General features: G+C 53.4%; 49 protein-coding genes and 1 other RNA gene. 14 read left to right on the forward strand and 36 right to left on the reverse strand.

Features of this window, described 5'->3' with window-relative positions:
- A partial coding sequence (locus JMF85_RS23010) for an RsmB/NOP family class I SAM-dependent RNA methyltransferase (RefSeq protein ID WP_201318985.1) occupies positions 1-950 on the reverse strand: 950 nt, incomplete at its 3' end.
- Positions 951-1195: 245 nt separating this feature from the next.
- Here JMF85_RS23010 and JMF85_RS23015 point away from each other — a divergent pair.
- Entirely contained in the window at positions 1196-1678 is a 483-nt protein-coding gene (locus tag JMF85_RS23015) for a thioredoxin family protein (RefSeq protein WP_127606064.1), read from the forward strand.
- Between the two features lie 122 nt (positions 1679-1800).
- Here the strand turns inward: JMF85_RS23015 and JMF85_RS23020 are convergent, their stop codons facing one another.
- The 6 genes from JMF85_RS23020 to JMF85_RS23045 are packed head-to-tail and all read right to left on the reverse strand — an operon-like array spanning position 1801 to position 6954.
- On the reverse strand, positions 1801-2589 hold the full coding sequence (locus tag JMF85_RS23020; RefSeq protein ID WP_054796844.1) for an ABC transporter permease: 789 nt from the start codon (positions 2587-2589) through the stop codon (positions 1801-1803).
- Between the two features lie 5 nt (positions 2590-2594).
- Positions 2595-3461: an ABC transporter permease gene (locus JMF85_RS23025; protein WP_155614734.1), complete on the reverse strand. Its 867-nt coding sequence runs from the start codon at positions 3459-3461 to the stop codon at positions 2595-2597.
- Positions 3458-4540, reverse strand: a complete 1083-nt coding sequence (locus tag JMF85_RS23030; RefSeq protein WP_201318986.1) for an ABC transporter ATP-binding protein — start codon at positions 4538-4540, stop codon at positions 3458-3460. The genes JMF85_RS23025 and JMF85_RS23030 overlap by 4 nt, the downstream gene beginning before the upstream one ends.
- A 42-nt stretch (positions 4541-4582) precedes the next feature.
- On the reverse strand, positions 4583-5005 hold the full coding sequence (locus JMF85_RS23035; RefSeq protein WP_236595961.1) for a DUF309 domain-containing protein: 423 nt from the start codon (positions 5003-5005) through the stop codon (positions 4583-4585).
- Positions 5006-5034: 29 nt separating this feature from the next.
- A complete protein-coding gene (yjbM, locus tag JMF85_RS23040; RefSeq protein WP_127606070.1) occupies positions 5035-5838 on the reverse strand; it encodes a GTP diphosphokinase in 804 nt (267 codons plus the stop codon).
- Between the two features lie 12 nt (positions 5839-5850).
- Positions 5851-6954 (reverse strand): quinone-dependent dihydroorotate dehydrogenase, encoded by a 1104-nt coding sequence (locus tag JMF85_RS23045; RefSeq protein ID WP_201318987.1) that lies wholly within the window; start codon positions 6952-6954, stop codon positions 5851-5853.
- Between the two features lie 165 nt (positions 6955-7119).
- On the opposite strand from JMF85_RS23045, the gene JMF85_RS23050 reads away from it, so the two are divergent.
- Positions 7120-7263 carry a hypothetical protein gene (locus JMF85_RS23050; protein ID WP_164751750.1) on the forward strand — a complete coding sequence of 48 codons (144 nt, stop codon included), beginning with the start codon at positions 7120-7122 and terminating at the stop codon, positions 7261-7263.
- A gap of 387 nt (positions 7264-7650) precedes the next feature.
- Here JMF85_RS23050 and JMF85_RS23055 read toward each other — a convergent pair whose 3' ends face one another.
- From JMF85_RS23055 to JMF85_RS23135, 17 genes are all read right to left on the reverse strand, one after another.
- Entirely contained in the window at positions 7651-8451 is an 801-nt protein-coding gene (locus JMF85_RS23055) for a DUF2935 domain-containing protein (protein WP_127606076.1), read from the reverse strand.
- A gap of 163 nt (positions 8452-8614) precedes the next feature.
- Complete coding sequence (locus JMF85_RS23060; protein ID WP_054799247.1) at positions 8615-8950, reverse strand: HPr family phosphocarrier protein; 336 nt, start codon at positions 8948-8950, stop codon at positions 8615-8617.
- 108 nt (positions 8951-9058) lie between these two features.
- The gene (locus tag JMF85_RS23065) at positions 9059-10105 is read right to left on the reverse strand and encodes an ABC transporter substrate-binding protein (protein ID WP_127606078.1); all 1047 of its coding nucleotides are present in this window, start codon (positions 10103-10105) and stop codon (positions 9059-9061) included.
- Between the two features lie 44 nt (positions 10106-10149).
- Positions 10150-10491: a 4Fe-4S dicluster domain-containing protein gene (locus JMF85_RS23070; RefSeq protein WP_054796837.1), complete on the reverse strand. Its 342-nt coding sequence runs from the start codon at positions 10489-10491 to the stop codon at positions 10150-10152.
- Positions 10491-12128: an FAD-dependent oxidoreductase gene (locus JMF85_RS23075; protein WP_155614737.1), complete on the reverse strand. Its 1638-nt coding sequence runs from the start codon at positions 12126-12128 to the stop codon at positions 10491-10493. The genes JMF85_RS23070 and JMF85_RS23075 overlap by 1 nt, the downstream gene beginning before the upstream one ends.
- A gap of 32 nt (positions 12129-12160) precedes the next feature.
- Positions 12161-12931, reverse strand: coding sequence for an ATP-binding cassette domain-containing protein (locus JMF85_RS23080; protein WP_054796836.1), 771 nt, complete (start codon positions 12929-12931; stop codon positions 12161-12163).
- Between the two features lie 16 nt (positions 12932-12947).
- The gene (locus tag JMF85_RS23085) at positions 12948-13724 is read right to left on the reverse strand and encodes an ABC transporter permease subunit (protein WP_141333797.1); all 777 of its coding nucleotides are present in this window, start codon (positions 13722-13724) and stop codon (positions 12948-12950) included.
- A 325-nt stretch (positions 13725-14049) separates the two neighbouring features.
- Positions 14050-14553 (reverse strand): YhjD family protein, encoded by a 504-nt coding sequence (locus JMF85_RS23090; protein WP_155614738.1) that lies wholly within the window; start codon positions 14551-14553, stop codon positions 14050-14052.
- On the reverse strand, positions 14550-15818 hold the full coding sequence (locus tag JMF85_RS23095) for a DNA polymerase IV (RefSeq protein ID WP_127606086.1): 1269 nt from the start codon (positions 15816-15818) through the stop codon (positions 14550-14552). The genes JMF85_RS23090 and JMF85_RS23095 overlap by 4 nt, the downstream gene beginning before the upstream one ends.
- Positions 15815-16186, reverse strand: a complete 372-nt coding sequence (locus JMF85_RS23100) for a YhjD family protein (RefSeq protein ID WP_127606089.1) — start codon at positions 16184-16186, stop codon at positions 15815-15817. Before JMF85_RS23100 ends, JMF85_RS23095 begins: the two co-directional genes overlap by 4 nt.
- A 234-nt stretch (positions 16187-16420) precedes the next feature.
- The gene (locus tag JMF85_RS23105) at positions 16421-17854 is read right to left on the reverse strand and encodes a L,D-transpeptidase family protein (RefSeq protein ID WP_164751752.1); all 1434 of its coding nucleotides are present in this window, start codon (positions 17852-17854) and stop codon (positions 16421-16423) included.
- 149 nt (positions 17855-18003) lie between these two features.
- Complete coding sequence (locus tag JMF85_RS23110) at positions 18004-18741, reverse strand: HD-GYP domain-containing protein (RefSeq protein WP_127606091.1); 738 nt, start codon at positions 18739-18741, stop codon at positions 18004-18006.
- Positions 18742-18862: 121 nt separating this feature from the next.
- The gene (locus JMF85_RS23115) at positions 18863-20455 is read right to left on the reverse strand and encodes a stalk domain-containing protein (protein ID WP_201318988.1); all 1593 of its coding nucleotides are present in this window, start codon (positions 20453-20455) and stop codon (positions 18863-18865) included.
- 28 nt (positions 20456-20483) lie between these two features.
- Complete coding sequence (locus JMF85_RS23120) at positions 20484-22550, reverse strand: FecR family protein (protein WP_201318989.1); 2067 nt, start codon at positions 22548-22550, stop codon at positions 20484-20486.
- 63 nt (positions 22551-22613) lie between these two features.
- A complete protein-coding gene (locus JMF85_RS23125; RefSeq protein WP_201318990.1) occupies positions 22614-24452 on the reverse strand; it encodes a CHASE2 domain-containing protein in 1839 nt (612 codons plus the stop codon).
- 140 nt (positions 24453-24592) lie between these two features.
- Positions 24593-24826 carry a ferredoxin gene (locus tag JMF85_RS23130; protein ID WP_127606099.1) on the reverse strand — a complete coding sequence of 78 codons (234 nt, stop codon included), beginning with the start codon at positions 24824-24826 and terminating at the stop codon, positions 24593-24595.
- 175 nt (positions 24827-25001) lie between these two features.
- Positions 25002-26324, reverse strand: a complete 1323-nt coding sequence (locus JMF85_RS23135; protein ID WP_236595962.1) for a DNA polymerase IV — start codon at positions 26322-26324, stop codon at positions 25002-25004.
- A gap of 177 nt (positions 26325-26501) precedes the next feature.
- Here JMF85_RS23135 and cimA point away from each other — a divergent pair, with 177 nt between their 5' ends.
- On the forward strand, positions 26502-28121 hold the full coding sequence (cimA, locus tag JMF85_RS23140; RefSeq protein WP_201318991.1) for a citramalate synthase: 1620 nt from the start codon (positions 26502-26504) through the stop codon (positions 28119-28121).
- 54 nt (positions 28122-28175) lie between these two features.
- On the opposite strand, the gene JMF85_RS23145 is transcribed toward cimA, so the two are convergent.
- Complete coding sequence (locus JMF85_RS23145) at positions 28176-28730, reverse strand: TlpA family protein disulfide reductase (protein ID WP_127606101.1); 555 nt, start codon at positions 28728-28730, stop codon at positions 28176-28178.
- A 186-nt stretch (positions 28731-28916) separates the two neighbouring features.
- Between JMF85_RS23145 and JMF85_RS23150 the strand changes: the two genes are divergently transcribed.
- Together JMF85_RS23150 and JMF85_RS23155 are read left to right on the forward strand one after the other, a co-directional pair.
- On the forward strand, positions 28917-30260 hold the full coding sequence (locus JMF85_RS23150) for an MFS transporter (RefSeq protein WP_127606103.1): 1344 nt from the start codon (positions 28917-28919) through the stop codon (positions 30258-30260).
- A gap of 61 nt (positions 30261-30321) precedes the next feature.
- Positions 30322-30804, forward strand: a complete 483-nt coding sequence (locus JMF85_RS23155; RefSeq protein WP_127606105.1) for a M67 family metallopeptidase — start codon at positions 30322-30324, stop codon at positions 30802-30804.
- Positions 30805-30846: 42 nt separating this feature from the next.
- Here JMF85_RS23155 and JMF85_RS23160 read toward each other — a convergent pair whose 3' ends face one another.
- The 3 genes from JMF85_RS23160 to JMF85_RS23170 all read right to left on the reverse strand — a co-directional run bounded on the left by JMF85_RS23160 (position 30847) and on the right by JMF85_RS23170 (position 34123).
- Positions 30847-31581, reverse strand: a complete 735-nt coding sequence (locus JMF85_RS23160; protein ID WP_141333878.1) for an exonuclease domain-containing protein — start codon at positions 31579-31581, stop codon at positions 30847-30849.
- Complete coding sequence (locus JMF85_RS23165; protein WP_201318992.1) at positions 31578-32678, reverse strand: DUF294 nucleotidyltransferase-like domain-containing protein; 1101 nt, start codon at positions 32676-32678, stop codon at positions 31578-31580. The genes JMF85_RS23160 and JMF85_RS23165 overlap by 4 nt, the downstream gene beginning before the upstream one ends.
- Before the next feature lie 65 nt (positions 32679-32743).
- A complete protein-coding gene (locus tag JMF85_RS23170) occupies positions 32744-34123 on the reverse strand; it encodes an ammonium transporter (RefSeq protein ID WP_397376006.1) in 1380 nt (459 codons plus the stop codon).
- Between the two features lie 358 nt (positions 34124-34481).
- Between JMF85_RS23170 and JMF85_RS23175 the strand changes: the two genes are divergently transcribed.
- Positions 34482-34913 carry a helix-turn-helix domain-containing protein gene (locus JMF85_RS23175; RefSeq protein WP_054796821.1) on the forward strand — a complete coding sequence of 144 codons (432 nt, stop codon included), beginning with the start codon at positions 34482-34484 and terminating at the stop codon, positions 34911-34913.
- Between the two features lie 39 nt (positions 34914-34952).
- The gene (locus JMF85_RS23180) at positions 34953-35633 is read left to right on the forward strand and encodes a zinc metallopeptidase (protein WP_054796820.1); all 681 of its coding nucleotides are present in this window, start codon (positions 34953-34955) and stop codon (positions 35631-35633) included.
- An 82-nt stretch (positions 35634-35715) separates the two neighbouring features.
- Here JMF85_RS23180 and gltC read toward each other — a convergent pair whose 3' ends face one another.
- A complete protein-coding gene (gltC, locus tag JMF85_RS23185; RefSeq protein ID WP_054799239.1) occupies positions 35716-36609 on the reverse strand; it encodes a glutamate biosynthesis transcriptional regulator GltC in 894 nt (297 codons plus the stop codon).
- A 128-nt stretch (positions 36610-36737) separates the two neighbouring features.
- On the opposite strand from gltC, the gene tpx reads away from it, so the two are divergent.
- A complete protein-coding gene (gene tpx / locus JMF85_RS23190; protein ID WP_127606112.1) occupies positions 36738-37241 on the forward strand; it encodes a thiol peroxidase in 504 nt (167 codons plus the stop codon).
- A gap of 74 nt (positions 37242-37315) precedes the next feature.
- Here tpx and JMF85_RS23195 read toward each other — a convergent pair whose 3' ends face one another.
- The 5 genes from JMF85_RS23195 to cshA form a co-directional block, all read right to left on the reverse strand.
- Complete coding sequence (locus JMF85_RS23195; RefSeq protein WP_127606113.1) at positions 37316-37705, reverse strand: DUF1499 domain-containing protein; 390 nt, start codon at positions 37703-37705, stop codon at positions 37316-37318.
- 157 nt (positions 37706-37862) lie between these two features.
- On the reverse strand, positions 37863-38519 hold the full coding sequence (gene fsa / locus JMF85_RS23200) for a fructose-6-phosphate aldolase (protein ID WP_127606115.1): 657 nt from the start codon (positions 38517-38519) through the stop codon (positions 37863-37865).
- A 43-nt stretch (positions 38520-38562) separates the two neighbouring features.
- A non-coding RNA gene (gene ssrS / locus JMF85_RS23205) (6S RNA) lies at positions 38563-38744 on the reverse strand.
- Positions 38745-38820: 76 nt separating this feature from the next.
- The gene (locus tag JMF85_RS23210) at positions 38821-39642 is read right to left on the reverse strand and encodes a YesL family protein (RefSeq protein WP_127606117.1); all 822 of its coding nucleotides are present in this window, start codon (positions 39640-39642) and stop codon (positions 38821-38823) included.
- Between the two features lie 161 nt (positions 39643-39803).
- Complete coding sequence (gene cshA, locus JMF85_RS23215; protein WP_127606119.1) at positions 39804-41402, reverse strand: degradosome RNA helicase CshA; 1599 nt, start codon at positions 41400-41402, stop codon at positions 39804-39806.
- Between the two features lie 263 nt (positions 41403-41665).
- Here cshA and JMF85_RS23220 point away from each other — a divergent pair, with 263 nt between their 5' ends.
- From JMF85_RS23220 to tatA, 5 genes are all read left to right on the forward strand, one after another.
- Entirely contained in the window at positions 41666-42214 is a 549-nt protein-coding gene (locus JMF85_RS23220) for a DUF4178 domain-containing protein (RefSeq protein WP_054799237.1), read from the forward strand.
- A 50-nt stretch (positions 42215-42264) separates the two neighbouring features.
- Positions 42265-42984 carry a DUF4247 domain-containing protein gene (locus JMF85_RS23225; protein WP_127606123.1) on the forward strand — a complete coding sequence of 240 codons (720 nt, stop codon included), beginning with the start codon at positions 42265-42267 and terminating at the stop codon, positions 42982-42984.
- Between the two features lie 70 nt (positions 42985-43054).
- Positions 43055-43888 carry a YitT family protein gene (locus JMF85_RS23230; protein WP_201318994.1) on the forward strand — a complete coding sequence of 278 codons (834 nt, stop codon included), beginning with the start codon at positions 43055-43057 and terminating at the stop codon, positions 43886-43888.
- Between the two features lie 159 nt (positions 43889-44047).
- Positions 44048-44242: a hypothetical protein gene (locus JMF85_RS23235; RefSeq protein ID WP_054796819.1), complete on the forward strand. Its 195-nt coding sequence runs from the start codon at positions 44048-44050 to the stop codon at positions 44240-44242.
- Positions 44243-44354: 112 nt separating this feature from the next.
- Complete coding sequence (tatA, locus tag JMF85_RS23240; RefSeq protein WP_127606127.1) at positions 44355-44588, forward strand: twin-arginine translocase TatA/TatE family subunit; 234 nt, start codon at positions 44355-44357, stop codon at positions 44586-44588.
- A gap of 36 nt (positions 44589-44624) precedes the next feature.
- Here the strand turns inward: tatA and JMF85_RS23245 are convergent, their stop codons facing one another.
- Positions 44625-45788 (reverse strand): MFS transporter, encoded by a 1164-nt coding sequence (locus tag JMF85_RS23245; RefSeq protein WP_127606129.1) that lies wholly within the window; start codon positions 45786-45788, stop codon positions 44625-44627.
- A gap of 154 nt (positions 45789-45942) precedes the next feature.
- On the opposite strand from JMF85_RS23245, the gene JMF85_RS23250 reads away from it, so the two are divergent.
- Positions 45943-47130 (forward strand): putative glycoside hydrolase, encoded by a 1188-nt coding sequence (locus JMF85_RS23250; protein ID WP_141333801.1) that lies wholly within the window; start codon positions 45943-45945, stop codon positions 47128-47130.
- A 60-nt stretch (positions 47131-47190) separates the two neighbouring features.
- Here JMF85_RS23250 and JMF85_RS23255 read toward each other — a convergent pair.
- A partial coding sequence (locus tag JMF85_RS23255; RefSeq protein ID WP_201318995.1) for a uracil-DNA glycosylase occupies positions 47191-47556 on the reverse strand: 366 nt, incomplete at its 5' end.

Here is a 47556-nt window from a genome sequence, read left to right on the forward strand (position 1 = left end):
CCTTCGCCGCCCACGAGGTGCGGCCACAGCCTGACCGTGCCGGCGACTGCCGCGGCAGCGGGCTCCCCTGCGCCGCGGACCCAGTCCGGCCGGCCTGCCGACCACGCGGCGCGGCCGTCCGCCCGTTCCACCGGCTCCACCTCGAACGCCGGGTGCTCCGCGAGGAACGCGGCGATGATGTCTTCGTTCTCCTCCGGCGAGAACGTGCAGGTCGAATACACAAGCCGTCCGCCGGGGCGAAGCATACGCGCCGCTTGAGCGATGAGCGTATGCTGCATGGCGGCGTACTTGGCCGTCCAGGCCGGCTCCCACGCCTTGGCCATCTCCTCTTCCTTACGGAACATCCCCTCGCCGGAACAAGGCGCATCGACCAAGATTTTATCGAAATAGCCGGCAAACGCATCAACCAGCTTCGCCGGATCGTCATTCAGCACGACTGCATTGCGGACCCCGTTTAACTCGATATTTTTCACCAGCGCCTTTACCCGGTCCGGATGGATGTCGTTGGTCACGACAACCCCTTCACCCTGCAGCTTGGCGGCGATTTGCGTCGTCTTGCCGCCGGGAGCGGCGCATAAGTCGAGCACCCGGTCGCCCGGCTTCGGATCGAGCAGCTCGACCGGCGCCATCGCGCTCGGCTCCTGAATGTAGTACAGCCCTGCGTGATAATGCGGGTGCTTCCCCGGCCGGACTTCATCCGCAGATCCTTCCGTCTCCGAGCCGCCGCGAGGAGCAGCGCCTTGATAATAAAACCCCGTTTCCGCCCAAGGAATCGGACGCAGCCCGATCGGCGACAGCCTCTCGAACGCCGCGGGGGACAGCTTCAAGGTGTTCACGCGTAAGCCGTATAACCGCGCTTCGTCGTATGAAGCCAAAAAAGCTGGAAAATCCGCTTCCAGCAACCGTTCCATATGCTGCAAAAATACCGCAGGCAGATCGCGCCCTGTCATGTTTCGTTCAACCCGTTTCCGTCAATGTGGACATCCAGACCGGCCGTCGGGAGCCGCCTATCGGCTCTGGTCCCGACCCGGATGCCGGATGATTCCCATTGTACTTCGAATCCGATAGTCCCCGCAACCCGGGATGGTTCCGATGGGGGCAGGGGTCTGGTCAAGAAATTCGAAATTACACCCCATTTCGGGTATGATAGAAAGAGGTAGCTATTTGAACACATCGACAAGAAAGAGGGGGAACCATGAAAAAGCTTGCCATTTATTTATCCATCATCGTCGTTTTGTTCGGCGCGTTATTCGTGTTGAACCAGCAGTCCAATAAAGCCAAATTCGGCAAACACGCCGACAACGTGTACAAGATCGCGCCGGACAAGCTGCATCCGGAAACGGTGAAGCTGCTTGACGATCCAAACTATCAAAATATCATTCTGCCGGAGGACCTGGATAAAAAAATTGCGAATAAAGAAAGCTTCTATATTTATTACTTCGCTTCCACCTGCCCGCATTGCAAGGTGACGACGCCGATCCTGATGCCCGTGGCCAAAGAGCTGGGCGCCGACATCAAACAATTCAACCTCGAGGAGTTCAAAGACGGCTGGAAGCGATACGGCATCGAGTTCACACCGACCTTGATTTATTATAAAGAAGGCAAAGAAGTCGAGCGGCTCGTCGGCGAGCAAACGAAGGAAGCGCTGCAATCGTTCATCAGCAAGCACAAATCTTAAACCGGCCGGGAGCACGATGAAGCCCGGGTAGACGAATTATTCATACTAACGCTCTGCCGGGCGCACCCGAATAAGGCTGCACCGACGTCAAACGTCGGGTGCAGCCTTTCGTATGAGCAGGTCTAGCTGCTCGCGCTCGTATAATGCGCGACCGCATACCGCCAAAACATTCGCGAAAGCGCCAGGGCGATCAGCGCGACCAGCCCGCTGGCGATCACCTCCGTCCAGCCGATGCGTCCGACGATGGCGGCGGCGGGGAACGTCGTAATGAACGCCACCGGGAACACGTAGGTTAGGATGAACCGCAGCGCGCCCGGGTACACCGAAACGGGAAAACGCGCCGTCTCGAACGACGTCGTGAACAGGAACGATAAATTGTCGACCTTCACCGCCCAGAACGATACCGTCATCATCGCAATCCACAGCGAATACACGACCGCCAGCGCCGCAACGAATACCGCCGCGAACATCAGCAGCTCCCGCCAGCCGGGGGTATAGCCGATGCGCAGGAGCGCGAAGGCCACCATCCCGAAACCGAGCAAGACATCGGCCAGACGCCAAAATACAAGATGCCGAAAGCTTACGTAAAATTGGCTGTCGATCGGCTTCGTCAAGACGTAATCCAGCGTGCCTTTGCGAATATGGTCCACGAGCCGGCTCATGTTCGGCTGCAGGAAGAAATCGATAAAGCCGTGTACGGCGGTGAATACGCCGAGCAGCGCCAGCACCTCGTCGAACGACCAGCCGCCGATCTGCTGCGTCCGGTAAAAATAGAGCTGCACCGTCAGCACCGCCATCGCCAGACCGAACAGCGTATGCAGCACGTTGGCGGCGAAATTGGCCCGATACTCGAATTCTTCGACCAGACACGCCCGGAAAAACGATTGCAGCGTACGCCCGTATTTGCGCATCTCTCCTAACCTCCCGCCGCGGAGTATTTGGCCAGTCCCCGCTTCCACTGGATGCGGAAAATCACGATCAGCACCGCGATCCAGACCAGCTGCTGGACGAAGCCCTGCCCGATTAAATCCGGGCGTCCCGCCAGCTTGCCCGTCAGCAAATCGACGGGAAATCCGACCGTCGAATAGAACGGAAACCAGGAGGCGACCCAAACCAGCCCCTCCGGAAACATGGACAAGGGCGCGATGCGTCCCGCCAAGAACAAATGCAAGCCTTCATACAGCGCAAAGATCGACGTAGCCTTGTTCGTCCAGAACGCCAGCAAACCGAATTCGTAGCCGATCAAATAACGCAGCACGTTGGACCCGAGCAGCGCCAGCACGGCGAGCCCGATCATCCCCCCGTCTGCCGCAGGCCGCAGCACCGGCCATATCCACGCAAGCACGAGCCAGGACGGAACGAGCAGCGCCGCGAAAAACAGCTTGTAGACGATGTTTTGCGCAATGCTCCAATGCATCGGATGAAACGGGCGAAGCAGCTTGGCCGAGAACGTGCCCTGCCGGATTTCGCTGTCCAGCTCCCACACGTCCCACGACCGCGACAGCCTCTCGACAACGAGCACGCCGATAAAGTAAACGATATAATCGTTCGCGCCATAACCGCGGACGGTGCCGCCGCCGGCAATCGACAGCCATACCGAGAGGCTGACGATCGGCTGGACGAACGACCCAATCATCCAGATCAGGCTTTCGCTGCGATACGCCAGCATGACGGCCCATTCAACGCTCAGCAGCGCCGCATACTTCTGCCGGAACCGCAGCCAGGCTTCCCCGGCTGTGCGGGCGTCCGCCGCTTGCCCGAGACCCTTCTCCCGGCCGCTCATTCGCGCCCCACCTCCGACGTCTCGCGTTCCTCCTGCCGGTTTTCCTTGCGTAACGCGCCTGCCGAACCGCCTGCCGAACCGCCTGCCCCGTCCGTCTGCGCGAACGCTTGCCCGATCACCGTCTCCATCGACGGATCCTCGATCGTCAGATCGAGTACCGGAAAATCGGCCAGCAGCTTCGCGGACACGGCGGATACTTGCTCGCGCGGCACCTCGAACAGGGCGACCGGATAGTCGTCCAGCATCACGTTCGTCACCGCCGGCTCCCGGGCCAGCCTTGCCCGAATCGCTTCCGCCGAGCCGCCTTCGGCCAGCTGCAGCTTGATTCGCTTGCGGGGCGAATGCCGGTCGACCAGCTCGGCGATGCCGCCGTCGTACAAGAGCCGCCCGCCTCCGATGACCATGACGCGCTCGCACAGCGCCGTCACATCGCCCATATAGTGGCTCGTAAGCAGTACCGTCGCGCCGACGCTCCGGTTGTATTCCAAAATAAACCGGCGCACAACCTCCTGCATTTGTACATCGAGGCCAATCGTCGGTTCGTCCAAAAATAAAATGTCCGGCCGGTGCAGCAGCGACGCCGCGAGCTCGCACTTCATCCGTTCGCCGAGCGACAGCTGCCGCACCGGTTTATGCAGGACGCGCTCGAGCTCCAGCAGCTCGGCCAGCTCGCCGAGGCTTTTCCGGTACGTCTCGTCATCGATCTCGTAGATCGCTTTATTGACCAGGAAGCTGTCCGATGCCGGCACGTCCCAAATCAGCTGGCTTTTTTGCCCCATCACCAGGCTGATTCGGCGTTTGAACGCGTTCCGGTGCTCCTGCGGCTTGAACCCCGCCACCTCGACGCGTCCGGCCGTCGGATGCAGCAGCCCGGTCAGCACCTTCATCGTCGTCGTTTTCCCGGCGCCGTTCGGACCGAGAAAGCCCACAATTTGGCCCGCGGGAATATGGAAGCTGATGTCGTCGACCGCTTTCACCACCCGGTAGCTGCGGCTCACTAAACTGCGCAAAGACGCCAGTAGTCCGGGCTCCCTCTCGTGCACGCGATAATGCTTGGACAGGTGCTCCACATGAATCAACCGTCTCGTCCTCCTTCGAGCTTCGCTCTATACGCGCGCTGATTAGTCTTCCTCGTGTTCTTGCGGCGGATGCAGGCGGTATTCCTCTACGAGCGCATTCAGCTCCGGATCGAGAACGCGGATGTCAAGGTCATAGAAGGCGAATGGCTCCTCCGCGATCCGATGAAGCTTGCCCAGGTAGGCCCGGCTGTCCTGCCGCAGCGCCTCCAGATCGATGCCAAGCACCTCTCCCGGCTGCTGCTCAAGCTTCTCCAACGCCGCGGCGAACAGCTTCACCGCGCCCCCGTTATTGCCGTTCCGGTAATGATAAAGGCCTACCGCTACCTGCAGCAGGCCCTGATACAACGTGTCGCGTCCTTCCTCGAGCCAGAGCTCCTCCATCACCTCATGGCATTCGAAGTAATCCCTTGCGATGTTGAAATAGTACACGAACAGCACATACAACCGATCGTACTTCGCTGTCAAGATGAACCCTCCCCGATTTCGAGCCGATGCTAAGACAACGAGCTCTTTTTCGCCCGGCTGATCGCCTCTTCGATTTGATCGGACAATTCTTTCAATAACCACGTGTCGTTCGTATCCCACAGTTCATTGAAACGCAGCTGGAATTGAGCGGCCTCCCGCACCCGATGGTAAAAATACAACACCTGAATGTTGTTCAGCACCCGGTTGACGATATTGGAGTTGTCCTCGAACAGCTGCTGCGACTCCATGATCTCGTCGCGGATGCTGCTCATTTCCTGATCGAGCTTGTACGCCGCTTCCGCCGCTTTGCTGAGCCGGCTGACGACTTCCTCCGGCAAGCTTTCGCGGTATTTGTAGTTGAGCGAATGCTCAATCGTCGCCCAGAAGTTCATCGCCAGCGTACGCAGCTGAATTTCCGCCAGCACCCGCTTCATGCCGAGCGACGTCTGCACCGGATACTCCACAATCATGTGATAGCTGCGGTAGCCGCTTGGCTTTTTGTTCGTGATATAGTCTTTTTCATACACTAACGTCATATCCTGACGGGCGCGGATCAGCTCCGCCAATTGCCCGATATCTTCGACGAATTGACACATGATGCGGATCCCGGCAATATCCTCGATGCCGGTCTCGATTTGTTCCATCGGCACGTTAAGCCGCTTCGCTTTTTCCAATATGCTGGAAACCCGCTTCACGCGGCCGGTCACAAATTCAATCGGGGAATACTCTTCGCGGCTTTTCAATTCGCTTCGCAGCGTCTTGAATTTGACCTTCAATTCTTCGACCGTCTGCTCGTATGGCAGAAGGAATTTTTTCCAATCGCGACCATCCATCCGTAATCCTCCCTATCTTCCCGTATGCGCCGAGCCGACCGCCTCCGAAATATGCTTGAAGCCGTCCTGCCGCAGCAGCTGCCGCAAGCCGCGGTTGATTCGTTTCACCAATGCAGGTCCTTCATAAATGAGCGCCGTATACACTTCGACCAGGCTGGCTCCCGCGCGAATTTTCGCATAGGCGTCTTCCGCTGTAAATATGCCCCCCGACCCGATAATCGGCAGCTTGCCTTCGGTTAAGCGGTACACGGTCCCGATCAGTTCCGTCGACTTGCCCGTCAACGGCCTGCCGCTCAGTCCGCCGGTTTCGCCGCGGTTCGCATTCGCCAGGCCGTCGCGCGAGATCGTCGTGTTGGACACGATGATGCCCGACACGTTGCTGCGCAAAATCGTCGCCGCCGTATACTCGACTTCCTCCGGCGTCAAGTCCGGCGCAATCTTGACGAGCACCGGCTTCTCCCGGCCGCCGAACTTCGCATGCATGGTGTCCATCTCGTCCTTGACGGCGGCGAGCAGACGCGACAAGTCGTCGCCGTGCTGCAGATTGCGCAGATCCGGCGTGTTCGGCGAGCTGATATTCACCACGAAAAAATCGCCGTAGCCATACAGGGCCTGAATGCATGCGCGGTAATCCTCGTGGGCTTGTTCGTTCGGCGTCGCTTTGTTCTTGCCTATATTAATCGCCAGCGGAATCGTCCGCTTTCCTTGATTCCGCAAATTGCGCTTCATGCCCTCGATGCCGACGTTGTTGAAGCCCATCCGGTTGATCAGCGCCCCGTCCTCGGGCAGCCGGAACAGCCGCGGCAGCGGATTGCCCTCCTGGGGCTTCGGGGTCACTGTCCCGACCTCCATGAAGCCGAAGCCGATGCTGGAAAAGCCCGGAACCGCCTTGCCGTTCTTGTCCAAGCCTGCGGCAAGGCCCACCGGGTTCGTAAACTTGATGTTCCAAAGCTCCGTCTCCAGCTCCGGGTAAACGCCGACGCCCCATACAGCCTGCAGCAGCCGCCGTCCTCCCGGTATTTTACCGAACGTATGCAGCCCGTCGATCGTGAGATGGTGCGCCTTCTCCGGGTCCATTCGGAACAGCACCGGTTTGGCTATCGATTTGTACAACATGCTTCTCGCCCTCTTCCCGTCCGTCTCTTGCTGACGATAACTCTCTCTAGATGACAGTTTATCGTTTTACGGCGGAAAAATAAAGAGGACAACCCAACAAAACCCTGACGCTGCAGCGGTTACAATATGGTAGAATATGCTTAAACCTATCGGAAGGCAGGGCTGATGTCGATGTCCAAAAAGAAAATTACTCCGTACGCAAAGCGCAAAGCGAAAGAAGAGCCGAACAAAAAGCTGATCATCTGGGTCGCCTCCGTCCTTGGCCTCATTATTGTCGGCATGTCGGTCCTTCTCATTGTAAACAGTTGAAGCGCTCGATAGTAATCATTTTTCCATGAGCGCCGAATAAAGTCAGCCCGAAGGAGAAAGCATCCTTCGGGCCTTTTCGGGCTATTTATTTTTGGTCTCCTGCAGGATCGCAACCAGCCTCCTCACCTATTTCTCAATCCTGCCGCCGACTCTCATAGCCGCGGCGGGAAAAATTAAGTTTGCGTTCTCCCGGCTTACCGCCATCATATGACTCCTAAGAAAAAAGGCCAACCAGAAATTTGGCTGACCTAATAATACGAAATAAAGTATTTTCTTAGCGCTTAGAATAATTTAGTGGTTTGTCTGAAGAACTACATGCTACACGCGTATGTAACGGGAGTCATACCTGAGTTGTTCTCGGGGTTATTTATAATACACTCTTATGTTTTATCTCGCAGGAGTTTTTGTCAAACTACTTTCTAACATATCTATAATGAAAAGGAATCGCTCCGCTTCCCGAAATACATGGTCTGCCAGCAGGGGATGAATAATACTCTTTATACGACAAGACTCGATTAATTCTTTAGCCGTCTTTTTAAAATCGCGAAGAGATTTTACGGAAATTCGATTCTGGTCAAGGAATTGGTCTAGTAAAGGAACTGTCTGGGATTGAGGTCGCATGGATTCTAAATCTCTTGCTTGAAAGAGCAATTGGTCGAAATCTTGACTAAAGTTACGTGATTGTTCAACTAACTGCCGTTCAGAGGGGTCCAGTAAATGTCCAATAAATTTTGCATGGTCAGCCATTATCCTTAAGAAAAATACATTTTCATTAATGATTGCATCGGGTAAAGGATCTAATCTTCCAGTATTAAGTTCTTCCAATCTGTTTCTAAAGTAAAATGCTTCTCTACTCGTGTGGTCGACCAACAATGGAAAGTTATTGGCTCCTGGAAGTTGGCAACTTAAAATTAATCCTAACACTTTTCTTTTAAAAGCCCATATATGGGAAGCCGCATTGTGCACTTCTACATTGAATCTTTTGATTACTTCAGGGTCTGTTTCAGGTGTAAATGTGTTTGACCTTCTTTCAATTTCCTCAAACACCGCGTAAAAGTGATTCGCCTCATTTATTAACTGGGTGTCATCGCAACGAAACCCTAATTTCAGAAAAAGTGAATGTTCCTTCATTATACGTGACCAAAACCGAACTTCGTCTAAAGAACGCATAACGAATCCATTGGACATAGCTGCACCTCCATTTCACTCCATGATTAAATATTATGGACTTTGAAAGGAAGTATGCTCAAATAATGGATGCATGCGGTCTGTTTCAGCATTGACTTCCTTGACAGATGCATTCGTGAAAAAATGCGCCGCTTCCTGAATATGAATTCCGTTACGATGAGTGTTACATCGCTTGAGTAAAGGGGTGATGATGTACCGCTTTAATCTGCGCTGCTTGCGCAGGTACGGCGTCAGGCTCCCGCATCAGTTCGTGAATATAGGCATGAATGGATCTGAAAGCTTCAGTGGCATCCTCGCCTTCTACGTTCACGCTCAAGGTTTGGTCGCATTTCATCGTTAAGAATAAGGAGACGACCTGGGAAGACACCTTCCCGTTAATATACATCTGCTTTTTACCAAACAAGATGCTGCTTTTATAACCGTTCGCTATGTCCGCAAGCCTGATTAAAGATTCTATGGCAACCGGAATGGCTGCATCCCACTTCCATTCAATGTTCATCGTCAAATCCCTTCCTTTCTTCGTGAGAAAAATAAAGAGACATGCCCCCTCATCAGGTGAACATGTCTCCAGTTGACCGGAAGAATCGTTCCTTTTTGCTGCCTAAGCCTAAGGCTTATAGATCCAATCGTTAAGATTAAAGTCTTTCTTGATGATGCCGTTATCGAACAAATATTTTTTGGTTCCTTCCAGAAGTTTCAGACTGTCCGCTGAAAAATCCTCGACTTGCCACTGGCTAATATCGAAGGATGCTTTAACTACATCCAGCGGGAATTCGGAGGACTCGGCATACAGCTTATAGAATTCATCGGCATTGGACTGAATTTCTTTTGCTGCCTTTTGCCGCACTCCGTTCCATACTTGCACGAAGCCAGGGTTCCTGGAAAGGTAGTCTTCACTCGCCACCGTCACGCTCGAGCCCCGAAGATCCGGATGGCTCTTTGCTTCATCTATCGCTTTATAGCCTTTGCTGATAATCAAAGGGCCGAACCCTGTCGGGTAAGCATAAGCTTCAATATCCCCTCGCGCCAAAGCCGCTTCGCCGTCAGCAGGGAGTAAGTGAACGACCTTTATGTCTTTATCCAAACCCTTTTCCTGCAGCAATCCTTTCAGGTAACGGCTCATGTAGGAGCCATCGGCTGTAGCGATTTTTTTGCCTTTCAAATCCTCCACCTTTTGAGGTCCATCCGCTTTAGCCACAAGCCAGGCATTCATACCGGACTGGGTAATGTTAATCAGTTTCGTCTTCAAGCCGACCGCTCTGGCATTAATTGCCGGCGTATCGCCGTAAATTCCGACATCCAGAGCACCCGAGGCGAGAGCTTCATTCAAGTTCGGTCCGTTAGGAAAAGATTTCACCGAAACATCGGTGACGCCGTATTTTTTGAGTTCGGATTCCAGGTAGCCTTTTTTCTGCGCCCAGCCTTCTACCCCCGTGATGGTACCTTTGTTGTTAGGGGAAATATACCCGATACGAAGCTTCGGTTCAAGCGTCGTCTTCGCTTCGGATGTCTGGCCTGCTCCCTGCGCCGGGGCGGCTGCATCGCCTGCTGCCGGTTGCTTGGAGCCTGAAGTCCCGCATCCGGAGAGAGCCCAGGCAAATACAGATGTAAGGAGTAATGCAGTTAAAGTCCAATGCTTGCGGGATGAATTCATAGTAATGCCCCCTGTCTGTCTAGTTTAATAAGGTTGTGCCTGGTTTAGTGCCTGTGCATGCGTCGAAATATAAGATAAGAACCGTCATCCGCCGCCGTTGATTTGGCGCCCCGGGTCCAGCCCAAGTTGGTACGGTAGCTGCCCAGCTGTCCGCTTTCGATCAGTGCGGACTCGTTGAACTCCGCTTCCTGCTCGGCAAATGGCGATACGAACAAAGCATCCGTAGGGCAGTACAATTCGCACATAAAGCAGCTTTGGCAGTCGGATTTTCTGGCGATAGCAGGAACGCCGCCGTCTTCGGTTGCCGGATCGAATACATTCGTCGGGCAGACGGACACGCACTGGTTGCAGTTGACGCAGCGGTCTTGGCTTAAGATTTCAATCATTAGATGACAGCCTCCTTCTTGGTGAATGTGGAATGGATACCGGAGTGGGCGGCACCGGCATCCTGATCGGATAACGGTCGAACCCAGAGCTGATCCAAACCGCCGCTTAGCAGGCGATAATGCTGCTTGGTATCGGACCCGGGAAAATCTTCGCGACGGTGCATCCCTCTCGTCTCCTGACGCGCTGATGCGCTTGTAAACATCCAACGGGCCGTCGCAGTCATTGCCGCCGCTTCCCGGACCCGAACGGTATTGCCGTCCCCGGCCTGAAGTCCGCTTTTCACTTCATTCCAGACGCGCTCGAGCCGCTGAAGCCCTCCTTCAAGCCCTGCTCCTGTGCGGAACCAGTTCCGGTCGTAAGGGAACACCTCGTCCTGTACGGCCTTCACGATCTCACTCGTATCCGGTCCTCCCTTGCGCTCCGCCGGTTGTGTCGGGATGCCGGTTCGTTCCGAGAGCCCTTGCGCACTGCGGCTGGCGGCATGCGCTCCCAATTTCAAGGCATAGCGTGCCGCTCCCTCACCGGACCAATAGCCGGAGGACATCGCCCAAGCCGCATTATGGCTGCCTCCGCCGGTAAACCCGCCGCAGATGAGCTCACGTGTCGCCGCATCCCCGGCAGCATACAATCCAGGTACCTTGGTCGCGCAGCTTTCATCGATAATATGGATGCCGCCCGTTCCGCGAACCGTTCCTTCAAAGCGAAGCGTAACCGGAAATTTTTGCGTGAACGGATCGATTCCGAGTCGGTCGAAAGAAAGGAAAAAGTTCGGCTGTGCCTTGCGCATCGCCTCTTTCAGCTCATCGTCGGCCTTATCCAATCGGGCGTACACGGGCTGGGTGAGCAGCGTCCGCGCGATCACCGAGCGGCCTCGCTGCGACCCTGCGCCTTCGATCACCCGGCCGTCTTCGTAATAGAAGGTAGCCCAGGTGTAGAAGGCCGACTTCGTCACCGGAGAGAATGCAGGACACAGAGAGTACGCGGTAGAGAATTCCATGCCCGAGAAATCGGCCCCCGCTTCAGCGGCCAACAAATAGCCGTCCCCGGTTAATACATTCGTCCCTAAGGCTTTGCTTAAAAATGCGCAGCCGCCGGTCGCGATCACGACGGCTGAAGCATCGACCCGCCACGTTTCCTTCGTTTGAATGTTCGTTCCCGTCGCTCCGGCCACACCATGCTCATCCGCGAGGAGCTCCAAAGCCGGACTGTGATCGAGGATCTTCACTCCCGCCTTCTGCACCTGTCTGCGCATCAGCTTCATATATTCCGGCCCTTGCAGACTTTGGCGCTGAGACAGCCCCGCTTCGTCGACAGGAAATGGGTAGCCCCAATCCGCAATCTGGTTCGTATTGGCAAAGGTACGGTCAAGCACCCGCTGCATCCAGCCGCGATCGGCCAAATAGCCCCCCAGCGCTTCACGGCTTTTCATTGCGCTTTCCCGCTCCTCAGGATTCGGATTCACATACCAAACACCTGTGCCGGATGGAGCCGTAGCGCCGCTCGTTCCGCAATAGCCTTTATCGACTAATACAACCTTCGCACCTTCTCTAGCTGCTGTTACCGCCGCCCAGGTCCCCGATGGACCTCCGCCGATTACCAACACATCTGCGTTCAGATTCACATCATATCGACTCATTGTTTTCCCCGCCTTTATAGAGTATGGATTTATCAAATCGAAAACGAAAGCTCCCGTTGGGCTTCTATTGCGCCTGGCTCCTTCAAGAGCAAGCGATCCAAAATCACCTTCTCAAAATAGGCAAATCCACTGTCGCGTTCTCTCGGACGCGGGAGTGTAATTTTCACATCCATCGCGATCTTCCCGCTCTCAATGAGCACTACGCGGTCCGCCAATGCTACCGCTTCGCTCACATCATGCGTGACGAGCAAAACGGTAAATCTTTGCTCGCTCCACAACCGTTCAATCAACTGCTGCATTTCGATTCGCGTCAACGCATCCAGGGCGCCTAGCGGCTCATCGAGCAGGAGCAATCTCGGGCTTCCGGCCAAAGCACGTGCCAACGCTACGCGCTGCCGCTGACCGCCTGACAGGACCGCTGGCCATGCACCGGCTCTTTCCTCCAAGCCCACTTGCTTCAGCGCTTCATGCGCCAGCTTCTTGTCGCCGGACTTCACGCCGATGCGGACGTTATCGACCGCCTTCCTCCAGGGAAGAAGCCGGGAATCCTGAAACAGTACCCGGATATCGGGATGGATGCCCTTCGTTGCGTTGCCTTCGATCATAATCAGACCGTCCGACGGCTTCTCCAAGCCGGCTACCAAGCGAAGCAGCGTGCTTTTGCCGCATCCGCTCCTGCCAACGATCGCGACGAATTCACCGGGTTCCGCCTGAAAGTTAATATCTGTAAGCACCTCTGTTGTACCAAATGTTATGCCCAAATTACGAGTATGCAGCTTAACGCCGCCTTCTTTGACCGTCATGTCCATGACCTACCCTTCACGCTTTTTTCACGTAGTTATGATGCCATTGAAGCCACCGCCGCTCGAGGAATTTCGCCGCAAGATCGGATAACTTGCCGAGCAGCGCGTACAAGATCACGCACAGCACGACGACGTCCATTCGCATATACTCCCTGGCGTGGGAAGCCATATAGCCGATCCCGGAATCGGCAGCAATCGTCTCCGCGACAATCAGCGTGATCCACATGATGCCTAGCGAGAACCGGACACCGAGCAAAATATTGGATAGCGCACCGGGCAATATCACTTGGGTGAATAAGGAAACTCCGTTTAACCCGTAAACCCGTCCCATCTCGATGAGTCCCGGATCTACCGAGCGTATGCCATGAAATGTATTCAGATAAATCGGAAATGCCACCCCGAGAGCTACCAGAAACAATTTGGACGTTTCGCCAATACCGAACCACATAATAACCAAGGGAATAAGCGCCAGATGAGGAATCGTGCGCAGCATCTGGACCGAAGTATCAATAAACCGTTCGGCTACAGGGAAAATGCCGTTTAATAATCCAATGAAGAAAGCAACGCTTCCTCCGATCAGAAAGCCTAAGAACGCCCTCTGCGTGCTGGCACCTACATATTCCAGCAGCGTGCCGTCCTTGACCACCTCGACAAGCGCTTGCACGACTTCCAGAGGCGTTGGCAGTATGCGTTGAGATAAAACGCCTGCAGCGCCGAACGCCTGCCAAGCTGCCAGCATCAGTACAGGCAAAACCCAAGGCTGCCAGAATGTTGCGAATTTTCGTTTGGACATGGGGAATCCCTCTCTTTTTGTGAAGTGGAGTTGGTTGACGGATGATTCGAATGATGAAACAAAAACAAAAGAGACCCCCTACCTTCTTCAAAAATGAAAAAGGTGGAAGTCTCCTCTTTGCCGGGTAGACTGGCCATACCATCCTATTTGTAAACAATTCATATATATTTACTCGGATTAATGTTGTTGATTTACTATAGCACCTCATTCCAAGGATCGTCAATACGCTGCTTTCATTTTATCAAAATGATAACAACCGGCTCCAACTGGATTTCAATACATGAAGCCCGCAGGAAGAAATGTTTCCGTCGGGCTTCTGCATGGTTTATATTTGTTGCTCATCCGGTCTTCCCGCGCTATACATGTTTGTTACAAGACTGTCGGCGTATCGTCCAATCCTCACACTTATTTCAGCACGCATGTAGTCTCTGGTGATTGTAAAACTATCTTCATGCTCACGGCAGATATATCGGTAGCGAATCATCCGATCATCTTTTTCCTCTTCAAACACACGGATGTTTTTTTCCAACAAGTATTTTTTTACTTTCGACAAGTCTACATGAATGTTTTGGGCCAGAACCTGAGCCGCTTTAGAATAGAGCAATCTCAAGGTTTCGGAGGAGCGTTCCACTTCCCGAGCCTTTCTTATAATAATCGAATGCATGATGGGCAATAACACATAATCTCTCATCATGTTGATTTCTTCCGTTGTCGGACGACTATGTTGAACTGATTTATCGTTGAGTCTGTTCTGAAATGCCTCTTTATGTTGCGGAAGCATCATCCGGCTGGATTCCCACAGCCCGTTCTTTTCAAGCTTTTTGCTCATTTATAATGCCCTCCGATTTTCATCGACCTATCCGCCGCTTGCCCGGCAGCGGTAAGCGATGAAGCTCTTACGATTGCGGCGCTGCCATATCGATTTTTTATACTATCCGTAGCTTTCTCCAAGGCTCTGGACTTTACCTGATCCTCAAAGAGGGTAAGCTGGTAATCCTGATCGTCCATTAACTGGCTTAATGTCACACCGACACGACGCACGGGCATTTTATTCCAGAATTTATAAAAAAGCATTTTTACGGTTTCAAATACGGTATTGGTGTGGTTAGTAGGGTCCTGCATCTTCATTTGGCGCGAGAATCCGGTCGGTGCTTCGTAGGGACTGCACATGCAGCTGACCGTGACTACAGAGCCCATATATCCTTTACGACGGCAGTCGCGGCATACCTCCTCTGTGAGCTCCAGTAAAATGGTGTTCACTTCCCACGTCTCCACATAGTCTCTAGGTAAAGTCATCATATGGCCGACTGATTTTGGCGGCGTGTTGAATGTTCCGGGTGTAACCGGGCTATCATCCAGACCGTTCGCCGTCCGCCACATCACCTCTGCATGAATATCCGATTGCTTGCCAAAGCGAGCACGAAATTTATCTTTAAGACGCGGCAGCGGCGTTCTGGCAATATCGCCGATGGTGTGCATTCCAAGACGAGCAAAATGTGCCGTCATACGTGAACCGACACCGAACATCTTATTTACGGGTTGTGGCCATAGCAAAGTCTCGACTTCTGTTTTTGACAAGGTAAAGATGCCACTTTCATTCTTCTTTGCCCATATATCCGTCGCGATTTTAGCAAGTATTTTATTAGAACTGATGCCTACTCTAACCCATACTCCGGTTTGACTAAGAACCTTTTGCTGAATAGATTTAGCGATCGTTTCAGGATCTCCAAAGATAGGCAAGCTTGCAGAAACATCCAAAAACTGCTCATCAATACTGAATATCTCAACAAGATCCGTAAACTCCTCATAAATCTTCGTAATCATCAGTGAGACATCAATGTAATGCTGCATCCGGGGACGCATGACAACGAGCTCCGGACACTTGATAAGGGCTTCGCCCAACCGTTCCGCCGTAGTCACCCCGAAGCTTTTCGCGATGGGACAGGCAGCCAGAATAATACCTGAGCGGCGTGCCGGATCACCGGCAACAGCAACGGGTTTATTTTTACATTCAGGATGATCCGCCTTCTCTACGCTGGCGTAAAAGCTCTGGCAATCCGCTAGAAAAATAGTCCTTTCGCTGTTCTCGCTCATCTTATCTGCCTCCGTAAGTTCATAAGCATGGTCATGAGCTCAGCCTTTATCAAACTCCTCAGCATGTTGAAATGATGAACGTAGCCGCGGACTTTGTATTCTACCTGAATACCCTGCGCATTCATTTCTGTACTCAAAACTTTAATATTTTGTTGAATCATCTTACTTTTAATGCTCTGCAATTTTGAATAAATGGAATCTTCAACTTCCCTAAGATAAAAAATGACATGACGGAAAACAATTTTGTCCTGATACATTTTTAACGTATCCATATCTCTGGCTAACATATCCAGCAAAATGGGCAGCAAGGTGTAGTCCTTGATGATTTGAATATCTTCTTCGGTTTCAATACTTGGATTAACACTCATACATCCACCACCATCATGCGAACATATATTCTCGTTTCACATTATACACCGAACACTTGTTCTTTATGCAAGTGAATTTTTTGGAAATCGATTCTTCCCTCAGCCATGCAAAAAAAAACAGGTTACCGGCAGGCACCTGTCCTTTGCAATATTTTCGTACTCCATCTCTGCGGCTCAAATTTACGATCACGCCATCATCGTTGAACGGAACGCCAAAAGCGAGGGGAACGTCGTCTAATCGAGCCATTTATACACCTTGTTCGGGTTCGTATCGTCGGCTTGAGCGGGCAGCTTCAACGGGGTCGCGCTGACGGACGTGGCGGCAGGCAGCAAGCCGCGGCCGATCGTCACCTTCGTACCGAGCGGCGCCATGTCGAACAGCTCCTCCACGTCTGTCTGGCGCATCCGGACGCAGCCGAGCGACTGATCCTTGCCGATGCTCTTCGGCTTGTTCGTCCCGTGAATCGCGTATAACGTATCGGACAGCGTCATCCCTCGGCTGCCGAAATCGCCGTCTGATTGGCCGTTCGGATTGCGCACCTTCTCCGAAATAACGAAGCTCCCTTCCGGCGTCCGCGAACCGCCGAGACCGACCGGGTATTCGCGCACGACAATGCTGCCGCTCACGACCGCCAGCCGGTGAGCCGTTTTGTCTATCTTAATTTCAAGCGGCTCGGCGAGCGGTTGAATCAATCCCTCGGGAAGCTCACCGGGTGGCGTCTGACCTTGCGAAGATCCGCCCGCCTGCGCGGCTGAGCGCTCGTTCCAGCCCTGCATCTCTTGCGCTATAGCCGCCGAGTCGCGTGCGAACAGCTCCGACATATAAGGCGTCAACCCGGGCAGCACGTTGTCCGGATACGACGCCGTCAATTGCGAAGCTTCCGTAGGCGCTTGTCCGGTGCGCCGGATGTAGGCTGCCACCGCCGAGCGAAGCACGGCCTGCTGCTCCTGATGAGACATCCATGCCGCTACGACGCCGTCCGCCCGCTGAGCGTCGCTCGGCTCGCATTGACAGCTTTCCGCGTCGTGGTACAAAATTTGCTGCCGCGAAGCGTCAGACTCCGCCTCCACCGACAAGAGCGTCTCCGGCTTTCGCAGCCATTCGATCCAGGTCGAATCGCTGAGCGGGATGCCGCGCACCAGGATGCCGAAGCTTCTCACCCGTTCGAGCAGCAGCATGTGCTGCAGCGCTTGGCCGATCGTCTCCGGCGTTTTGGTCCCGGCCAAATAGTACACCCGGGTCGCCTGAATTTGCGCCGGCGTGACGTCCGCAGGGACGACGGCCGCAGGCTGCGCCAGCTCCTCCACCGTTCGCGTCTGCAGGCCGGGCGCCGAGAGCAGCGCAGCTCCGAGCGCAAGCATCGCTACGGCGAGACGCATGAACCGAATCCCCCAGCGGCGAGACGCCCGAGGCGGCTTCGACGGCCCGGGCGAAGCCGCCTCCTCCGCGGGCAGCACGACCTTCTGCTCTTCATAGGCCTCGTACACCTCGCCGGCTTGCGCATAGCAGTACAGCGCCTTGCCCTGCTTGCCTTGCTCCTCATACTCCCGGCCGAGCAAGTACCAGGCCATTTTATTATCGGGATGCTCCCGGACGTATTTTTTCAAATATTGCGGATCCTGTTTAAAAAACTGCTGCAGTTGTTCGTCGGAATCTTTCGTTCTCACGAACTCCCCCTCGCTTTCCACCCTTCTCCCCTATAATATCGGCCGGCGGCTTTTAATTGTGAAGGTGAAGGGGAGCCGCGGAAGCAGCGCCAAAAACCGCTCTGCAGCGGTTTCAGCTTCTTCTTGCCTTATTCATGAAGCGCTCCCTCTTACCTCTCCTCGAGGCTTGACGATGAACGCAGTACCGTTCCCGTGCGAAGCTTCTCTCGCATGACCGCCTCAAAGGCATCGACGATCTCGGGGTCGAAATGGGTCCCCTTGCAGCGTATAATTTCCGACATGCCTTCCTCGTAGCTGCGCCCTCGCGCGTAAGGACGGTCCGTCGTCATCGCGTCGAAAGCGTCGGCCACGGCGACGATTCGCGCGAAGAACGGAATTTGATCCCCGCGCAAGCCGTCGGGGTACCCCGAGCCGTTCATCTTCTCATGATGATATTTGGCAACCTGAGTCGCCTGAAGCATACGTTCTTCCGGCTCCATCTTGGACAAGATGCGGGCGCCGATCGTCGTATGCGCGATCATCTCCTGAAACTCCTCGTCGTTCAAGCTTTCCGCTTTCAGCAGAATACGATCGGGTACGCCGATCTTGCCGATGTCGTGCATCAACGCGGCGCGGTGGAAATGCTTGCATTCTTCCTCGGATATTCCAAGCTTCCGTGCGATCCACAACGAGTACAACGCAACGCGGGACGAATGCCCGGCCGTATAAGGATCGCGTGAATCCAGCGCCAATACGAGCGAATGAATCAAATTCATCGAGAACGGATGGTCCGGTTCCGCACCGCCGCGATTTAATTCGGATGCCGATTCCAGCAGCAGCTCCAAGTCACGGTTTCTTTTTTCCAATTGTTCGATACGCTTCAGCAACCGCTCTCGTTCGTCCGGCAAGCCGTTCACCTCTGTTCTTTGACGTCTGAATGTACATGTAATCTTAATCGAAAAGACCTATTCTGTGAAGAAAGTAAAGTCGCTCTCTCTACAGAATAAGCCTTGTTCCGTTCAGCGGCAATTATTTGCCAGTTGTCCGCAAGATGGCGGTGCGTGTCTTAGAATCCCATTCAACATCCAAGCCAATTTCTTCGGCGAAGAAACGAACCGGCACATAAGTGCGGTCTTGTTTGATATAAGGGGCGGCATCCGTGCTTTTCTCGACGCCCGCTTGGCCCTGCTCGATTCGTTTCACGCCGGTGCGGTCGATGTAAAGCTCAATCGTTACGCCGTCTTTACTCAGCTGGACGGCTCTCGCCGCATCGTCGAACGTTACGTTGTAACCGAGCGCTTCCGTGATCGCCCGAACAGGAACCATCGTCCGTCCGTTCCCGATTTCGGGCAGCGCATCAAACTCGATCCACTTGTCATCGAGAACGACCTTCACGTTCGTATCGTCCGGCAGGTTGGCGGGAAGCCGGAAAGGACGGATTTGACGAATTTTATTGTTGTAAGCGTCCGAAACAAGCAGACTGCCGTCTTCCAGCACGGCGACGTCCGTCGGACGATGCAGCTGCGCATAGCCTTCGATGCCGTCGGCCTCGCCCGTCGTTTGATCCGGCGCGCCGGCAAGCGTCGATACTTGACCGTCGAGCAAATAACGGATCGAATGGTTTTGGCTGTCGGCGATGACCACGCCGCCTTCTTCCGTAACCGACAAGCCCAGCGGGAAGTTAAACGCCGCGTTCAACGCCTCCCCGTCGGCAAAGCCGCCCGGGACATACAGATCCTTGAGCGCTTCCGCTTTGCCGCTGCCGGCTGCCGTTGTGACGGTGCCTTGCTGCAGATCGATATAACGGATACGCTGATTGCCCGCGTCGCTGACGTACAGGTTGCCCTTGCCATCCAAAGCCAGCCCGCTCGGCTCGTTAAACTTGGCCTGAGCCAAAGCTCCGTCGGCGAAATCTCCCGCCGGCGCCGCTTGCCCTGGAGAAACCTCGACCGCCCGTCCGGATGCCGCATTTAACGTCGTCACTTGACCGCTTGGCGAAATGCTGCGAATCGCATGATTCAGCGTATCGGCTACATAAACGGTACCGTCAGCCGCGACGGCGACATCCAGCGGACTGTTGAAACGCGCCTTGGATCCCGGCCCGTCTTCCTTGCCCAGAACGCCGTCCCCGGCAATCGTGCTGACGTTGCCGGACGGATCGATTTTGCGGATCGAGTGATTGCCGGTATCCGCGACGTATACATTGCCTTGCGCGTCGGTCGCGATTCCCTGCGGGCCGGAGAACAGCGACAAGTCGCTTGCGCCGTCCAATCGCCCGCCGATCGGGAACCCTTTAGCGTCCATTTCGTAATAAATGCCGGCGTACGGGGTAACCAGCCCGCTGTAGATTTTGCGAATTTGATGATTGCGCGAATCGCTGAAAAGAACCGCTCCGTCCGGCTTGACGGCAATACCTGCCGGAAGCCGGAATTGCGCCGCATTCGTCCTGCCGTTGACGTTGCCCATATCCCCCGTTCCGGCGTATGTCGTCACTTGGAGCAATAGTTGATGATCCGCTCCCCGGAGACCGTCCGCGTACAAGCCCGCTGCAGACGCTCCGGTACCTCCGGCGATAACGGATGCGAGGATGGACAAGGCGATGATTTTCATGGCTTTATTCATGAGGTGCTCCTTTCTGGCCGCTGAAGCTTTAATTTAACGTCACAGCGGCCGATGCTGCCGCGCTGACCGGCAATTCGTATACGGTGCGGCCGTCTTTGTCAAGGACCTTTACATACATCAGCTTGACTTGTGTCGAAGCAGCCGACGTCGTTACGGTTAACGGCGCGAAGAGCAGCGTTGCCGTTTCGCCCTTCAAGTTGATTGGCGGCACCGGGCTGGAGCCGGGCGTCTCATAACGGGTGCCGGCGAAAATCAGCTGCTTCTCCGTCGTTCCGACCTCTTGCGTTAACGTTTCCGCCGAGTTTGCCCCGTCGAATATCGTTCCGTCATCACTAGGCAAGCCTGCGCCCGGAGCCTCGTAGTTCAAATCGGCCTTGTTGTAAGCGATATGCGCCTGAACCGCATAGAACGGAAGAGCTTCCAGGAAGTTCTCCATCTCCAGCTTCAGCATGATTTGATTGTTTTCCTTGACGCCGACCTGGCTCAGGGTCACTTTCGGTTCAACCACTTCGATCGCAATCTCTTTGTCTGCGCTTGTTCCGGCAGAATTGATCGTAACCGCATGCAGCCGGTAAACCCCAAGGGTGCTTGGTACGGTAACCGTAAACGCAGCTTCTCCGTTCACAACGTCTTTCGTTTCGTTGTTCAGCTTAATTTTCGAACCGGCCTCTGCGGTAAGCACGACGGTTACGCTTTGGTTTTTCAACGCCTTCCGGGGGGCGCTCTTCACGACGGGAGCGCCCGGAGGCGTATTCCCGGAATCCCCGCTAGAATTAGATGGAGCTGGCGCGGGGGTTGGCGCCGGATTCGGATTGTTCTGTTGCGTTTGTTCGAAATTTTTTCTGGCCTCATCCGTCATACGGCTTAACAGCGCATCCTCGGCTTGTTTATTAGCCGCCGCCTTCGCTGCATCGTTCGCTTCCTTGATCCGCTTCTTGTCTTCTTCCAGCCGATTCAGCAGAGAGCTCAGCTTATCCTTGTTGGCCTGAAGCAGATTGTCTTCACCGGTTTTCGGCGGCGCAGGGGGCTGCTCCCGCTTCGCCTTCTCGACCTCCGGGTCGATCCCCGCGTTCTTGTCCAGCAACGGGATCTTGTTCAAATCAATCTTTTTGAGCGGGTCTTCGATGTTTTGATTCGCCTGATCCACCATCTTCTGATCAATTTTCTTCTCATCGATGGCAGCTTTCACCAGGTTCGGGATAGCGGCATCGAAGTTGTTCATCACTTTCGCCAAATCGTCCTCCGACAGAAATTTGAGGATCGCAAACTCATCCGGCTTCTGCAAGCCTTGCTCGAACTGCTGCTGCAATTTTTGTTTCATCTCATCGAGCTCCCGCTGGATGTCGGGAATGTTTTTCACGAAAGCTTCCATTACCTTGGGCGAAGCCTGGTTTACGATTTGATTCATATCCGCATATTCAACCCTCGTACGCAAATCAGGCGCTTGCGTTCGCGTGTCCAGATTGATCTGCTGGGCCGGATACACCGCTGCGGTATTTGTAAGCTGTAAACTGGATTCGCCGGGCCCTGAAGTACCGGAAGTTACGGTCGTCGCCCTGACGACCCCCGCGGCAACCAGCATGGTCGTTCTACCCGTTAACGGATTGGTATATATGAAGAACTGCGTTCCGCGTACACCCATGACCGCCGTCGGCGTCTCCACCTCGAACTCGTCTTCCGAGCTGACGAGCGATTTCACTTTCGACCACATGGAGCCGGCCCAGGCTTTCACCTTCGATTTCTTCGCGCCCCCGTCTTCCATCAGCTCGGAGATGTACACCTCGGCGTTCTCCCCGATCGTCAGCTCATCGTTCCGGTCGACGATCCGCAGCACGGCCGACGCTCCGGGACCGGTGGAGATCGTATCCCCCTGATTCAGCGTCAAGTCTTGATAAACCGTATTGGAACGGGATCCGCCCGATTTCGTGTAGGTGACGTCGCCGCTCACTTCAACAACGACGGCGGAACGTACGGACTTGGCGGAAGCCGGTTCGGCGAATGCCGAAGACAGCAGCGACAAAACCATCGTCCCCGTTACGGCCCAAGACACCGTCCTCCGGCCTTTCCGTTGATGTGCTTCAGTTTCGTGTCTCACTGCAAAACTCCTCTCTTTACGATGTATAAGAACCATCGAAATCGAAATCGAACCCATTCTCGTCTAGGATACGCCGGTTTTCCTTTCCGCAGCTGACGCCGGAGCTCCCCGTATACCTAACACCTCGTACAGCTTCAGCGGCACGCTCTTCCCTTTCATCAGCTTCTCGCCGGCAAAGTTGTATTCGAAGTACGCCTTCGTCAGCTCATACGTCGCTTCGGAAACAAGCACTTGATTCGGCTGCGTGTTCGATTCGATCCGCGCCGCCGTATTGACGTTATCGCCGATCGCCGTGTAGTCGACCCGCAGGTAGGAGCCGATGTTGCCGACGACCATTTTCCCCGTGTTGATGCCGATCCCTACCGCAATCGTTACGCCATACTTCTCCAGCACGTCGGCGCGAACCTTCTCCATGCCCTTCTGGATCTCGAATGCCGTCTTCACCGCGTAGTACGGATGGTCCGGAACGTCAAGCGGAGCGTTGTACAGAATCATCGCTGCGTCGCCGATAAATTTGTCGATCGTGCCGTGGTTGGCCAGCGCCCGTTCGGTAATCAGGTTGAACATCATGTTGAGGAAATCGACGACCTCCTCCGGCTCGAGCCTCTCGGATAGCGGAGTGAATCCCCGGACGTCCAGGAACAGCACGGTCAGCTCTTTACTGATGCCGCCGAGCTTGATTTCTTGCTCGCTCGTAGCTATTTCTTTAACCAGATCGGGGGAGATATAACGGCCGAATTGTTTCGTTATGTAGTTTTTCTGCTTCGTCTCGAAGTACGTCTTCATGGAGATATTCCCGAGGTAGGCAAGCAATCCGCACGCCAGCGCGCCTACGACATCCATATATTGCAGCGAGGAGGAGAACAGGAAATATTGGCCCGCAAGGAGCGCAATCATGAGGCCGAGCAGGAGAAGCGCTCCCGAAGTCGCCCGGAGCCGCCAGGTCGCGATGACGGCGAACAGCGCCACGACGACGGCAAGCGCCAGCTCCAGCAGCCCGTTCACCCGCGCAATGACTTGATCTTTCAAAATTTGGTTCAAGATGTTCGCATGCGCGTAAACCATGTGCATATGGTTCTCGATCGGGGTAATGCCTTCATCCGAGCCCGGCGCCACATAACCGACCAGAATAAGCCGGTCCTTGAATGTCGCCGGAGGCACTTTGCCTTGCAGCACGTTATTGAAAGGAATCGTTTCAAAGTCAAACTCCTTGGCGTCCCATCGAATCAGCATCTCCGATTTCGGACGGTCTTTCAGCATCGGCAAATTCAAGTAGCGATCCACATTGGCGCCCGCCAGTTGGGCCATCGCCAAGCCCATCGACGGAAATAGGCCTTCGGGCGTATGGATTTGCAGCCAGTTCGAGCGGACGACGCCGTCAGTGTCGAACGTTGCGTTGATGTGCGCCCGGTGCACGAAGTCTTTAAATATCGGAATCGGCTGCTGCACCCCGCGGGCCTCCATCCATTCGCCGGCCCTGACCGTCGTGCTGCGGTTGAATTCGCCTTCCACCAGCGCGTGCGAAGGAAGAATAATGTTCTTATGCTTGGCCAGCTCCTCGGCAAGCGCCTGGTCGCTCTCCGGCTTGTCGCTTTCGGTGTACAGCTCGATATCGAAGGCAATGACTTTAGCCCCGCCCTGTTCCAACTTTTGAATCAGCTGCGCGTAAACCTTCCGGTCCCACGGATAAGGTCCCACTTCCTTAATCGACTGCTCGTCGATGCCGATGACGACGATATCCTCATGCGGCTGCTGGGACATCGTACCTTTCAAATTCCACATATATATCTCATTCGACAGCACCTTCAACCAACCGGACGCCAGTATGACGATACCTAACAATATGATGATAGCATTGCCAATAAAAAGGACGGTTGACTTGCTCATTTCCTTCTTCTTCATGAATAGCCCCCAGCGATCAGTATACGCCACTATATTTTAACATACAAAAACATTTAAAGAATCAAGGAATTGTAAAAACATATGAAAAAAAGCCTACCCCCGATGGCCGGGAATAGGCTTTAAGTTGCAGGTCGAATCGATTAGTTAAAAGGCGTATCCGCCACTTTAATAGAGTCGGTCGGGCAACCGTCTTGCGCGTCTTGCAGATCATCGTACAGGTCTTCCGGAATTTCCGTAACGCCTTTGTTGCCGTCGCCTTCGAAAATAACTTCAGCAAGGCCCTCATCATCGTAATCGTAAATATCAGGTGCCGTGGCGCCGCATGCGCCGCACGCGATACAGGTGTCTTTTTCAACCCAAGTATATTTTGCCATGTCTAAGTTCCTCCCTTGATTGTGTAACCTTATCCTAAAATATAATATTATAAAAAACAAGAAAGTTCAAATAGAAAGTATGAAACAAATCGTTCACGGAACGAGAACGGTAGCCTCTCTATACGTTATATTAACCCGAACGGCCCAACCTTAAAACAAAACGAACGCAAATGGTTCAGGAATCGTCTTCCACCTCGAGCCCCTTGAGCCGCAAGTGATCCATCTGCAGCGACGTGCCGCGCACTTTGGCGTTACGGATCAGCGTCGACGGATCGTCGCCCAGCATCCCGGCCGTCAACACCGCGCTTTCCCCATACTTGTCGCGCAGCTTGTCGAGCGTCCGGTTGAGCTTTTCTTTCACCGGCTGCTTCTGATAGCTGAATAAATCGAGCTGCACGGCGGATTCCTGCCGCGAGGTCAAATTTTGCAGCGTAAGGCCGACCAGGCGCACCGGCTCCCCTTCCTTCCAATAAGCATCGAACAGCTTGCACGCCATCCGGTAAAAGTCGTCGGCGCTCTCCGACGGCTCCGTAAGCTTAGCCGCTCTCGTAATCGTCTTCATATCCGGATCGCGAATCGTCACCTGCACGGTGTGCGCGAGCAGCTCCTGCTTGCGCAGTCTGCGCCCCACTTGATCCGCCAAATTCAGAAAAACGCGGTGAAGATCAGCACGCTGCGTATAGTTCACTGGCAGCGTCGTCGTATGGCCGATCGATTTGCTCTGTTCGCGCTCCGGGTTGACGGGGGCGTCGTCCTCGCCGTTCGCCGCCCGTTTCAGCCAGGCGCCCATCACCCCGAAGTGGTTCGTCAGCAGCCTCTCATCGGCATGCGCCAGCTGACCCAGCGTATGAATTTGCAGCCGTTTCAGCTTATCCGCGGTCTTCTTCCCGATCCCGAACAGCAAGGCGCACGGATGCGGCCATAGCACCCCGGGGACGTCCCGCTTCCGCAGCACGGAGATGCCATTTGGCTTCTTCATATCGGAAGCCATTTTGGCCAGCAGCTTATTCGGGGCGACGCCGATGGAGCAAGGCAAACCAAGCTCCTCGCGAATGCGGCTCTGTATCGTTTGCGCAATGTGCAGGGGCGTGCCGAACGACTTCGAGCCGGTAATATCAACGTAACATTCATCAATCGACATCGTTTCCACGAGCGGCGAATAGTCATAAGCGATTTTCATAAAGCGGCGGGAGAACTGGCGGTATAAATCGAAATCGGGTCGGATCAAAATCAAATTCGGGCATAACTTCAACGCCTCGCGAACGAGCATTCCGGTCTTCACGCCGCGGGCCCGGGCGACGTACGAACACGTCACGATGATGCCTTTGCGCAGCTCCACGCTTCCCGCCACAGCCAGCGCCTTGCCGCCGTACTTCTCCGGCTCGACGGCTTCATGCACGGAGCAATAAAACGCGTTCATATCGATATGCAGAATCACTCTGCCGTTCAGCGGATAACCGTTCGCCGGCATCCGCGTCTCCTGGGTTCCGTCCGACATCGCCCGGGTCACCTCCTCACTTCGCTATCTCTAGCATAAATCGGCTCGCGGCGTCGGTCAACTGCCGCCCTGACGGCATGATTTTATATTCTATAATATCCCTAACAAGAAACAATGTGCTATAATTATGAATTATACTTTGCCATCGATAGGCTTTCACGAAACAGGAGGATTCCCATGACAGGCACCGTTAAAATTTTCGATACTACGCTCCGCGACGGAACGCAAGGAGAAGGCGTCAGCCTTTCCGTGGAAGACAAGCTGAAAATCGCCCAGAGGCTCGACGCATTGGGAGTTACTTATATTGAAGGCGGCTGGCCGGGAAGCAACAACAAAGACATCGAGTTTTTCATTCGCGTCAAAGATTTGAAGCTCAAGCACGCCAAGGTGACCGCCTTCGGCAGCACGCGCCGCAAAGAAACGCTCGCGGATCAAGATCCGAACCTGAACCGAATTATCGAAGTCGGGGTTTCGGTTGCCACCATCTTCGGGAAGTCGTGGGATTTCCAGGTTCATACGGCGATCCAAACGACCTTGGAAGAAAACCTGGCGATGATTTTCGATTCCGTCCGTTACTTGAAGCAGAACGGGCTCGAGGTTATCTACGACGCCGAGCACTTCTTCGACGGTTACAAAAGCAACCCCGACTACGCCTTGGCTACCATCCGCAAAGCGGAGGAAGCAGGCGCGGATTGGATCGTGCTGTGCGATACGAACGGCGGCACGCTGCCGCACGAAATTACGGATATCGTGAAGGTCGTCCGTCAATCGGTCGCGACGCCGGTCGGTATCCACGCCCATAACGACTGTGAGCTCGGCGTCGCCAACAGCCTCGCGGCTGTCATGGCCGGCGCTACGCAAGTGCAGGGCACCATTAACGGGTACGGCGAACGCTGCGGCAACGCCAACCTCGTGTCCATTATTCCGAATCTTCAATTAAAGCTGAACTACAGCGTTATCAGCGAAGAACAGCTGGCCAGCTTAACCGGCGTCGCCAGATACGTCAGCGAAATCGCAAATATGCATATGCCGGTGAACCAGCCGTATGTAGGAGCGGCCGCTTTCGCTCACAAGGGCGGCATTCACGTCTCGGCCATCCTGCGCAACTCCAGCACATACGAGCATATCAAGCCCGAGCTTGTCGGCAACAAACAGCGTGTCCTCGTCTCCGAGCTGGCCGGTCAAAGCAATCTCGTATTCAAAGCGCAGGAAATGGGTCTTGATTTCGATACGAACAACCAGCAAACCAAGCAGTTGATCGAGCAGATCAAAGAAATGGAGCATCAAGGCTACCAATTCGAAGGTGCAGACGCTACGCTGGAGCTGCTCATTCGCAACGCATACGGCAAGCTGGAGGAAGTATTCTCGCTCGAATCGTTCAAAATTATGGTCGCCAAAACGATGAACCAGCCGGTATTAACCGAAGCGATCGTGAAAGTGAGAGTCCACGGCGAAACCTGTTATAACGCGGCCGAAGGCAACGGCCCGGTTAATGCGCTCGACAACGCCCTGCGCAAATGCTTGCTGCAGTACTACCCCGGCCTCCAGAACATGCATTTGTCCGACTATAAGGTGCGTGTGCTTGACGAGAAAGACGCAACGGCCGCGAAGGTTCGCGTACTGATCGAATCGTCCGACTTCCAGAATACGTGGAGCACGGTCGGCGTCTCCGAGAACATTATCGAAGCCAGCTGGCAAGCGCTTGTCGACAGCATCCGTTATGCCTTGCTGAACCAAACAAGAGCCGCGAGCAAGCAAGCAGAGTCTAAAGAACGCTTAGGCCTTGTCAACCACTAGAACGAGTGAAGCTGCAGTCCGCGCTCCGATGCGCAGGCTGCAGCTTTTTTACGTTCAGGAAGCCGGCGAAGCGTCAATAAGCTTCTTAATTTTAGCCTCCAGCTCATCGGGAGCAAGCACATGGACGATTTCCACCAAGCGTCCATGCTTGTCAACGAGAAAGCTTGTCGGGACGAACAAAATACGGAAATCGTTCGCCGCCTCGCCGCTCGTGTCGAGCAGGACCGGAAAAGGCAGATCGTGTCCTTGAACGAACGCGTTGACATCTTTTATCGAATCACCCTTCGTAACGTTCACCGCATACAGATCGAAATGATCCTTGTAACGCTTGTACACATGTTTCAGCGCCGGCACCTCCTCATGACAAGGCCCGCACCAAGACGCCCAAAAATTAATCAGCAGCGGCTTGTCGCGCGTACCTCCGATCACGTATTCTTTACCGTCCAAGCCTTTTATTACATGGTGAGGAACCGGCAAATCGACCGCAACCGACGGTTTAGCCGCCGCCGCTGCCGCGACCTTCGTCTGGCGATCCATGCGTTGCCATTGCCAGCCGGCGGTAACCGCCAAAACCAAAGCCGCAACCGCCAATGCTATTGTTTTTTTCATCGTATGTTCTCCTCCATCTTGCGTTCCTGCTTTTCCTCCGGCGCGCCAACAAGGGATGCCTACTATTATTTCCAGCTGCAGCGAAATGAATCCCATGGAAAACGTTCCAGCCTGCTTCCAAGGATGGCTTCCAGAGCGCAGGATACATTAATCTTATTATCGGCGCATATGGAGGTCCCGTCAGCAATGGAAAAAACGAAAAAGAAGAAACTGTCCATCCTCTTCGAAAGCGATATAACAGCGGATAACTACACAATGAATCGCCAATCCGAAGCCGGCGACCAAACCGAATCCAAGCCGACCGCGAAGCAGCAAGCGAACGCCGGCTCCAAAGGTTTGATCTGGGAGTTCATCGCCATTGCAACGGTACCGCTCGTCCTGGTGCTCGGCAATTCGATGCTCGTACCGATCTTGCCGGAACTTCAAGAGAAGCTCGGGATCAGCCAATTTCAGAGCAGCCTTGTGATTACGCTGTTTTCCGTCACAGCCGGCCTTGTGATCCCGATATCCGGTTATTTGTCGGACCGGTTCTCACGCAAAGCGATTATTATCCCTTCGCTCATCATTTACGGAGCAGCCGGCATTTTGGCTGGTCTGGGGGCCGTTTGGAACTCCTACACCGTGCTTATCGTCGCCAGAGCGATTCAAGGCCTGGGCGCCGCCGGCACGGCGCCGATCGCGATGGCACTGGCGGGCGACTTGTATAACGATGGAACGGAAAGCAAGGCGCTAGGCTTGACGGAAGCGTCCAACGGCACCGGGAAAGTGGTCAGCCCGATACTCGGCTCGCTGCTGGCGTTAATTGTTTGGTATGCCGCCTTTTTCGCATTTCCGGTGTTTTGCCTGCTTTCCCTGCTCGCCGTTGTTTTTTTGCTGAAGGAACCGGAGCGCAAGAACGAACCCCCGAAGCTGTCCGAATATATCCGGCAGATCGGCACGGTCATGAAGAAAAAAGGCCGCTGGCTGGTCACTTCGTTTGTCGCCGGTTCGGTAGCGCTGTTCGTCCTGTTCGGCGTTCTCTTCTATTTATCGGACATTCTAGAAGCGGCGCCGTACCATATCGACGGCGTCATGAAAGGTCTTGTGCTGGCCATCCCCTTGCTGGGACTCGTGATCACGTCGTATACGACAGGCTCCATGATTAAGAAGAACGGCAGCTTGATGCGAGTGCTGATGACGATCGGATTAGCTGTCATGACGGTCTCGCTCGGCTTATGCATCCTCTTTTATAACAAAAACATCTATCTGTTCATCAGTCTTCTAACGCTCAGCAGCATTGGAACCGGGCTCCTTCTGCCGTGCCTCAACACCATGATTACGGGCTCGGTCGAACGCGACCAGCGGGGAATGATTACGTCGCTTTACAGCAGCCTGCGCTTCCTGGGTGTGGCGTTCGGTCCGCCCTTGTTCGGCTGGATGATGGACAAGTCGCATCAAATCGTATTTATTACCGTTACATCGCTTACCGCAATCACGCTCGTTCTCGTCTTTTTCTTCATCAAACCGCCTGCCAAGCTTGGAGGCAGCTAGCCATCCGGAGCGGTTGCTCTTATAATGGAAGGTAAAAATGAGATGAGGCGAACAGCGCCCGATGCCACCCGAATCGATTACACTGACGTCCGCCGTTTGGCAAAAGATGATAGACCATTGCCGGGAAGCCTACCCGCTGGAAGCCTGCGGCTTGCTATTCGGCGGCGATTCAACGCAAAGCGAATCCCTGGTTTCGCCCATCATCGACGAATTTCTGCCTATCGCTAACGTTGCCTCCGACCCCGGGCACCGGTTTCGGATGCATCCGCAGCAGCTGATTCGGGCGTTGACGCGGGGCTCGGGAGAACACCCGGCGGGAACACGTCGAGCATTGCTGGGCATCGTTCATTCGCACCCGAAAGCGCCGCCGGTTCCATCTTCGCTCGATCTCGACCCGTTGTGGAACGGTATTGCGAGTTATTGGATCGTATCGTTATCCGACCTGGAGTCGCCGGCTGTGCGAGCTTACACCATCACCTGCGGCGGGGACAAGAAACCGGTCAGCCTTCCTCTGGTTTTCCGCGTTGGCGACAACAGTCCATAAGCGCAAAAAAACCTTCGGATTCGACTTCGTTCCGAAGGTTTTTTAATGTCTGCTGAGCTGCATGTACAAATCGCCAAGCGTCTGAACGTCTCGTTCGCGCGCTTGCTCGAGCAGCCTCGACCACAAGCGGGCTGTCATTCTCGCATCCTCCAGCGCATGATGCCGCTGCGTCACTTTAACGCCGTAATGATCCAGCAGCGTATCCAGATCATACGCTTTCAATTTCGGATTCAACCATTTGGCGACCATCATCGTATCGAGCAGCCGGTGCGTCAAATTCACCTTGGAGGTGCGCCATAAAGCGGCGTTCAAGAAGTGCTTGTCATGCCCGGTGCCGTGCGCAACGAGCACCTTCTGCTGAACGAACTCCAAGAAACCGCGCAAAGCATGCAGCAGCTCGGGCGCGGCGGACGCTTCCTTGTTCGTGATGCCCGTCAGCTCTTCGATTTCCTCCGGAATATTGCGTTTCGGATTGACCAAGCTGTAGTACGTTTGTTGATCTTCCACTTCCGAGCCGTTGACGGCTACCGCGCCGACCGAAATGATTTCGTCTCCGTTATACGGCGAAAAACCGGTCGTTTCCAAATCGAACACGACCAGTTCCAGCGTATGGAGCGGAATTTCATATAACGAATTTTTTCGCTGTTCCTTCATGATGGACCGAATAAAAGCCATCTGCTGTGCACTTTGCATATCAAACATCGATGTGATCGCCGGCGTAAGCCCGCCCATTTTGTACAAACTCCACATTCTTCCCGGCGGCCTCCTATCCATCACCAGCATTCACCCGCTTTCTTCCGATTTTCTATCTCCGAATGTACGACCTTTTTGACGTATTTTTGCAGCTCGTTTCCGATCCGCAAACACAATTTCAATTCGGTCGTTCTCTCTCTGGTTAATAAATCCGCCGTCAGCTTGCCTCTTGACGTATAATGGCCTTCCTCCAGCTGGAACGGGGTCATCGAGCGCAGCTTTAGCGCAGCCGCCAACGCATCGAGCCAGTCGTGACCGATTTCGTCGGGCACATGCCCTCGGGCAAGAAGCAGCCTGATCCGCCCTTCCGTTGAAGTAACCCGAATGCCTGCTTCCAGCGCGAGCAGCCGGACTCCGTTGACGATCGGGATATAGGCGCCGTATTTGACATCCACACCGCCGGCATCCTCACCATACCGCTCCTTGATGAGCTGGCCGAATATGCCGATCGACACTTTGTGGTGCAGCGTATTCTGCAGCATATGCCTGTACATCAGCGGATGCGCTTGATTGTAGGAAACGAAGGAGTCGATGAGCGACTCTCCCAGGCTGCGGTCGCCGTAAATCGTGCGCAAATCGGCAGCGATGAGCAAATACCGGACGTTCTCCCAATTCGGCTCCGCCAACCATTCGTTCGTCATCGCCAAATAACCGGATAGCGGCTGCCGCCACTTGTCGTTCGTGCACAACACCCCGCCGCTGCATGGCGGATAGCCCGCCGCCTCCAGATTGGCCGATATACGTTCGGACAGCACGCTGAAAAACGTCTTCGCTTGTTCCGCTTCCTTCTCATCCCCCGGATCGGCGTAAATCAGACCGTTGTCCTGGTCGCTCCACAATGTTTGTTCTACTCGTCCGCCGCTGCCGAATAGCAAAAAAGCATAGGGAAGAGGAACCTGTTCGTTCCTCTCCTCACAGAGGATTCGCTCCGTCATCTCGATCGTCCGGTAAATAATCGTATCGTGAAGCCGATTCACCCCTCCGTTCCATTCGAACGGTTCTTCCGAAGGAAGATGCAGGAGAAATACATCGTGAGCGCGATCGCGTAAAGCTCTAAGCTGGCTGAAGTCCCGGGCCTCTTTGACCTCTTGGATGATGCTGTCCCACGCATGACGCTCCATGCCTGCATCTCCTTCCCGTGAGAGAATTATAGCTGACTTTTCTTGTACAGATTCCGAGGCTTTTCTTACAGGCTGTGCGTTTGGCCGCCGGCTGCCGCTTTTTTCATTTGCTCGGGATAGCCGTACGTGCCGTGTTCGGAAAGGTCCAAACCGATGATTTCTTCTTCTTCGGTTACGCGCAAACCGATCGTCACTTTAATCAAGTACAAGATAATGAAGGAAAGCACGAGCACGAAGAGGAACGCCCCGACAACGCCGAGCGCTTGAACGCCCAATTGCTCGAACCCGCCGCCGTACAGTAAACCGGGTTTACCGATCCCTACCGTTTCAACCAATTGCGGCGTTGCGAAAATACCTGTAGACAACGTACCCCAAACCCCTGCGATCCCGTGTACGGAGAAAGCGTAAACCGGATCGTCAATACCCGCTTTTTCAAACCATTGCGCGGTGAAGAAGGTAACAATACCGGCAATCGCGCCGATGATGATGGCATCGCGGGGCGTTACGAAAGCGCACGCGGCTGTAATGGCGACGAGCGCGGCAAGTACGCCGTTCAGCATGCTGGGAATGTCGGCTTTGCCGAAGTAAATCCAGGAGACGATCAGTGCCGCTACCGCACCTGCTGCAGCAGCCAGGTTCGTGGTCAGCGCAACGTGACCGAAGAAGCCGTCGCCGGTTGCGCTAAGCGTGGAACCCGCGTTAAATCCGAACCAACCGATCCACAAAATAATGACGCCAAGAACGGAAAGCACTTGGTTATGACCTGGAATCAGGTTAGGCGTTTTGTCTTTATTATATTTACCGATACGAGGTTTCAGCAAGAGGGTCGCCACGAGAGCGGCCGTCGCGCCCTGCAGGTGAACGACTGTCGAGCCTGCGAAATCCTGCATGCCGATAGCGCCGAGCCAACCGCCGCCCCATACCCAATGGGCAACGATAGGATAGATGATGATCGTATATAAAATACCGAAGATGAAGTAAACCGGAAGCTTGCCGCGCTCTGCGAAACCGCCCCATGCGATCGCGAGCGATACGCCGGCAAAGGCGAGCTGAAACAAGAACAGGATGCCGATCGGAATCGGAGATTCCGCAAACAAGCTGATGCTCGCTTTCACCTGATCAGCCGTACCGTCCAGGAAAAAACCGCCGGTACCGATAAAACTGTTGCCGTCGCCGAACGCCAAACCGAAACCTACAGCCCAGAAAGCGATGGCGCACAGCCCGAACGTCAAGATGGTTTTACCGGCAACGTGACCTGCATTTTTCATCCGCGTCGAGCCCGCTTCCAATAAGGCAAAGCCGGCTTGCATGAAGATGACGAGAATGGCTGCAAGCATAACCCAAACCGAATCGATAGCCGCAGCCAATTGAGCCGGCGTTTTGTCGTCAGCCGCAAGTGCCATTCCGGCAGGAGCGAACAGGGACAACAGACCTAAAGAAACCATCATTTTCTTTAACACATCGACCACTTCCTTAGTTTGTGTTATTTTATATAACATAATATGAAATTAATAATGTCATTATATGCAGATATTCATTTTTTTGCAATAGATCTTTCATTAATTTTATGGTTTTCCGAAAAATAACCTGACATCGAGAGATGATCATTCGTTTTTCAGATGAATAATTTGTACTACTCCTAATATGCGTGTCATATATTATTACAATTTATTTGGATGTCTACCGATTTCCGGCAGCCATATCGGTTCTATGCCCATTTACGCAACGCAAAGCATAACGTTTGACTGTATGGTTTGGAATGAGTATCATTATAGGTGAAAAGAGGTGACGAATCATGGGGATATGAAGCTTTATAAAATTGGCGAGCTGGCTCGCTTATCGGAAGTAAGCCCCAGAACGATCGATTATTATACGAAGCTCGGCTTAATCGATCCGGAAACGAGGTCGAATACAAATTATCGATTGTACAGTGATGAAACCTTGACTCGGCTTAAACGTATTGAATCGATGAAGAGGGAGAAATATACCTTAGAAGAGATCAAGGACAGCCTTCGTCAATGGAACAAAGTAAGCCAAGACGAGATTGTGACAGATAAACTTACATCCTTGCAGGTTCTATTGAAGCAGCTGGAACGGGAAGCGAAGGAGGTCGGCCCGCTTGTCGAGAAGCTGAAGCCGACGCAGCTGAAGAATCTGCACCAGAAGCTGACGCCATCCGCTGCTGCTTGTATCGAAGCACTCTTGCTGCTGCTGGGTAAAGGCCCTCTTTCCTGATATAACCTCAAACAAACAAAGAATGGAGTGTAGTCGAATATGTTATTCACGCCATGGACCATCCTCATTCTGGCCGCATTCGGACTGAGCGTTTGGGCAAGCTTCCGGGTTAAAGGAACCTTCAACAAATTCTCAGACGTACCGGTCGAGTCGGGATTGACCGGTTACGATGTAGCGCGGCGCATCCTGGACGACAACGGACTGTATGACGTACCGGTCGAAGCGGTTCGCGGTGCATTGACCGACCATTACGACCCGGTGGCGAGAGTCGTCAGATTGTCTGAACCCGTATACTACGAACGTTCGATCTCCGCCGTATCGGTGGCGGCGCACGAAGTCGGTCATGCGATCCAGCATAAGGTTCATTATCCGATGCTGGTAGCCAGACATAAGATTTTCCCGATTGTAAACTTTTCTTCCGGCATCGCACCGTTCCTTCTGTTAGGAGGATTTTTCTTCAAAATTTCCGGGCTCATCCTGATCGGGATTCTCTTATTCAGCGCCGCTGTCGCTTTTCAGTTGATTACGCTGCCGGTGGAGTTTAACGCTTCCTCCCGCGCCCGCGACCTGATGATCTCCTCGGGATTCATTCGTAATCATGAGGAGAAGGGCGTCTCCAAAGTATTAGGCGCCGCCGCACTCACTTATGTCGCCGCCGCACTCATCTCGGTGCTGCAGCTGTTAGAATACATTTGGATCTTCAACCGCAGCGACGATTAATTCAACTCCACCAAGAAGCCCCGGCCATCGGCCGGGGCTTCTTGGTTGCTATGTGATGCAGCCGTTGATGGGCTGGCTATGATCAAGAACGATGAATGAAAAACTCGAGTAAAAATTTACGAAACCCTTCGGCAACAAGCGGCAGCTTGTCCCCCGAGCGTTGAATCAACCCGACGCTGCGCGTTACGCGCGGTTCGATGACCCGCACCTTGGACGGCTGCAGCTGGCTAATCTCCGTTAATGCCATCTCCGGCAGCATACTTACCCCCATACCGGCCGCCACCAATCCGCGGATCGTATCCGTCTCCTCGCCTTCAAAGCCGATTTTCGGGGTAAATCCGGCCTTAGTGCAAGCTTCAAGCACGATGCTCCGCAGCGAATACTCCTCGCTGAACATAACGAACGAATCGTTCTTTAACTGTTCCAATCGAATTTGTTCATTGCGGGCCAGCGGGTGCTCCTGCGGGACGATGGCGTACAGCTCTTCCAGCAGCAGCAAATCGCCCGTGACTTGGTTATGTTTCTCGGGAAAAGGTGAAATGAAGGACAGATCGATTTCACCTTTCACCACATCGCGGATGAGACTATTGTAGGTGCCTTGACGAAGGCGGAATTTGACTCGCGGATGTGTTTCCCGAAAACGCGCCACGACGGTGGGCAGCAAATAAATGCCGAGGCTGTGCGGGAAGCCGATGCGAATTTCTCCCTGCTCCGGATCCATGAACTCATGAACTTCGTTTATCGCCCGCTCCAAATCCGTCATTATGGCTTCTACGCGACACAAAAACAACTTTCCGACCGAGGTAAGCTGGAGATTGCGCCCCTTCTGCACGAATAATTGGACACCCAGTTCTTCCTCCAGCTGGTGGATTTGCCGGCTGACCGCCGATTGCGCCACATGCAGCTCTTCCGCCGCTTGAGTCACGTGCTGCTTGCGGGCCACTTTCACAAAATACTGCAACTGTCTGAATTCCACGGGATTCCTTCCCCCTGTTTCTTGGTTGAGGCACGCTCTATTGGACAAGTTCTCATATAAAAGTTTATAATAATAATTGGTGAAATACCAATCATTCTCAAAGAGAATTAAAGGAGGCCCATGTACACATGGCACAAGCGACACTGAAAGGCAATCCGATCACGCTTGTCGGACCGGAGCTTAAAGCCGGAGACAAAGCACCTGACTTCACAGTTAACAAAAATCTGCTCGAAACCGCATCGCTTTCCGATTACGCGGGCAAAGTGAAGCTCATCAGCGTGGTGCCTTCCTTGGATACCGGCGTGTGCGACGCACAAACCCGCCGTTTCAACGAAGAAGCGGCTAAATTGGGCGACAACGTGGTCATCCTTACCATCAGTAACGACTTGCCGTTCGCGCAATCCCGCTGGTGCGGCGCAGCAGGTATCGACAAAGTCATCACCTTGTCCGACTACAAACATCATTCCTTCGGTAAAGCTTACGGTGTGTTGATCCAAGAACTGCACTTGTTGATGCGCTCTATCTTTGTTATCGACGCGAACGACACCATCCAATACGTGGAGTACCTCGGTGAAATGACCGATCACCCGAACTATGAAGCAGCTGTCGACGCTGTGAAAAAACTCGTGTAATCCATATGAAGTCATAAAAAAAACAGCGAAGCTACCCTCGCTGTTTTTTATTCCCCCCTGGAAAAACACCGGATTCAATCATGTATTTTATAAGCGGCGAGCCGCTTGTCGATATGTTTGAAGATGTCCAGTATGGTGCGGTAATTGGAGCCCAAGTCCCCCAGCGAACCGCGCGAGGCGGAATATACATCGATGGCCGTTTTGACCGGGTTGATCCCGAATAACGTCACCGTAATATCCTGCGTCCTGCCGGTAATCGTCCGCCGTTCCAATACGATCTCGCCGACGCTGCGCACCTCATGGAGCAGCTTGTAACCGTTCAATTTTTTGAACATGTTGACCACTTCATCCATGGCCTGGTCTTTGGAGAGTTTATAATTGCGGGTCTTCAGCAGCGGATCCCTGGCTTTCTCTCCGGTCGTTTCATGGCTGCGAATCAGACCGATTAAGGTTCGCTTTAGCAAAGCATTCCCTCCTATGCGAAGTGCGTATCTATTCCAGTTAACACTAATGTTTATCATATCATTGTTTACAAGGAAGAGAAAGAGGAAATGCGCGTTTTCGCAAGAAAAAGAGCCGAATCAGAAGTGAAGCGGCTCTTTCTCTTGAATTAAACTTCTTCTAGAAAACCGATTGATTGGCGCCTTCCCAATCCTTCAAGAAACGTTCGATGCCTGCATCCGTCAACGGGTGCTTGGCCATCTGTTGAATGACTTTATAAGGGACCGTTGCGATATCTGCGCCCAGCAGCGCCGCATCGATGACATGCGTCGTCGTCCGTACGCTGGCGGTAATGATTTCAGAGGAAATGTTATGAATTTTAAACATTTCGCTGATTTCTTTAATCAGGTTCATCCCGATTTGGTTAATATCATCGAGACGGCCGACGAACGGAGAGACGTATGTAGCGCCGGCGCGTGCAGCCAACAGCGCCTGCGTGGAGCTGAAGATAAGCGTTACATTCGTCTTAATGCCAAGCTCGGTGAAACGTTTCGTTGCCTTTAACCCATCCTCGGTCATCGGCACTTTTACCACGATCCCGTCGCCCAGAGAAGCGAGCTTCTTGCCCTGCTCCACCATTTCATCGGCTTGCAAGCTGATAACTTCCGCACTGATCGGAAGGTTGCCGACAATGGCGGATATTTCGCGTACCGTTTCAAAAAAATCTCTGCCTTCCTTCGCGATCAGCGAAGGATTCGTCGTGACGCCGGCAATGACGCCAAGCTCATGCGCTTTTCGGATTTCTTCCACATTGGCGGTATCGATAAACAGCTTCATCTCCAACATCCCTTCATCATATGTATCCGGTATTTTGGGCACAAAAAAACCCGCATATGCCGTCCGGTTTAGTGTCTCAAACCCGCTCTCGCAGGTGGGTGTCCGCAGAACCGGTTTTGAGATCCCTTTTCGAGGGCATGTCAGCCGCGATTCAATGTTGGTCTCCCTAGAAACAGTCATTGGTTCAAAACAACTTTAAAACCGAAACGAACATCGCAGGATTTTGTTGTAGTCTTATTATAATCTACCGCTGAGCGAAAGTAAACTCGGCCGCGGATGAAGTTCATGGAACGGTGGGAACTTATTGCTTGTCCGCTTGGTTGGCGTTATCTTTAGCCGCATCCGCCGCAAGAAGGTCGCCAGACTTCGATGCTTCATCCGGGTCCGACGGCGCATCGCCTTCGTCCGCCTCTTCCTTCCCGCTCAAAGCCTGCTGCTTTTCCTGCAGCTTGCCGAAGATGAGATTAAAGTGCCAGAACGAAATGACGGCGATTAGACTGCCGGTGAAGAACGGAATCAGGAACGTGAATATGCGAGTGCTCACGAACAGCACAACACCGACCAGCACAATCATGGACAAGGAGCGAATCGGGCTTCCGATCGTAATCAGCACCGCATTCTTGACAATCTGCAGCATCTTCATATGCAAATGCGTCAATATAGAAAAGAAATGGAACAAAGAAATGATCAGCAGCACCGAAATCGACATCACCAAAAAACGTAAAATGCCGAACAGCCCGGATTGATTCCCGTAAAATTGAAAATTGGCGTACAAGATAGCGCCAAACAGCAAGTAAATAAATCCGCCGATCATCGCTTGAACGAAGTTTGACTTGTAGCCGCGGAAAAATGTCTTGAACAGCGGCACATCCTCATCCCCCGTCACCCATTTACGCGCGACACTAAACATGGCCGCCGTCGAAGGAAAGAGGGTGAACGGCGAAACGACAGCCATTAAGAACAAGGTTTGGTAGACCATCTGCTCTGTTGTCGAATTCAACAGTAAAATACCTAGGAAAAAGAACGGTATCGCGCAAAAGATCCATAATAAATTGATGACGGACAACCGCATAATCCATTCGGAAATCCGGTAAAATCCGCCCATTACTCCTCGAAACTCCACTACAACGCCTCCTTCTGTCTCCAAACTTATTATAGCTTATTTCCGGAAATCCAGGTAGCCGTCCATGCCCGTCCGGGAAATTCAAATACGGCTATAAAATCAGGAAGGCCCATGCTTTAGGCATGAGCCTTCCCGATTTGGTAACTAGGGCGATTCGTGTATTATACGAGCGTTTCTTCGTTCGACCGATTGGACGAACGCGTATGACCGCCGCGGTCGCTGCGTCCTTCTTGACGGTTATCCGAACGGCCGCGATAATCGCGGTTCTCACGGTAGCCGCCTTCGCGACGTCCGCCATCACGGCTGCCGTCACGACGGGAGCCGCCGCGGTCGCCACCACCGTAAGGACGGTCATTGCGGCGTGCGCCGCCTGCCGTACCGTAAGGGCCGGAAGGTCTGCGTCCGTTCGAACGAATGTCCGGACGACGCTTCTTAGCGCGAATCGGATCCTCTGGCGTCAGTTCGATTTCAACTTCCTTCTTATCGCCGCCGGTCAGCAATTTCAAAGCGGAAGCCAGCAGGTGAACCGAGTCGTGCTGCTCCAACAGCGAGATCGCAAGACCTTTATATTCGTTATGTTCTTCTTTTTGAAGCACTTCAAGCACGCGCTCGGCTGTCAGCTTTTGCTTGCCTTCAATCGCTTCAGCCAAGCTTGGCATCGGCTTACGGGCAATGCGATGACGGGTAATTTTCTCGATAAAGTACAGGTGGTCGATCTCGCGCGGCGTTACGAACGAGTAGGCCACGCCTTCTTTACCGGCACGGCCGGTACGGCCGATCCGGTGCACATAACTTTCCGGATCTTGCGGCAAGTCGAAGTTGATGACATGCGTTACGCCGGAAACGTCCAATCCGCGTGCGGCTACGTCGGTAGCGACCAGTACATCGATGCTTCCGTCACGGAATTTGCGCATCACGTTATCGCGTTGGTTCTGGGACAAGTCCCCGTGCAAACCTTCCGCCGTATAACCGCGTTTTTGCAGCGCTTCGGACAGCTCGTCGACACGGCGCTTCGTGCGGCCGAAGATAATCGCGAGATCCGGGGATTCCATATCGATCAAACGGCACAGCGCTTCGAACTTCTGGCGCTCATGCAGCTCGATGTAAGCTTGCTCGATGTTAGGTGCGCTGATTTGCTTCGGAATAACCGAAACGTGCTCCGGATTTCTCAGGAACTGTTGCGCCAGCTTCTGGATATTAGTCGGCATCGTCGCCGAGAAGAGCATCGTTTGACGCTCGTCCGGAACAAGCCGAAGGATGGATTGGATATCTTCCATGAAGCCCATGTCGAGCATTTCGTCCGCTTCATCCAGGATAACCGTCTGCACGTCGTCCAGCTTGATCGTTTTGCGGTTAATGTGGTCGAGCAAACGGCCCGGCGTACCGATAATAATTTGCGGCTTCTTGCGCAGGCCGCGGATTTGCTTCACGATATCTTGACCGCCGTAGATCGGCAGCGAGCGGATGCCTTTGAAACGACCGAGCTTTTCGATTTCTTCCGCCACTTGAATGGCAAGTTCGCGGGTCGGACACATGATGAGCGCTACGATGCGTTCTTCCTTGATGTCGATTTTATTGATCAACGGAATCCCGAATGCTGCCGTTTTCCCGGTTCCCGTCTGTGCTTGACCAATGAGGTCGCGGCCCTCCATGGCTACAGGAATGGCCTTATCTTGAATCGGAGTCGATTCTTCAAAGCCCATCTCCGTAATGGCACGCAACACTTTCGGCTCCAAGCCGAATTCACTAAACGTTTTCAAATGATTTCATTCTCCTTTGTTCTATGGGTTCTCATATTGTCTGTACCCTTAAGTGCGACTCCTATCTTCTTTTTATTACTCTCTTCATGAAACACTTTCTAGCTGTGTCAAAATGAACAGTCAAGGCCGTACTTAAGAATATCTTTAGTATTATACCACATGCGGAAGTCATATTCCAGAAATGTTCAAATTGAAACCCGTTTTCCCCGAACATCGTATATAATACATATATAGAATGCCCTGACGAAAAGGAGCGACAGCCCATGTCCGTATGGAAAAGAGTGGGAGGAATTTTGAAAAGCAACAAGTCGGTGCCGGAGACTAAACCCTCCAATCCGTTTGAAGATACGAAGGTTGGAGACATCGTGAGCGTCGATCTGGAAGAATACGTCGTGTCCGGCAAGCTGACGTACTTCGATCAAGGTTTCGCACCGCATCGCTTTGCGTATTATTTGCAAAACGGCAAGCATCTCTCCTGTTTGCTTGTGGAAAAAGGACGTACGTACGAATGCTTTATTTGTGAATTCGTGGAGGGAGCTTTGGACGATCCTAACGATGTGCCTACCCGGCTTGACACAGGCGGCGAGGTGACGTACGAGCTTGAGCACAATCGGACCGACACGGTGCGGACCGAAGGCAATACGGATTTCCGGGCCGCGGACCAAGTGATGTTTTGGCGTTATTTCGGGACGGAGGATCGTTATTTTTTCCTGCAATGGCAAGACGGTAAATATGTGGCGATGGAAGGCGAACGGACGCCTGCCGGTTTAATCAAATTTTTGAAAGCTTCGAGCGAACCGAAGTCTCATTGATTCGTTTCGCCTGATCATACGATGGTTCTGCGAGGAGGTGACCCTGTTCAATGAAGCGTGCAGCCCGTTGGCTCGCCCTTGTGCTCGTATTCGCGCTATTAGCCGGATGCGGCGATTCAGGCAATTTTATTAAGGAAAACTATTCGTTGATCGACGTTCAGGGCCAAGGCAAGAGCACTGCCAAAATTTATTCGGTAACCGGCAAAGATGTGCCTACTGTAGCTCATGAACTGGAACAGCAAGAGAAACCGCAGGAAATAAGCAAAGAATCGACCGAGCGGATGTTTCTCGTATACGACAACAAGATCATTCATGTCCAGAAAGACCCGGATAACGAAAATACGACGCTTGTTGAATTAGACACGATCCAATATGCAAAAGATAATTACGACTCTTCGTTCTTGCAAGGATATTTAACCGCTACGCTGATTCAATCTGTTTTTGGCGGAGGCTGGTTTAACAGCCACCGGGGATATGACTACCGGGGCTACACGTCCAGCAAGCGTTACGACGATTACGGCAAATACCAGACGGCGCCTTATCCGAGCGCCTCCGCTCCCGCGAAGACGCCGGCGCAGACCGCGCCTTCGACGTCCGATCGCAAAGGGAGCTTCACAACGACGCCAACCAAGCCCAGTACGGGCGCCGGAAGCAGCAGCGGCTCGGTTCGCCGGAACGACGGCTCCACCCCAAGCTACGGCAAAGCGCCGTCAAGCGGATCGTCCAAGCCGAGTACAAGCAAGCGATCCGGTTCTTTTAAACGAAAATAACGATCGAAACGTGAAGCTTTCCGCGACAATCGTGAGAGAGCTTCACGTTTCGCATTCACGGAGGATTCCTATGATAAAGCTGCAGCGCTCGTGGATCGGTTCCATTCTCGTGACCGTCTTGAGCTCGGCTTTCATTGCGGCCAGCTTCAATTTGTTCCTCATCCCCCACCAACTGCTCAGCGGCGGCTTGTCCGGGATTGCGATGATGATCGGGTATTTGACCGGGTTCGACATCTCTCTGCTATACCTCGTATTGAACTTGCCTGTCCTGATTTGGGGACTGGTTTCGATCGGACGCAAATTCATTGTGCTCAGCACGTTTTCCGTTATCTTAACGACATGGTTCATGCGGATCGTACCCGTCGATACCGTTGCGAACGATTCGATCATGTCCGCCGTTACCGGCGGCGTGCTGCTCGGTATCGGTTCGGGCATCACCATGAGGGCTGGCGGCTCGACAGGCGGCCTCGATATCATCGGATCGATATTGACCCGTAAACGGGATTTTCCGCTCGGCACCGTCCTGTTCGCTTTGAACGGCGTCGTTATTTTAATGCTCGGCTATTATAAGAACAACTGGGACCTCGCCCTCTATTCGATGGTAACTATTTTTATTACGGGCAAGGTCGTGGACACGATACATATCCGGCATTTGAAGGTCACCGTCTATATCGTCACGCAAAAGAAGGATCTGCTGCTGCAAAAAATGAAAAAGCTGCACCGCGGCGTTACCGTTATTCAAACGGAAGGGGCATATACGAAACAGCCGCAGCATATGCTGATGACCGTAACGACCCGTTATGAGCTCGCCGACCTCCGGCAGCTCGTCCGCAAATGGGATCCGCAAGCGTTCGTGAATATCACCGAAACCGTCGGCGTTATGGGCTTATTTCGCAGAAATTAGCTTATTTTTAGCTGTCCGCTGGCACAAAAGTACCGCTGTCAACTTAAACAATCTATGTTATAATCTAATTGTAACTTCATAGCCGTTGATTTCCCCGGCTTTACCTGTATGGCTCGTAAGTGGCTCCTGATCTCTCAACACCAGATGACGGGAAGGGTGATGCTTGTGGAAACAGTAAAGCTTTCGACGATTGTTATGAAATTAACGCCGGAATTATATCCTTTTCTCAAGCAGCGTGAACTCGAGTCGGAGATCGTGCTGCGAAACGGGCTCGCTGCCCTGGAGGCCGAGGACGCCATGGAAATTATTCAATACAGCATATCCGAGCACCAGAAAGACGCCCACCTTCATTAAGAAGGGGGCGTTTTATTTATGAGTTTCAACATTTCGCAATAATTCCATGTTATGCTTTCCGCCTAAATGTGATATGATATGACATAGAATACGGTAATCGGAGGGATCATGAATGGGCGCCTTATCCCCATGGCATATTATTTTAATCGCTGTCGTGCTGCTGCTGCTGTTCGGACCGAACAAGCTGCCCGAGCTCGGCCGCAGCTTCGGCAAGATGTTCCGCGAGTTCAAGGATGCGACGAACAACAACAGTGGAAACACGAATGACAACCGTGAGCTGGAAGCTCCGAAAAAAGAGCTGGCGATTGCTTCCGATACGGCACAACAGCCAAACGCGCAAAAATAGAAAAGCTCCTGACCGGAGCCTTTCCAAGCCATCCGCCTACACGGCAGGATGGTTTTTTTTACGCATATAGGCCTGCGTACCGAATGTGAGCACAGCGGCGAGGCCGGCTATCACCGCACCGAAGAGATACATATCATTTCCGCCGAATACGTCTTTGACGAAGCCGCCGGCGTAGCCGCCCGCGATCCCGGCCAATCCGAGAAATACCATGGACAGCATCGATTGTCCCGTCGATTGCAGATGGTCAGGTACAAGACGTACGACGTAATGCACCGAGGTAATCCAAAACACGGCGAAGGTGATGCTCTGCGTCGTTTGCAAAAACATGAGAATAACCGGGTCTTGAATAAATCCGTACAACAACCAGCGGATCGTATACAGCACCGCCACGATGCCGAGCAGAGCCAGTTCGTGAAACCTGTTCAAATACCGCCCCAGCAGCGCAAAGGTAGGGATTTCACTGCCTGCGGCAAGCGCCCATGCCCAGCCGACCATCACATCGGAGCCGCCCAAATCTTTTAAATACAAAGCAAACAACGAATCGTTCATCCGGTGCGGAACCATGATCAGGAAAATGAGAAATAAAAACCATATAAACTGTTTGTTGCGCAGCATGCTGCCGAAAGCGCGCAACGATACGACAGCGTCGCCTTTCCCCTTCTCGTCGCGCAGCAGCAGTAGAAGAAGCATCGGCAGAACCCATATCGTCCAGTACAGGAAAGAAAGATTATGCATGCCTCCGAGCGCCGTGAGCAGGAAACCCGACGACAAGGACAGCAGCATGAAGCCGACCGAGCCCCACATTCGCACGGAGCCGTACGTCGCATGCGCCCGCTCCGCCACACGTATCGACAAGGTATCGAGCAGCGGCGTCGAAGACAGCATGAAGAAATACAGCATGAGCATGAAGATGAACGCACTCATATACCCGCTCGTTCCGAAGATGCCGATACTGGACAATATCGTCATGCCCCACAAGCAAAAAATAATGAGCTTCAACGTTTGATAACGATCGCTGATATATCCCCACATCGGTTGGGCGAATATCGTGATGAACGGTCCGATCATCATCAACAGCCCGATTTGCGAAGACGAATAGCCGCGCTCCCCCAAATATAACGGCAAAAAAGGATTAAGTACGCCGGTCGTTGCATAATATGAAAAATTAAGGCCCCGCAATTTCCAAAGCTGCTTGTTCATCATTACCTTCCTTTAATCAAACTAAGATCGCATGTCCCATCGGCCATCATTCTTTGCATTGTAGCACGGTTCGTCAAATTGTATCAAAGCTGTCTATCGATTTTCGGTTTCTTTGGTATAATGATAGATATTATACTAGCAGGGAGAGACGAACATGGAACTCTTAGTGGCCGCGTTATTCATGGCTTGGAGCGGCGTTAGCGCCGACCATCCCGACGCCACGTTCGAACAAATGGTGCAGGCATCCTTAGATTCCAAGAACGCCATCGTGCAGCAAACGCAGCCAGCCGCAACCCCGAACGGCAATCCCGAAGACCCGCTTAAGCCGGCCGTCAAGCTGGACCCGCAGAAGGACGCCCCCGCCGTAAAAGGCATCTATGCGACGGCGCACAGTGCCGGCGGCTCGCGGATGAACACGCTGCTCAAGCTGATGGATGACACCGAGCTGAACGCAATGGTCATCGATGTGAAGGACGATTGGGGGTATATTACATACGATACCGGGAATCCGGCCTTGCTTGCCATGGAGACAACGCAAAAAATTATTCCCGACGTGGGCAAGCTTATGTCGACGCTGAGTGAGCACGACGTATATCCGATTGCCCGCATCGTCGTATTCAAAGATACCTTGTTGGCCAAAAAACGTCCTGATCTTTCTTTCTTAAACGCAGACGGTTCCGTCTGGGGCAATAGTAAAAATCCACCCGACAGCTTCGTGAATCCTTATAAAAAAGAAGTATGGGACTACAATATCGAAGTGGCGAAAGAAGCCGTAAAAGCCGGATTTAAAGAAATACAATTCGACTACGTCCGGTTTCCGGAAGGCTTCGAGAAAAGGGCCGACTCCCTGAAATACGACAAAGACGACCGGACGCGCATCGATGCCGTCGCCGAGTTCGTCAAATACGCGCACGAGCAGCTCGCTCCGCTCGGCGCAAGGGTGTCCGTAGACATTTTCGGTTATGCCGCTTCCGTACCGGCTGCCGAAGGGATCGGGCAAGATTTTCAAAAAATTTCGCAGAACGTCGACGTCATCTGTCCGATGATTTATCCGAGCCATTATTCGACCGGCTGGTTCGGCTCTAAAGTGCCGGACGCCGCTCCCTACGCCACCATTGACGGCGCGACTAAAGATACGCACAAAAAACTGGAACCGCTTCAGGAGCTCAAGCCCGTCGTCCGCCCCTGGATTCAAGACTTTACCGCCACTTGGGTGCCGGGGCATATCCGGTACGGCAAGCAGCAGATCGAAGAGCAGATCCGCGCCTTGAAGGATAACGGTGTGGAAGAGTTTCTGCTGTGGAACGCCGTGAATACGTATACGCCGGACGTCGATTACTAAAAGAGAGCGGATCGCACCGCAAGTATGGGGCGATCCGCTCTCTTTGGCATGGCGGATAGTTTATGCGCTGCTGCCTCGGCGAACGCCGAGATCGGGCAGCTGCCAATCGATCGGTTCGCTGCCGATGCTTTGCAGGAAAGCATTCGCTTGCGAATACGGCTTGCTGCCGAAAAATCCCCGATGCGCAGATAGCGGACTGGGATGCACGCTTCGCAGGATGAGATGGCGCCGGTTCGTGATCAGCTGCATCTTCTGCTGGGCATGGCTGCCCCAGAGAATGAATACGATCGGCTTCTCCCGTTCGTTCAACAGCGAGATGACGCGGTCGGTGAACCGCTCCCAGCCTTTTCCTTTATGCGAATTCGCTTCTCCTTCCCGGACTGTCAGCACGGTGTTCAGCAAGAGAACGCCCTGCTGCGCCCAAGG

This window comes from Paenibacillus sp. EPM92 (assembly GCF_016586185.1).
Classification (GTDB): domain Bacteria; phylum Bacillota; class Bacilli; order Paenibacillales; family NBRC-103111; genus Paenibacillus_G; species Paenibacillus_G validus.

Excerpts from the sequence above, each read along its gene's own strand:
- JMF85_RS23015 (WP_127606064.1), top strand. The coding sequence starts at position 1,196 with ATGAAAAAGCTTGCCATTTATTTATCCATCATCGTCGTTTTGTTCGGC.
- JMF85_RS23020 (WP_054796844.1), bottom strand. The coding sequence starts at position 2,589 with ATGCGCAAATACGGGCGTACGCTGCAATCGTTTTTCCGGGCGTGTCTG.
- JMF85_RS23025 (WP_155614734.1), bottom strand. The coding sequence starts at position 3,461 with ATGAGCGGCCGGGAGAAGGGTCTCGGGCAAGCGGCGGACGCCCGCACA.
- yjbM (WP_127606070.1), bottom strand. The coding sequence starts at position 5,838 with ATGGATGGTCGCGATTGGAAAAAATTCCTTCTGCCATACGAGCAGACG.
- JMF85_RS23045 (WP_201318987.1), bottom strand. The coding sequence starts at position 6,954 with ATGTTGTACAAATCGATAGCCAAACCGGTGCTGTTCCGAATGGACCCG.
- JMF85_RS23050 (WP_164751750.1), top strand. The coding sequence starts at position 7,120 with ATGTCGATGTCCAAAAAGAAAATTACTCCGTACGCAAAGCGCAAAGCG.
- JMF85_RS23055 (WP_127606076.1), bottom strand. The coding sequence starts at position 8,451 with ATGTCCAATGGATTCGTTATGCGTTCTTTAGACGAAGTTCGGTTTTGG.
- JMF85_RS23060 (WP_054799247.1), bottom strand. The coding sequence starts at position 8,950 with ATGAACATTGAATGGAAGTGGGATGCAGCCATTCCGGTTGCCATAGAA.
- JMF85_RS23065 (WP_127606078.1), bottom strand. The coding sequence starts at position 10,105 with ATGAATTCATCCCGCAAGCATTGGACTTTAACTGCATTACTCCTTACA.
- JMF85_RS23070 (WP_054796837.1), bottom strand. The coding sequence starts at position 10,491 with ATGATTGAAATCTTAAGCCAAGACCGCTGCGTCAACTGCAACCAGTGC.
- JMF85_RS23075 (WP_155614737.1), bottom strand. The coding sequence starts at position 12,128 with ATGAGTCGATATGATGTGAATCTGAACGCAGATGTGTTGGTAATCGGC.
- JMF85_RS23080 (WP_054796836.1), bottom strand. The coding sequence starts at position 12,931 with ATGACGGTCAAAGAAGGCGGCGTTAAGCTGCATACTCGTAATTTGGGC.
- JMF85_RS23085 (WP_141333797.1), bottom strand. The coding sequence starts at position 13,724 with ATGTCCAAACGAAAATTCGCAACATTCTGGCAGCCTTGGGTTTTGCCT.
- JMF85_RS23090 (WP_155614738.1), bottom strand. The coding sequence starts at position 14,553 with ATGAGCAAAAAGCTTGAAAAGAACGGGCTGTGGGAATCCAGCCGGATG.
- JMF85_RS23095 (WP_127606086.1), bottom strand. The coding sequence starts at position 15,818 with ATGAGCGAGAACAGCGAAAGGACTATTTTTCTAGCGGATTGCCAGAGC.
- JMF85_RS23100 (WP_127606089.1), bottom strand. The coding sequence starts at position 16,186 with ATGAGTGTTAATCCAAGTATTGAAACCGAAGAAGATATTCAAATCATC.
- JMF85_RS23115 (WP_201318988.1), bottom strand. The coding sequence starts at position 20,455 with ATGAATAAAGCCATGAAAATCATCGCCTTGTCCATCCTCGCATCCGTT.
- JMF85_RS23125 (WP_201318990.1), bottom strand. The coding sequence starts at position 24,452 with ATGAAGAAGAAGGAAATGAGCAAGTCAACCGTCCTTTTTATTGGCAAT.
- JMF85_RS23130 (WP_127606099.1), bottom strand. The coding sequence starts at position 24,826 with ATGGCAAAATATACTTGGGTTGAAAAAGACACCTGTATCGCGTGCGGC.
- JMF85_RS23135 (WP_236595962.1), bottom strand. The coding sequence starts at position 26,324 with ATGTCGGACGGAACCCAGGAGACGCGGATGCCGGCGAACGGTTATCCG.
- cimA (WP_201318991.1), top strand. The coding sequence starts at position 26,502 with ATGACAGGCACCGTTAAAATTTTCGATACTACGCTCCGCGACGGAACG.
- JMF85_RS23145 (WP_127606101.1), bottom strand. The coding sequence starts at position 28,730 with ATGAAAAAAACAATAGCATTGGCGGTTGCGGCTTTGGTTTTGGCGGTT.
- JMF85_RS23150 (WP_127606103.1), top strand. The coding sequence starts at position 28,917 with ATGGAAAAAACGAAAAAGAAGAAACTGTCCATCCTCTTCGAAAGCGAT.
- JMF85_RS23155 (WP_127606105.1), top strand. The coding sequence starts at position 30,322 with ATGCCACCCGAATCGATTACACTGACGTCCGCCGTTTGGCAAAAGATG.
- JMF85_RS23165 (WP_201318992.1), bottom strand. The coding sequence starts at position 32,678 with ATGGAGCGTCATGCGTGGGACAGCATCATCCAAGAGGTCAAAGAGGCC.
- JMF85_RS23170 (WP_397376006.1), bottom strand. The coding sequence starts at position 34,123 with ATGGTTTCTTTAGGTCTGTTGTCCCTGTTCGCTCCTGCCGGAATGGCA.
- JMF85_RS23175 (WP_054796821.1), top strand. The coding sequence starts at position 34,482 with ATGAAGCTTTATAAAATTGGCGAGCTGGCTCGCTTATCGGAAGTAAGC.
- JMF85_RS23180 (WP_054796820.1), top strand. The coding sequence starts at position 34,953 with ATGTTATTCACGCCATGGACCATCCTCATTCTGGCCGCATTCGGACTG.
- tpx (WP_127606112.1), top strand. The coding sequence starts at position 36,738 with ATGGCACAAGCGACACTGAAAGGCAATCCGATCACGCTTGTCGGACCG.
- fsa (WP_127606115.1), bottom strand. The coding sequence starts at position 38,519 with ATGAAGCTGTTTATCGATACCGCCAATGTGGAAGAAATCCGAAAAGCG.
- JMF85_RS23220 (WP_054799237.1), top strand. The coding sequence starts at position 41,666 with ATGTCCGTATGGAAAAGAGTGGGAGGAATTTTGAAAAGCAACAAGTCG.
- JMF85_RS23225 (WP_127606123.1), top strand. The coding sequence starts at position 42,265 with ATGAAGCGTGCAGCCCGTTGGCTCGCCCTTGTGCTCGTATTCGCGCTA.
- JMF85_RS23230 (WP_201318994.1), top strand. The coding sequence starts at position 43,055 with ATGATAAAGCTGCAGCGCTCGTGGATCGGTTCCATTCTCGTGACCGTC.
- JMF85_RS23235 (WP_054796819.1), top strand. The coding sequence starts at position 44,048 with ATGCTTGTGGAAACAGTAAAGCTTTCGACGATTGTTATGAAATTAACG.
- tatA (WP_127606127.1), top strand. The coding sequence starts at position 44,355 with ATGGGCGCCTTATCCCCATGGCATATTATTTTAATCGCTGTCGTGCTG.
- JMF85_RS23245 (WP_127606129.1), bottom strand. The coding sequence starts at position 45,788 with ATGAACAAGCAGCTTTGGAAATTGCGGGGCCTTAATTTTTCATATTAT.
- JMF85_RS23250 (WP_141333801.1), top strand. The coding sequence starts at position 45,943 with ATGGAACTCTTAGTGGCCGCGTTATTCATGGCTTGGAGCGGCGTTAGC.